The sequence below is a fragment of the Microbacterium halimionae genome (assembly GCF_011761265.1).
GTDB classification, from domain to species: Bacteria; Actinomycetota; Actinomycetes; order Actinomycetales; family Microbacteriaceae; genus Microbacterium; species Microbacterium halimionae.
On sequence record NZ_JAAOZB010000002.1, the window covers coordinates 1 to 57,476 of the forward strand.

The following is a 57,476-nucleotide window of genomic DNA, read 5'->3' on the forward strand; positions in this document are numbered from 1 at the left end:
TACTGCAGGGGGGACCCTGTGGGAGAGTAGGACACCGCCGGACTTCTTTTAAGAAAAGGGCCACCCAACGCTGGGTGGCCCTTTTCGCATTTACGCAGTAACTTTTGCAAGGAGTAACAATGGCCGAGGAGCACAACGAGTCGCAGGACCGCGACCGATCGCGCCGTGAGCGCCCAGATCGAGGCTCCTCAAGGCCCAATTCGCGCGATCCGCGCTCTGGCGGAAACAACGGCCGCGAGTCGTCCCGTTCTCCGCGATCGAGTGAACCGCGTCATGACGGTGACCGCCCGTACCGTCCGTCGGGAGATCGCCCGAACCGCGATGATAGGCCGCGTCGTGAGAACGACCGTCCGTATCGCCCAAGTGGCGACCGACCTTACCGTCCGTCGGGTGACCGCCCGAACCGCGATGGTGATCGTCCGCAGCGTCGTGATGGCGACCGCCCATATCGCCCGAGTGGTGACCGTCCGTATCGTCCGTCGGGTGACCGTCCGAACCGTGATGGTGACCGTCCGTATCGTCCGTCGGGTGACCGTCCGAACCGTGATGATAGGCCGCGTCGTGATGGCGACCGTCCGTATCGCCCAAGTGGCGACCGACCTTACCGTCCGTCGGGTGACCGCCCGAACCGCGATGGTGATCGTCCGCAGCGTCGTGATGGCGACCGCCCATATCGCCCAAGTGGTGACCGACCGTATCGTCCGTCCGGTGACCGTCCGTCGGGCGACCGTCCCAACCGTGACGGCGACCGTCCGCAGCGTCGTGATGGCGACCGTCCGTATCGCCCAAGTGGTGACCGGCCGTACCGACCGTCCGGTGACCGTCCGAACCGTGATGGTGACCGTCCGCAGCGTCGTGATGGTGACCGGCCGTACCGTCCGACGGGTGATCGACCGAACCGTGACGGTGATCGCTCGTACCGTCCGTCGAGTGACCGCCCGAACCGTGATGGCGACCGCTCATATCGCCCAAGTGGCGACCGACCCTACCGTCCGTCCGGTGACCGTCCGCAGCGCCGTGACGGTGACCGTCCCTACCGTCCGTCGGGGGATCGCCCGAATCGTGATGGTGACCGTTCCTACCGTCCCAGTGGTGACCGCCCTTATCGCGATGATCGCCCGAGGCGGGATGACCGAGCTCCGCGAGAGTCAGGCTTTGTGCCGGACGATCGTGCAGATAGCGAACGCGCACCTGAACTACCCGACGACCTCACGGCATATGACCTGAACGGTCCCGCCCGCAACGAGCTGAAGACACTGAGCAAGGAGAACGCCGACAATGTAGCTCGGCATCTTGCGATGGCCGCGCGCGTGCTCGGCGACGACCCGGCGCTCGCGCACCAACACGCCCTCGCAGCTGTTCGTCGCGCGGGTCGCGTGGCTGTCGTTCGTGAGACTGCGGCGATAACCGCGTACGCCGTTGGCGATTTCGCTCTTGCGCTGCGGGAGTTGCGTACATACCGTCGTATCTCCGGTCGCGACGATCAGATTGCCCTCATGGTTGACAGCGAGCGTGGTGTCGGCAAGCCCGATCGTGCACTCGAACTCGGACGCAGCGTTGATCGTTCAACTCTGTCGGCCGAGGGGCGAGTCGAACTCGCGATTGCGATGTCCGGCGCCCGTCTTGACCTCGGTGAGCCGGAACGCGCGCTGCAAGAGCTCGAAATTCCCGAGCTCGATCCTGATCGCGCCTTCGAGTGGAGCGCAGGGTTGTTTGCCGCCCGCGCCACCGTACTCGAAGAACTCGGACGTGAGGACGAAGCAGCGCAGTGGCATGCGCGAGCTGTAATCGCCGCGGACGCTATCGAATCTGCACATGGAGCGGGAACCGATGAGGTTCTTGAGATCGAAGAGCTCGACGACGATCCAGAATCAGAAGTCGTCTCCGAAACGGAAGATACCGATATCGAGGACGAACAAGGCTGATGGCGCTTTTTGGCTCCAAAGTCGGCCCCACACCGCTGGAGAACGTCGATGTCGTTCTTGCTGACCTCGATGGCGTGGTTTACGCCGGGGCGGGGGCACTTCCGCACGCTGTGGAAGCCCTCATGAGAGCTGGCGAGTCGCGTCGTCTGGGGTTCATCACGAATAACGCTTCGCGCACCGACGCCAGCGTCGCGGCGCACCTTCGTGAACTCGGGCTCACCGGTGTGCAGGCGTCCGACGTTGTCACGAGCCCTCAAGCAGCAGTCCGTCTGCTCGCCAACGCTGTACCGTCCGGATCACGCGTGCTGGTCGTCGGCGGGGAGGGGCTCGTCGTCGAGCTCGAAAAAGCGGGTTTCATCGTTACTCGGAGTGCCGACGATAGCCCTGCGGCTGTCGTACAAGGGTTCACGCCTGACATCGGGTGGAAAGACCTTGCCGAGGCGGCTTACGCGCTCGCCCTTCCAGAAGAAGAAGGCGGCATTCCTTGGATCGCGACCAATACCGACTGGACGATCCCGCAAGCCCGAGGCATTGCGCCGGGCAACGGAACGCTCGTCTCGGCGGTCCACACCGCCGTCGGTCGTCTTGCAACTGTTGCAGGCAAGCCGGAGCGTCCGATCTTTGATGAGGCTGTGACTCGGTTCGAGGCACGGCATCCGCTCTTCATTGGTGACCGCCTTGACACAGACATCGCCGGCGCGAGCCGCGCAGGCATCGAGTCTGTGCTGGTGCTAACAGGCATAGACCGACCCAAGCATGTTCTGGCGGCTCCCGCCGATTCCCGGCCCACCTACATCGTGAGCGATCTTCGCGAGCTGCACGAGCCCTATCCGGCGACGCGCGTGAAGGGCGACGTCACCACAGTCGGAACCGCTTCAGTGCGCATCGACGGGATTGATCTCGTTATAGAAGCATCGGGTGAACGGCACGTCGACCTCGTCCGCGCCGCGTCCGCTGCTATCTGGAATTCCGGTCGTGCAATCTTTGGATTTCGCGTACCGGAAGAGCTTTACGCGGACCCGTTTTTTCGGCCGTAACGGCGATAGCGCGGGTGCCGCCGTACCCGTGTCGCGCGCGTTTCGCGTATGCCGCACGGGCCTCAGCATCACCGCCGAGTCCAATACTGTCGCTTCATGCGCGGTCATCGATCTAATCCTGCATTCCCGTGGGCAGCATCTTGATAACGCGCAGCATCGGTCCAAGCCGACGAGGAACGACGACCCAAAAGCGTTTCTTTCGCAGCGCTTTCAATACAGCTAGCGACACATCCGTGGCTGACACCGATCCGGTGAACGCCGGCGGGGTTATTCCAGCTCCCATCGCAGTTCGTACGAGATTTGGATTGACCACGATAATCCGCACACCAGTCTTGCGAAGCTCGCGCCGCAACGCGTCGCTGAACGCGATCACCGCGGCCTTCGTATCGGAATAAACGGCAACACCGGCAAGAGGGTTAATTCCGGTGGCGCTGGCCATATTCACGATCGTGCCGCGCCGCCGATCTCGGACTCGATGCGGTCAATCGACGCCGCCATGCCGGCAGTATCAGTCACATCTAATTGCACGGCGATAGCGCCGACTCCGAGTTCTTTCGCAGTTGCTTCGGTGGTTTCCAAATCGAGGTCACCGATGACAACGCGGTATCCACGCATGAGGAGATCGTGCGCAAGCTCTTGCCGATACCCCATGCGCCACCCGTAATTACTGCTAAGCGACTCATGACCTTTTCACATCCATTCCGAAAATGATCGAGGCGTCACGGATAGCGGCGCTGAAGACGGGGCGACGGCTCGCGAGATAACCCAGTGGTCCGTTGGCTGCGAAGGTCCACCTCGTTGAGAGCCCCGAGAAGCGTCCGACAATGGGGTTATGCGAGAAGATGCGCCCGCCATCCCATGGCTGGAGGGTGGGCAGCGGCAGTTGCCGCATGCCGGGAAGGAGTGGGCCGCGAAAACGAGCACGAAGCCCTGCGACCGAACCCATCGACACCGTCACGCGTCTCGGCCCGTTAGAAGGTTTCGAGCTGCTTCGGAATTCCCCATAGTTCGCGGCCACCAGCCCTAGAAGCCTCGCTATCGACCCAGATCTGGGGGACGGTCACCCGCGGTGGGAACACACTCGGCACCGAAACAAGCAGTTCGTTGTACTGAAGGACCCCACCCGGAACGTAATTCGCGAACGCTGTTCCGACCAGGACTTCGCCACCTAGGCGAAGAGGGCGGCGCCCGCCAGGGATTTCGATGGCTGGCAGCTCGGCCGCGGGCACGCGAAACACCGAAACCAGGAGTGAACCGCCCAGGTGCCACGGCTCCGGAGGATAGGTCGCCATGCCAGCACCTCCGTTTACACGATCTATGGCTCGAGTACCGCACGCTCGGTTGCGCTAGGGCTCCCGTGAGATCGCGCCTAACGGGGCACCCAAAATCACACGGTTTGTGCCTGGTGCGCGCCCTCGGCGACTTCCTCGATGACCTTTGCGTTGAATGCAGGCAGATCGTCGGGTGTGCGGCTAGAAACTAGCCCGCTGTCGACGACGACCTCTTCGTCGACCCAGTCAACCCCGGCATTCTTCAGGTCAGTTCGTAGGCTCGGGTAGCTCGTCATTTTGCGGCCGTCGACCACGCCTGCCTCGATGAGAAGCCAAGCGCCGTGGCAAATAACACCAACCGGCTTGTGCTGCGCGAAGAAATCGCGAGCGAACGCTGCGGATGCCTCGTCCATACGAAGGTGGTCGGCATTTACCACGCCTCCCGGCAGCACGAGAGCGTCAAACTCTGATGCGTTAACCGTCGTTACGGCGCTATCCACGTCTTGAGTGTGACCGTTCTTCCCCGTTACAGCGCCTGAGGCCGGTGAGACCAACGTCGGTGCGGCCCCCGCATCCGAAACAGCGTTCCACGGGCTCGTCAGCTCGGAGTCTTCGAATCCATCGGTGAGGAGGAACGCGATCTTCTTACCTGTCAGCTTTGCCATGAGAATCTCCTTCGCTTGTGGCGGGTTCTTTACGCTAGTCGCCCGGCCAGAGCCGACTCGAAGGGTTGCCAAGTGGGGGTGAGATTGCTAAACCCGCGGCGGATTTTGCACGCAGACTGGAGTGGTGAGCATTTCAAATACGCCGACTTCCGCCGCGCCACGTGCAAGAGCCGTTGCGCAGCATATTTTCACCGTCATCCGAACCGAGAAGATTGCGGCATCCCTCATTCGCGTCCATCTCGGCGGCGCCGATGTCTTCGACGCATTTGTCGAAGGCGCAGACTCGGCAAAGCTTGCAGCGGCAGACACATACGTGAAATTACTCTTTTCACGGCCGGAACTCGGACTCACGCCGCCGTATGATCTCGATGCCCTTCGCGCACAGCTGTCGATTGAAGACATGCCCGTGCGCCGCACGTATACGGTGCGGCAGATCAACTATGACGAGCGCACGATCGCACTCGACTTTGTTTTGCACGGAGACGAGGGCGTGGCAGGCCCGTGGGCAGCGCACGCAGCTCCGGGTGACCTGCTCGTGCTTTCGGGGCCCGGCGGACAGTACACACCAAGCGGTAATCCCGAAACTTCATATCTGTATATCGGCGATGACGCCGCAATTCCGGCTATCGCTGCGGCGCTCAAGGCTCTTCCAGCGCGCGCGCACGGACAGGTGCTGATTGAAGTTGCCGATGCCTCGGGCGAGCTGCCGCTCACAAAGCCCGATGACGTAGCGGTTCGCTGGGTGCACCGAAAGGACCAAACAGGGCGGGCATCGTATGGAGTGCGCCTTGCTGCGGAGGTGGCACGACTGCCGCGCATCACAACGCCGGTGGAGGTTTTTGCTCATGGCGAGCGCGAGGCAATGAAGGCGATTCGGGCCACTCTGCAGGGCGAGTGGGGTCTCGATCGTCGTGCGATGTCGTTGTCTGCCTACTGGGCATTTGGGCGATCTGAAGACGGTTTCCAAGCTGAAAAGCGTGAACCAATCGGCCGTATTTTCGAGGATTGACCCGTCGCTGGCGCCAACAAGGCGGCCCTCGCTGCATACCAGCGGGGGTATATTGTGCTCATGGCTACGACAGAAATCACCCTTGACAGTCTCGAACCCACGATCGTCGACAACGACATCGTCCTGCTCGACTTTTGGGCAGCGTGGTGCGGTCCGTGTCGGTCGTTCGCTCCGGTCTTCGAGGAGTCTTCCGAGACTCACGAAGACATCGTCTTCGGCAAGATCGACACCGAGGCTCAGCAGGAGCTTGCCTCGCAGTTTCAGATCACATCGATTCCGACCCTGATGGCCTTCCGCGAAAATGTTCTCGTTTTTGCGCAGCCCGGCGCTCTTCCCGCACCGCAGCTCGAGCAACTCATCACCGCCGTGCGGGGGCTCGACATGGATGACGTTCGAGCGCAGATCGCGGCCAAGGCTGAGCCCCAAGACGAACAGGCATGAGCACAACAGACGAAGACGCGCAGCGGCGCATCGTGAATCGACTGCGTCGAGCCAGGGGGCAGTTGGATGCGGTCATCGCGGCGGTTGAGAGCGAGAAATCATGCCGCGATGTTGTCACCCAGCTTGCCGCAGTATCGAGCGCGCTTGATCGAGCAGGTTTTGCAATTGTGGCATCTGCGATGAAGGACTGCGTCGCAGATCCGGCAGATCGAACGGACGGCGATATGACGACGGAGGAGCTAGAAAAGCTTTTCCTTATGCTCGCGTGACACTCCTGCCGCTCCCGTGGCTGCGATTAGTGTGGGGGCGGCAGGGTTCGCAGCGCACCGAGCGAAGAGAGACGGCATGACCACGACGCCCCCGGGCTGGTACGACGATGGCAACGGAAACTTGCGGTGGTGGGATGGTGCACACTGGACCGAACAGGTTCATGTGCCCAACGTCCCAGCGGAATCGACGATTGAGGTTCCGCCGCGTCCACCACTGCCGAATCTCGATGCCGGAACAGCCTTGGGGTTTGATACGTGGGATGCCGCGGAGTCGTCTTCTCAGCCTCCAGTCAAATCGAAGTTATGGATCCTATTAGTCACCGTTGGTGTAGTACTTGCGGCACTTATTGTTCTCGCGGCAGTTTTCATTCCGACGGCGATTCGTGCCGTGACAGGGGGCCAGTCCTACACACCGGATGGCGACCAAGAGAACGCCGGTGTTGCCGTAGTTGAGCTCTACGATCAGTCGTGGCGTGAAGTGGACTGCGAAAAATTTGAAGCGGCGACCACAGAGCGTTTTCGAGAGAGCACGCAGCTCACGGACTGCGACCTGTTCACCGAGCAGGCCGGATATTTCGCGCAGTCGACCGAGAACTACGAAATCACTGTGACGAGCGTGGAAGTTGGCGAAGAGAACATCGTCGTAGAGACGACAGAGTCATACTCGGCATATATCGATGAGATGGGCGACGAGGTCGATGACCCGATCGCTTACAGCGATCACTACGTTTACACGCTGATTCCGGACGGTACGGGTTGGGCGATCGAGTCCACTGACGTGAGCTGAGTAGCGCCGGGGCCGGTGAACGCAGCTGGTCATGCGCGAGTAGGGTATTCGAGTGACTGACGCCCCTGTCCGTGCTGCGCGCACGCCTGCTTTCATCATTACCTGCATTTCGACTGGCCTGCTCGCGGGCCTTCTTTCGGGTCTGTTTGGCGTCGGTGGTGGCACCGTGATCGTCCCGCTTCTCGTGCTCTTTTTGAAGTTCGATCAGCGCCTCGCTGCAGGCACCTCGCTCGCCGCAATTGTTCCGACCGCGACCGTTGGTGTCATCTCTTATGCGGTTCATGGTTCGGTCGCATGGATCCCCGCCCTGATCCTCGCGGCAGGAGCAGTCGTCGGCGCCCAGATCGGCACGTGGCTGCTGCCGCGCGTTTCGCAAGTTGCCTTGCGGTGGGCCTTTGTCGGCTTCTTGGCCGTCGTCATCGTGAGCTTATTCATCATCATTCCGTCACGAGAAGCTGAGCTTGTACTGACGGTGGGAACCATATTCGGTCTCATCGCCCTCGGAGTTATCACGGGTATCGTTGCCGGGCTTATCGGGGTAGGCGGTGGCGTGATTGTCGTTCCGGCGCTCATGCTTCTGTTCGGCACGAGCGATCTGATTGCTAAGGGAACCTCGTTGCTCATGATGATTCCGACTGCTATTTCGGGCACCATCGGAAACGCACGGCGCCGGAACGTTGATCTGCTCGCTGCAGTTCTCGTGGGAGTCGCCGCCTGCACAACCACCGCGGTCGGGGCGTGGCTTGCGACCCTCATGACTCCGACGGTTGCAAACGTGCTGTTTGCCGCTTTCTTGATCTTCATTGCAAGCCAAATGGCCTACAAGGCGCTTCGCGCTGGCAAGAAGAAGAGCTGACAGCATCCGGATCGCGGTACACGTGATCGGTAGGATGGTCTGGTGCCAGTGAACCCTGAGCTGGTCGGCCGAGAGTTTCCGTCGACAGCCCCCTACCTCGTTGGGCGGGAGAAAGTGCGTGAGTTTTCGCGCGCCGTCTTCGCCACAGACCCCCAACACTTCGAGCCCGAAGCCGCGCGGGCGCTCGGCTACGCCGATGTCGTAGCTCCCCCCACGTTCGCGATGGTCATTCAAGACATGACGCTCCAGATTCTTCTGGCAGAACCCGACTCGGGCATTGCTCTTGAGCGCACAATCCACGCTGAGCAGCGCTTCCGCTACTCGCGCCCGATTGTCGCTGGCGACGAGTTGACCGCGAGCCTCACTGTCACCGGAGTGCGCGCGATCGGTAAAGGCGCGATGGTGACGAGCGAAGCTGAAGTGACGGATGCCGGCGGCTCCCATGTCGTGACCGCCACCTCGATTCTTCTCATCGGAGGCGAAGACGCATGAGTACCGAGCACGCCTCCATTGATTTAGAGATCGGCCAGATTGTTGCCGAACGCCAGGTGCACCTGTCACGGGAAGACCTCGTTCGCTACGCCGGTGCATCCGGAGACTTCAATCCCATCCACTTCCGTGACGATGTCGCTTCGCGCGTGGGCTTGCCGGGCGTGCTTGCTCACGGCATGTTGACGATGGGACTTGCTGTCGAGACAGTTGTGCCCTGGCTCGGCGATGCCGGACGCATCGTTGAGTACGGCGTGCGTTTCACTCGCCCGGTCGTTGTCGACGCCGAAGACGGTGCTGACGTGAGTGTCACTGCAACCGTGGGCGCAATCGACGAAGACACTGTGCGCATCGACCTGACGGTCCGAAGCGCCGATGTGACGGTACTGGGCAAGTCTCAGGTGCGCGTCCGGATGGTGTGACGATGCCTGAAATCGAGCCGATACCGCTCGCTCAACTCACCACGCTGCACACCGGCGGAACGCCCGCGCGAATGATCGACGCGCACACCCGCGACGAACTCGTTTCCGCTCTGCGGGATGTATGGGAGACGGGCGAGTCGTGGTTCGTCGTTGGGGGCGGGTCGAACCTTTTCGTAGGCGACGACGATTTTGATGGCACCGTGATCCGGGTGTTGACGTCGGGAATTGAAGAGTTGCCGTCCGAGAGAGAAAACCGCGTGCGCCTCAAAGTCGAGGCAGGCCATGGCTGGGATGCCTTTGTCGCCACCACCGTCGAACGCGGTCTCGCGGGCGTTGAGGCGCTGTCTGGGATTCCAGGCACGGTCGGCGCTGCCCCGGTTCAAAATATCGGTGCATACGGCCAGGAGATCGTGCAAACACTCGTCGAAGTCGATCTCATCGACGAGGCGACGGGCGAAATTGAGACTGTTGCAGCAGCTGACCTCGCGTTGGGTTTTCGCACGTCGGTGCTGAAGAACCACTACGGCTCTGTTCCGCAGCGACCCGCTGTCGTTTTGTCGGCAACCTTCGATCTCGTTGCGGTCGGTAAGGGCGAGGCACGCGTGAGTGGCGAGCAACTCCGGGGCGCCTTGGGTATTGAACCAGAGGCATCCGTGACGCTTCAGTGGGTGCGAGAGCAGGTGCTTTCTACGAGAAGCCGAAAAGGCATGGTGCTCGACGCCGATGACCCGGACACGTACAGTGCTGGCTCGTTCTTTCAGAACGCCATTGTGTCGGAGTCGTTCGCCCGTTCGCTGCCGGAAGCATGCCCGCGTTGGCCGATGACCACTGACCTTGATGCGGTGACGGTGATTCCGCTTGACCGCTTTAATGGGGTCGTGCAGCCGCCCGCGCCGCGTCAGGCCCTCGTGAAAGTGAGCTCAGCGTGGCTCATTGAGAACTCGGGCTTTGCGAAGGGCTTTAAGCTGCCTCGTTCACGCGCCGGCCTGTCGACGAAGCACGCGCTTGCGCTCACGAATCGTGGCGATGCGTCGGCCGCTGAGCTCGCAGAACTCGCGCGTTACATCGTGGGGCGCGTGCAATCTGAATATGGTCTCATTCTGCAGCCCGAGCCCGTTTTGGTGGGCGTCGAGCTGTAGAACCAGGCCGCACTCTACGCTCGGAAGAGGTCCTGCAGGCGGCGGATACCCTCGAGTAGCTGCTCGTCGCTCAGCGCGTACGACAGCCGGAGGTATCCGCTGGGTCCAAAAGCTTCGCCGGGGACAGCCGCAACTTCAGCCTGTTCGAGGATGAAGTCTGCGAGTTCCAGCGATGTCGTAGGCGTGACACCGCGCCAGGTTTTTCCGAGCAGGCCGCGCACATCGGGGTAGACGTAGAAAGCTCCGAGCGGTGTCGGAACGGTGACCCCTTCAATCTTCGAAAGCTCGTCGACGATCAAGCGGCGGCGGCGGTCGAATGCGGTACGGAACTGTTCGGCTTCATTTTGTGGCCCCGTGAGGGCCGCGAGTGCTGCACGCTGCGCAATGTTGTTGACGTTGCTCGACAGGTGCGACTGCAGGTTGCCGGCCACCTTGATCGCATCCTTGGGGCCGACCATCCAACCCACGCGCCATCCGGTCATCGCGTACGTCTTGGCGACTCCGTTGACAAGGATCGTCTGACCGGCAAGCTCTGGCACCGCTTCGACAATCGAAACAGCGCGCGCACCCTCATAAACCAGGTTCTGGTAGATCTCGTCTGAGATCACCCAGATGCCGTGGGCGAGTGCCCATTCGCCGATCGCGCGTGTTTCTTCGGGTGTGTAGACAGAACCCGTCGGGTTCGACGGCGAAACAAAGACGAGTACCGTCGTGCGTTCAGTGCGAGCAGCTTCAAGCTGGTCGACTGTGACCTTGTACTCCTGGTCAGCGCCGGCGAACACCTCCACCGGAACGCCGTCAGCGAGAGCGATGGCCTCTGGGTAGGTGGTCCAGTACGGTGCGGGGAGAATTACCTCGTCGCCGGGGTTTACGACCGCTTGAAACGCTTGGTAAACGGCCTGCTTGCCGCCGTTTGTGACGATGATCTGGCTTGGTTCCACGGCGAGACCCGAGTCGCGCTGCGTCTTTTCTGCGATGGCTTCGCGCAGTACAGGAAGACCAACGCCCGGTGTGTAGCGAAAGTTTGCGGGGTTTTTGAGTGCCTCAGCTGCGGCATCCACGATGAACTGCGGTGTCGCGAAATCGGGCTCACCCGCGGCATAGCTAATGACCGGTCGACCCGCGGCCTGGAGGGCCTTGGCCTTCGCATCGACCTTGAGAGTCGCGGATTCGGCGATGGCGGATAGCTTGCGGGAGAGAGGAGCGCGTTCGGTCACGCCTAAAGCGTAGTAGGCGAGACATTTTCGCGCTGGCCGCTCGAGTTTTGATTGCAGGGTCATCCACCGAATGGGGGACGCGACTTCGGCCGAATGACCGCTAGCGCGGCAACGCCGCGGGCGAGACGCTAGAGGTATGGAAAATGCTGCTGTGCGGGTGCGCAACCTTCGAAAGCTCTATGGCTCGAACTCGGCTGTCGATGACGTCTCGTTCGATATTGAACAGGGTGAGACATTCGCCCTTCTGGGCCCGAACGGTGCCGGCAAGTCAACGACCGTGGAAATACTCGAGGGATATCGAAATCGCACCAGCGGTGACGTGAGCGTCGTCGGTGTCGACCCGAGCGACGGAAACCTCGCATGGCGTGCCCGCCTCGGAATCGTGCTGCAGAGCACGGGCCAAGCGGCATCCTTCACAGTGCGGGAGCAACTGCGTCAATTCGCTGGGTACTATCCACGCCCTCGAAACGTCGAAGAGGTCATCGCCGCGGTGGGGCTAGAAGAGAAAGCCACAACTCAAATTTCGAAGCTGTCCGGTGGTCAACAGCGTCGAGTCGATGTGGCTCTCGGCATTATCGGCCGGCCGGAGCTCCTCTTTCTTGACGAGCCGACGACGGGGTTCGACCCGCAAGCACGGCGCGAGTTCTGGGACCTCATCCGTCAACTGAAGCGTGAAGGCACGACCATCCTCCTGACGACGCACTATCTCGACGAGGCGGCGCAACTCGCGGACCGGGTTGCCGTGATCAACCACGGAAAGCTGCAGGCAATTGGCCCCCTCGATACTTTTGGCGGTGAAAAAGCACGGATGCCGGTCGTCCACTGGCGTGAAGGCGATCAACGCCGCGAGCACCGCACCAGCGAGCCGTGGGCATTCGTTTCTGCGCTCGCCGACCGAAGCGGAGGCGAACCGCCGGAACTAGAGATTCGCCGGCCAACCTTGGAGGACATTTACCTCGGGATGGTTGCGCACGACGTGAAAGAGGAGATTCAGCAATGAGCGCCACAACCGTAGCCCGGGCCTTGCCCACGTTCCACGTGTCTCGGCAGGGCATCCGCCGCGCCGGATACGAAATTCGCGGATACGTTCGCTCGCCCGAGACGATCGTGTTCACGTTTCTCTTCCCGATTATGCTGCTGGGCCTGTTCAGCGTTGTCTTCGGCGGCGATGGCCCCACGAGCTACGGGCCGGGGCTTCCCGAAGTCTCGGCAGTCGACCTTTATCTGCCAAGTATGTTGGCCGCCGGCATCCTGCTTTCTGGTCTGCAGAACTTGGCGATAGATATTGCCGTCGAACGGCATGATGGAACGCTGAAACACCTAGGTGGTACTCCGCTTTCTCCGGTCAGCTATTTTCTGGGAAAAATCGGCCAGGTGCTCGTCACAGCGATCGCGCAAGCTGCGGTTCTCCTGGCGTTCGCGGTGTGGGTACTTGGCGCCACTGTGCCGACGACAATCGAAGCGTGGGCGACATTCGCGTGGGTATTTTTGCTCGGACTTGTGACATCGGCGTTCTTGGGTATTGGGATTTCGGCGCTGCCCCGATCGGCGAAGGGCGCAACTGGTGTAGTAATTCCGATTGTGCTCGTGCTGCAGTTCATCTCCGGGGTTTACCTCTTTTTCTGGTTGCTGCCGGAATGGCTGCAGAACATCGCGAATCTCTTCCCGCTCGCATGGCTTGCAAAGGGAATGCGTTCGGTTTTTCTGCCCGCTGACTACGCCACCCTTGAGCAGTCGGGGGAGCGGGGCCTCGGCACAATTGCGATCGTCTTGCTCATCTGGCTTGTCGTTGGTCTCGTGCTTAGCCGCATGACCTTCCGCTGGATTCGACGAGACGCGTAGCCTGAGACGTGCGCGCTCGTGTGCGAAGAACAGCAGGAGCATCGAAATGACAGGTCGGCGATGGTGGGATGCCGTCATCCCCGGCTTCACTGTCGTCATCGCTGCGATCGCTGTTCTTTTCCAGGGCGACCCAGACCAGCGTGACGTTGTTGTTGTTGCCCTGTCGTCGGTGCTTTTCGTGGGCAGTTACTTCGCGTTGGGGCGTGGCCTGCTGAGTTCGACTTCTCATGGCCGTGCCGCGCTGTTCTGCGGAGGTTTGTGCGTGGCACTTGTCGTGGGCATCGCAGCAGCTCCTTTCTTCGCCATTTTGCAGACCCTGGCCTACCCATTGGTGTGGGTCACCACCCGCTCTCGGGTAGGCGGCGCTCTTGGCTCGGCCGCTATTGGGCTGGCGGTCGTTTCGGGTTTCGCGGTGGGTGGCGGCTTCACCACCGCAGCACTGGCATCCGGGTTCGCGTCCGGCGGACTATCCGTGGTTTTCGCCATCGCGATGGGGCTCTGGATCACGAGCATCACCGAGTACGGGGCCGAGCGTGCTCGGCTTGTCGCCGAGCTCACGGAGGCGCAATCAGCCGTCGCTGCGCTCAATCACGACCGCGGCATCGCAGCTGAGCGTGAACGCATCGCCCGAGATATTCACGACACTCTTGCTCAAACTCTCGCGGGCCTCGTGCTGCTGAGCGAGCTCTCTTCACGCCACATTCGAGACGGCAAAGCGGATGCCGCAGCCAAAACGATCGAGACAGTCGAGCGAACAGCGCGCGAAGCGCTGAACGAATCGCGCGCATTGGTTGCACGAATGGCGGCTGTTCCCTCCGACGACGCCCTCGCCGCAGCGATCGAGCGTCTCGCGGAGAGATTCCGCACCGAGGTGGGATTGACGATCGATGTCTCAGTGGATGCGGGCGCTGCTCTGCCGCGCGACGGTCAAGTCGTATTGCTCCGCTGCCTACAAGAGGCGCTCGCAAACGTGCGAAAGCATGCGCAAGCAACTCTCGTGACGGTATCTCTCACCTCTGATGACGATGAGATTGTCATGTCGGTGTACGACGACGGGGTGGGCTTCGACTCATCCCGCGCGCGCACAGGCTTTGGGCTCGACGGCATCGTAGACCGAGTGGCTCTCGCGGGCGGTGCGGTCGCTATCGACTCAACGTCGGGATCGGGCACGCAATTGAACGTGAGGGTGCCGAAACAATGATTCGACTTCTGATTGCAGACGACCACCCCGTCGTTCGGGCGGGTCTTGCGGGCCTCTTCGGCAACGAGCCGGGGTTTGACGTTGTCGGCCAAGTCGCTGATGGCGCAGCAGCGGTAAAGCTCGCAGCCGAGACACGACCCGACGTTGTGCTTATGGATCTCCGGATGCCGGTGCTCGACGGCGTCGCAGCAACCGCCGAGATCGTGGCGCTTGGAGCGGATGCACCGCGAGTGCTCATTCTCACGACCTACGAATCAGACGATCAGATTCTCAGCGCGATCGAGGCAGGAGCTGCCGGATACCTGCTCAAAGCGGCACCGCAGGAAGAGATTGTCGCGGGCATCAGGTCTGTCGCACAGGGCCAGACGGCGCTATCGCCGCAGGTTGCCGCACGTTTGGTGCAGCGAATGCGTGTGCCCGTGGCATCCGTCTCGCTCACTGCCCGTGAAACCGAGGTTCTCCGCCTCGTCGCGCAGGGGCAGAGCAATAAACGAATCGGCGTGGAGCTTGGCATCGGAGAGTCAACGGTGAAGACACACCTGTTGCGAATCTTCGAGAAGCTGGGCGTCACAGATCGCACGCGCGCTGTCACTCTCGCCATGGAGCGCGGACTCCTGAAGTAAGAAGTCCGCGCCCCGTGGTGCGGCGGGTTACACCTCGACGAGGTAGCGCTCGTATGCGGTGAGGGTAAGGAAAGCCGGGAACTCCGGTCGCAATGCCACGTCGCGGAAGATCTGTGCCGCGTCGTCGAACCGATCACCGTCGAACCGCTCGGCACTCTGTAGAACCTGAGAGATGAGTTCTTCGATGTAGCCCACGGTGATCGCGGTGCCCTCTTGCGTTTTGCGATCCTGATGGATCCACTGCCACACCTGGGATCGTGAGATCTCAGCCGTTGCGGCATCTTCCATGAGATTGTCGATGGCGACGGCGCCGAGTCCGCGCAGCCACGCTTCGAGGTAGCGGATCGCGACAGACACATTTGCATGTACGCCGGCGGCCGTCACCGGCAGCCCAATGTGCACGTTGAGCAGATCTGCTGCCAGAACCTCAACGTCGTCGCGCTGACGATCGAGCTGGTTCGGGCGCTCGCCGAGCACAGCGTCGAACTCAGCCCGGGCGACCGGAATGAGGTCAGGATGTGCGACCCACGTGCCATCGAAACCGTCGCCCGCCTCGCGCTTCTTGTCTGCGGCAACCTTCTCGAATGCTTGGGCCGTCACCTCCGGATCGCGTCGGTTGGGAATGAACGCACTCATCCCACCGATCGCGAACGCACCCCGCTTGTGGCAGGTCTTCACGAGAAGGTCGGTGTATGCCCGCATGAACGGCACGGTCATCGTGACTTCGCTCCGGTCAGGCAAAACGAATCGAGCGCCGCGCCCGCGGTAGTTCTTGATGATCGAGAAGATGTAGTCCCAGCGCCCGGCGTTCAGCCCCGCGCAATGGGCGCGCAGCTCGAACAAGATCTCTTCCATCTCGAATGCGGCAGGCAGCGTCTCGATCAATACCGTCGCGCGGATCGTGCCGTGCGGAATATCGAGGTACTGCTCGCTGAAGGTGAAGACGTCATCCCACAGCTTCGCTTCCGCAGCGTTCTCGAGCTTCGCTATGTAGAAGTACGGGCCCGCACCGTTCGCGATCAACCGGGTTGCGTTGTGGAAGAAGTACAGCCCGAAATCAACGAGAGACCCGGATGCCGCGAGGCTCCGCCCCGTACGGTCCGTGTAGCTCATGTGCTTTTCGCCGAGGTGCCAGCCCCGGGGCCGCATCACAATCGTGGGGGTGTGCTCCGCGGTCACCTCGTAGCGCTTCCCGGCAGCGTTCGTGAAGCTCAGGGTGCCACGAATGGCATCGCGCAACGAGAGCTGACCGTCGATGACGTTCCTCCACGTGGGGCTCGTGGCATCCTCTTGGTCTGCAAGCCACACCTTCGCGCCAGAATTGAGCGCGTTGATGGTCATCTTTGGGTCGGTCGGACCCGTGATCTCAACGCGACGGTCTGTGAGGCCCGGGCCAGCACCCGCGACGCGCCACTCGGTGTCATCACGGATGTGCGCTGTGTCGTCGCGGAACTGAGGGTCGTGCCCGTTGCCGATTTCGAAACGGCGACGCTCGCGGTCGGCGAGGCGGTCGTGCCGGCGTCCGGCGAAGCGGTGATGCAGTTGCTCGAGGAACGAAATCGCTTCGGCGGTGAGGATCTCGTCGTAGCGCTCGCCGAGGTGCCCGAGCACTGTGATGCCCGATGCGGTGTGATGTGGAACGGGAGGAGCCGTCGTGAGAGTCATGTTCGTGCCTTTCCATCCAGGTTGCGTAAGAGTGAATATCCCTGCCGCCGAGGGGTCGCAACATGCCGTACTGGGGGCGGCGTTGCGATGGTGATGCGGCGTGTTGCGACCCTTCGGCAGCGGGGCAGGGGGTGTGGGGTCAGTGGAACTGTGCGGTTTCGGTTGAACCGGCGAGAGCGAGGGTCGTGCTCTCGGGGTTCAGGGCCGTCGAGATCGTGTCGAAGTAGCCCGTGCCGACCTCGCGCTGGTGCTTGGTGGCGGTGTAGCCCCGGGCCTCAGCAGCGAATTCGGCTTCTTGCAGGTCGACGTAAGCGCTCATCGCGTTCTGTGCGTAGCCAGCGGCAAGATCGAACATCGAGTAGTTGACGGCGTGGAAGCCCGCCAGAGTGATGAACTGGAACGCATAGCCGAGGGATGCCAACTCGGCTTGGAAGCTCGCAATCTGCGCATCGTCGAGATGACGCTTCCAGTTGAAACTCGGTGAGCAGTTGTACGCGAGCATCTTGCCCGGGAACTTCTCGTGAATCGCTGTGGCGAAGTCGCGAGCGAGTTCGATATCGGGCGCTCCGGTTTCGACCCACAGCAGATCGGCGTACGGTGCGAACGCAAGACCACGGCTGATGACGGCATCGAGTCCCGGCTTCACACGGTAGAAGCCTTCGCTTGTGCGTTCTCCGGTCGTGAATTCGCGGTCCCGGTCGTCGATGTCGCTTGTCAACAGGTCTGCAGCCAACGCATCCGTTCGCGCGATGATTACGGTGGGCACATCGGCGACGTCAGCTGCGAGCCGCGCCGCATTCAGCGTGCGGATGTGCTGGCGGGTCGGAACAAGAACCTTGCCACCGAGGTGTCCGCACTTCTTTTCGCTCGCCAATTGGTCTTCCCAGTGGATGCCGGCCGCACCCGCCTGAATGAGGGATTGTGCGAGCTCAAAGGCATTGAGCGGGCCGCCGAATCCTGCTTCGGCGTCGGCAACGATCGGAGCCATCCAGTCCTGGGAGATCGTGCCCTCGGCGTGCTCGAGCTGATCTTGACGCAGGAGCGCATTGTTGATGCGTCGAACGACAGCGGGGACCGAGTTTGCTGGATAGAGGCTCTGGTCGGGGTAAGTCTGACCCGCGAGGTTGCCGTCGGCTGCCACCTGCCACCCGGAGAGGTAGATCGCTTTGAGCCCTGCGCGCACCTGCTGCACTGCCTGGCCACCGGTGTAGGCGCCGAGTGCCCGAATGTAGTCCTCGGTGTGCAGGAGGTTCCAGAGGTTCTCCGCGCCGCGACGTGCGAGCGTGTTCTCTTCGCGAACCGATCCGCGTAGGCGGATGACATCTTCGGCGGTAAAGGTGCGTTCGACGCCATCCCAGCGCGGGTCGCTTTCCCACATGGCCGCGACTTCTGCTGCGGTCTGTGTCTGATCTCCCGCACGCAGCGGGGGCTGTCCAGGCGTGGCGTGGATCATGATGTCTTCCTCCATTGGATGCCGGAACTTTCTTGTCCCGTTGTTCGATGTGGCTCCACTCTGAGTCAAGTTCGACACTGTCCATGGCCAAATCCGGAGAGAATTTCACGCGTTTTTCACAAAATGTGACATACTCACCGCCATGACGATCGAAGAAGATCTCTCAGGCGCCGCGGAAACCGACGAGCCAGATGCTGACGCGCTGACGATTGGCCGCCGCATCCGTCAGCTGAGACTTGAACGCGGACTCACCCTTGACGCACTGGCACTCGCCGTGAAGCGCGTACCGAGCCAGCTGTCGATGATCGAAACCGGCAAGCGTGAGCCCAAGCTCACCCTGCTGCGTGAGATTGCGCATGCGCTCGAGGTTCCGATGGAGGCGCTTGTGCGAGCAGAGCCGCTCGACGAACGAGCGACGCTCGAGATCTCGTTAGAGCGGGCAATGCACAGTCAGACGTTCTCGGCGCTTGGGATTGCACCTTTTCGCATTGGAAAATCGGTGCCCAACGAGGCGATACGCACGATGCTCGCGCTCCAGGGTGAGATCGAACGCCTCCGGGATGAACGCTCGGCAACACCGGAAGAGGCGCGGCGCGCAAATGTCGAGCTGCGCCACCTCATGCGGCGGCAAGACAACTATTTCGATTCTCTTGAGACGACGGCGCGAGAGCTTCTTTCGGCGGTTGGGCATGCGGGCGGGCCGCTGACGCAGCGAACGGCCAGCGATATCGCCGCCCATCTCGGCTTCACGCTGCACTACGTGCCCGACCTGCCGCAAACCACGCGAAGTGTTGCTGATTTGAAGAATGGCCGACTTTACCTTTCGACCCGTGTGGCCAAATCTGATCCCCGCACAGCTGTATTGCAGGCGCTTTCGGCCCGAGTTCTGGGGCATACCGAGCCGTCAAGTTATGCGGACTTCTTGCGGCAAAGAGTGGAGACCAACTACCTCACGGGCGCGCTTTTGATTCCAGAAGCACACGTGGTCCCCGCGCTCATCGAAGCAAAAAAATCCAGATCCATTTCGATCGAAGATCTGCGCGATACCTATTCCGTTTCATACGAAACAGCCGCGCACAGGTTTACCAACCTTGCAACTGTGCACCTCGGCATCCCGGTGCACTTCCTCAAGGTGCACGAGTCGGGCACGATCACCAAGGCGTACGAGAACGATGACGTGAACTTTCCGAGCGACCGACTCGGGTCGATCGAAGGTCAGATGTGCTGCCGCAAATGGACGAGCCGAGTGGTCTTCGGTGAAGACGACAGATTCAATCCCTATTACCAATACACCGACACCGGAAACGGCACGTACTGGTGCACGGCCCGTGTTGAAGCATCGAGTGAGGGCGAGCACTCGGTAAGCGTTGGTGTGAGATTCGACGACACGAAGTGGTTCATTGGTCGAGATACTCCCAATCGAGGTGTGTCACGGCATTCGGTGGAGGCGTGCTGTCGACGGGCACCCATCGAGCTTGAGTCGACGTGGCGCGAAAATGCGTGGCCCAATGTGCGAACGCCGCGAACGTTGCTGGCAACTCTGCCGACCGGATCTTTCCCGGGCGTTGACTCAACCGATGTCTACGAGTTTCTTCAGGCGCACGCCCCGAGTTGACGTCTCACGTGGTTTCGCTGCCCGAGGCAGCCTCGAACGCTGCCCATAGCTCAGCGCGGGTCGCGAATTGAGAGAGATCCTTTTTGAGAACCTTCTCGGCTTGCACAATTCGCGCGCGCACGGTGTGTCGATGCACGTGCAGCACACGCGCTGTCGTTTCGTACGAGCAATCGTTCGCAAGCCACGCGCTTACAGCGCTTTCGAGCTCGGACCCTTCGCGTTCGTCGAAGGCCCGAAGCGGCGCCAGGGAGGCGTCGGCGAATGTTCGTGCATCGGCCGTGGCGAAAACTGAACGGATGCCGCCACGCGAAACCTCTGAGAACGTGCTTACCGGATCGTGACCGCGCTTTCGCGCAAGCAGCGCCTGGCTATAGCCCGTCGAAAAATCCTCCCAGTGTGCGTGCTCCGCAACTCCCAGTCGCACATCAAAAAGCTCCGTCATGTCGGCGAAGACAGCGTCATCCGCGCCCGCCCCAAGGATCAATACAAGTGCGTCGTCGCACCGTCCGAAGAACATCGCGCCTGCATGTTCCTCAGCACGCAACTCCAGCCACTCCGCCAGCGGAGAGATGGCGGCGGTCCCCGAGGACGCGATGGCGATACTCAGGGGAGGAGATGGAAGTGGTCCGAACACTTCACGGGCGAGTTTCATGGCGAGCGACGGGTTTTCTGCGCGCAGCGCCTGAAGGACTCCCGCGCGCAGTTGCGTCCTCGCACGCTGCAGGTTTTGCTGCTGCTCTAGAGCGAGGCCCGCCATCGCGACAACCGACGTCACCAAACCACGACCTTCCTGATCAAGGTCACCGCCCCCGATCGCGATGACGCCTCGGAGGCGGCCGCCGCGGCCGAGCGTCTGCAAGCTGAATGACGTCTGCTCGATACGAAGCGATGAGCCGGCACGAGCGTTCCTGCGAAGCACACTACGCACCTCATCGCCGAGAGAGGCAGCAGTGGACTCGGACAAACCTGCCTCAGGATGCTGACGGGCCAGACCTCCGCTGGCGTCGAAGAGTCCGACCCACGCGCCGAGCTGACGGGAGAGCTCGGCGAGAGTTGCGCCAAGGCCGTTTGGGCGGAGCGCGGCCAGCGAGATCGCACGCTGAGCTGACAGCGCCCACGACCTGCGTGCGTACGAAAGAGCAGCAATCGCTTCAGCATTCGCTCGGGCAATTGCGATGAATGGGGTGACGTAGGGCACTTCGAACAGCGGGATGCCGTGGGTTTCACACGCCTTGCGGAGTCGCTCGGGGATTCCTTCCCGCACCACTTCTGTACCAAAACCGAGGGCCACGACTCCTCGCCGCTGCAGCCGGATCACGTAGTCGTCGAACGAGGTGGGATTCTCATCGTTGAATTGGGTTCCTGTCGTCAGCAGAGCGAGACCGTCCGACAGGAAGGGCGTCGGGTCCGCGAGATCTGAGCTGTGGACCCAGCGAATCTCTCGCTCAAGTGCCTCGGGCGGCAAGCCTTCACGTGAAGATGCCAGCCGAAGTCGAAGATCGGCGCGACGAAGGAGCGCGCTGAGAGTCGGCTTGTCGGTGGTGGCGTCTCCGGTGTCGCTCATGTACATCCCGTCTACTTCTATGGGGCACACTGTACAGCGCGGTGAGTGCGGCGTGACGAATTCACTTCTACGCTCTCGGCCATGAGCATCACCAACGCGCTGCCCGTCGCTATCAGTGGCGGTCCTGATCTGCCGCAGCGACGGCACCTCACCACCGTCATCCCGGGGCCGTTGTCTCAAGAGCTGCTCGCGCGTAAAGCCGAGGCAGTTCCCTCTGGGGTGGGGCACACGGTGCCGATTGCTGCCGTAGCGGCCGGCGGGGGTGTCGTTATAGACGCCGACGGCAACAGCTTCATCGATCTCGGGTCCGGTATCGCCGTCACGACGGTCGGAAACGCTCATCCTGCTGTCGTTGCGGCTGTGCAAGAGCAGGTGGCACGGTTTACGCATACCTGCTTCATGATCTCGCCCTACGAGTCCTACGTTGCCGTCGCCGAGGCGCTCAACCGGCTGACCCCGGGGCAACATCCTAAAAAAACGGCGTTGTTCAACTCCGGCGCAGAAGCGGTCGAAAACGCGGTGAAAATCGCCCGTAAACACACCGGAAAGCAGGCGGTTGTCGCGTTCGACAACGCGTATCACGGCCGAACGAATCTCACGATGGCCCTGACCGCGAAGTCGATGCCCTACAAGAGCGGGTTCGGCCCATTCGCCGGCGAGATCTATCGCGCACCGACGTCTTACCCGTATCGGGACGGACTGGGCGGACCGGATGCCGCGAAACGAGCGATCTCTCTCATCGAGAAGCAGGTGGGGGCAGAAAATCTCGCCGCGATCATCATCGAGCCCATTCAGGGCGAGGGCGGCTTCATCGTTCCTGCCGACGGTTTTCTGCCGGCACTCGTGGCGTGGTGCCGAGAGAACGATGTTGTTTTCATTGCGGACGAAGTGCAGACGGGCTTTGCTCGCTCCGGCAGCATGTTCGCAAGCTCTGGCTTCGGAATAGTGCCCGACCTCGTCACAACAGCAAAGGGTCTTGCTGCCGGGTTGCCCCTGGCTGCAGTTACGGGCCGAGCAGAGATCATGGATGCCTCGCACTCGGGTGGGCTGGGTGGCACATACGGCGGCAACCCGATTGCGTGTGCCGCCGCGCTCGCCGCAATCGACGTTTACGAGAACGACGGGCTCATCGAGCGCGCAGTCGATGTCGAGAAAATCCTGTTCTCGCGGCTGGAAGAACTTCGATCGCGGGATGCGCGGATCGGTGATGTGCGGGGCCGCGGTGCCATGGTGGCAATCGAGCTGGTGCATTCCGGCACGAGCGAGCCCGACAGTGCCCTCGCCGCAGCGATCGCCCGGGCGTGCATCGCCGCCGGCGTGATCGTGCTGACGTGCGGCACTTACGGCAACGTCATCCGCTTCTTGCCACCGTTGTCGATCGGCGACGAGCTGTTACACGAGGGCCTTGATGTCGTGGCCGAAGCGATGGCGACAATCTGATGAACGCTGAGACAAAGGAGTCGATGATGGCCGAGATCAACCGAGACGTGGTGGTCGTGGGAGCGGGAGCTGCGGGGCTGACTGCGGCGAACGACCTTCGGAAAGCGGGGGTGTCGGTGGCTGTTCTCGAATCGCGCGATCGTGTGGGCGGGCGGCTATGGACCGATGTTATCGGTGGCACCATGCTCGAGCTCGGCGGGCAGTGGGTCTCGCCCGATCAAGATGCGTTGATCGACACTGTCGCCGAACTTGGTCTCGAGACATTCAGCCGTTATCGAGAAGGCGAAAGCGTCTATATCGGGCCGGGCGGAAGCCTCACGCGGTTCACCGGAGATATCTTTCCCGTGGCCCCTGAGACTGAAAAAGTCATGGTTGATCTCATCGACCGACTCGATGTGATGGTTGCTCAGATGGACCCCGATCGCCCTTGGGAGCATCCTGACGCTGGGGCGCTCGATCGAGTGTCTTTCGAAGCGTGGTTGCGACAGCAGACGGACGATGAAGAAGCCGCCGACAACATCGCCCTCTTCATTGCCGGTGCCATGCTCACGAAGCCGCCGCACGCATTTTCGGCTCTGCAAGCTCTCCTTATGGCGGCGAGCGCCGGGAGCTTCACGAATCTCGTTGATGCCGACTTCATCCTCGATAAACGAGTCGTTGGGGGACTGCAGCAGGTGCCGCTGCTGCTGGCAGAACGTCTCGGCGACGACGTGTTCCTCGGCCAGCCGGTGCGGAGCCTCGAGTGGGGAGCCCACGGCGTGACGGCGGTGTCTGATGGCGTCACCGTCCACGCTCGGGCCGCGGTGCTCGCGGTTCCGCCGGTCCTCTACAGTCGGATCTCTTTCGTGCCGGCGCTCCCTCGACTGCAGCACCAGATGCACCAGCACCTATCGATGGGCTTCGTTATCAAGGTCCATGCCGTATATGACCGCCCGTTCTGGCGAGAGCAGGGGCTGTCGGGAACCGCATTCAGTCCCTACGAGATTTCGCACGAGGCATATGACAACACCAATCACGGCGACGAGCGCGGCACCCTCGTCGGGTTCGTTTCCGACCGACATGCTGATGACCTGTTTCGTCTGAGCGCGACTGAGCGGAAGGAACGAATCCTCGAGTCGCTCTCTCACTATTACGGCGAAGAGGCGAAATCTCCCGTCGTCTACTACGAAAGCGACTGGGGCACCGAAGAGTGGACCCGCGGCGCATACGCGGCAAGCTTCGACCTTGGCGGATTGCACCGCTACGGTGCTGATCTTCGAACCGCGGTTGGCCCGATTCACTTCGCATGCAGCGATCTTGCCGGGGCCGGCTACCAGCATGTTGATGGTGCAATTCGCATGGGACATCTAGTGGCAAGCCAAATTGTCGAGCAGGTGCGGTCGTGAGCCGCGCGATTGTGGTGGGCTACACAGCGACCGACGCGGGTGCGGATGCTCTCGCGCTGGGTGCCCGGATCGCCGTGGCAAGCGGTGGTGTGCTCGAAATTGTGATCGTGCTGCCATCCGATGATCGCAGTGTCATCACCCCTCCCGACGCGGGCTTTGATCGCCACCTTCGCGAAGTCGCACGTCAGTGGCTGATAACCGCAGCAGAAACCGTGAAGGATGCTGTTTCGCACAATGGGCATGTCAGGTATGGCGAGTCGTTCGCTGAGGGTTTGATTGCCGCAGCTGATGAATTCGACGCGGGCTACATCGTTGTCGGTGCCGGAAGCGGAGGGCTGCGTGGCAGACATCGGCTCGGCACGGTGGCCTCAGAGCTACTGCACTCGTCGGATGTTCCGGTGGTTCTCGCACCCGAAGGCTCCCGCGCGACGCCTCCTGGAGAACTCATTTCACGAGTGACGGCGGCTGTGGGCACCCGCCCCGGCGCCGACGCGTTGCTTGCCGAGGCGGTTGCGCTTGCAACCGGCACTGGGGCAAGTCTCCGACTGATATCGCTCGCGACAGTGGATATGCCGACCGGCACCGATACCGGTGCAATTCGGCTCACGGGGGCCTCTCACGCACACGACGTGCTCGCTCAGGCACGCGACCAGTTGCCTCGCGTCATCGATGCCCAGGTTCTTGTCGGCACCGGCGAAAGCATAGAAGACGCTGTGCAGGAGGTCGGGTGGGACCCGGGCGAGATCGTGATGGTCGGCTCAAGTCGTCTCGCGCAGCCACGGCGGCTCTTTCTCGGTTCAACTGCGGCAAAAATGCTGCACGTTCTTTCGGTACCCCTGATTGTCGTGCCACGCACGCGTGCAACGGATGGAGCACGGCAATGAGCGCTCCAGAGCAAAAAGCACCCGCAGGTGAACCTGTCACAGGAGGGCTGTCATCGAAAGGTTTGAGTGCTGGCACTGTCGGCCTCATCGGGGCTGTGGTGATCGGCATTTCATGTATCGCTCCGGCGTACACCTTGACGGCGGCGCTTGGACCGACGGTATCGGCGGTCGGTGTGCAGGTGCCCGCCATCATCCTTGTCGGGTTCATTCCGATGCTTCTCGTCGCTTTCGGCTATCGAGAGCTGAATAATCGGATGCCTGACTCTGGCACTTCCTTCACCTGGGCGACGCGGGCTTTCGGCCCCTGGATCGGCTGGATGGCTGGGTGGGGTCTGATCGCTGCGACGATTCTCGTGCTGTCGAATCTCGCGGGTATTGCTGTCGACTTTCTTTTTCTGTTGATCGCACAGCTCACTGGCAACGATTCAATTGCCGACCTCGCGTCGAATCCGTTCATCAACGTCACGGTGTGCTTACTTTTCATGCTCGGCGCGACGATGATCTCCTACCGAGATATGCAGACGACGCAGAAGCTGCAGTACGTACTCGTGAGCTTCCAAGTGGTCATTCTGATTCTGTTCGCAATCGCTGCAATCGTGGCTACTGCGAACGGCAATGGATTCGATCCGACGCCCGTTGACTGGTCGTGGTTCAATCCGTTCGCTGTGTCGTCGTTCAGTGCTTTCGCCGCAGGACTTTCACTATCGATCTTCATTTTTTGGGGATGGGATGTCACCCTCACCATGAATGAGGAGACAAAGGATCCCGACAAGACGCCCGGGCGTGCGGCAACGTTGACCGTTGTTGCGATCGTCACGCTCTACCTGCTTCTTGCCGTGTCGCTCATCATGTTCGCCGGGGCGGGCACGGGGGAGTACGGGCTCGGCAATCCCGACATTCAAGACAACGTGTTCTTCCACCTGTCGGGGCCGATCCTCGGGCCGCTTGCCGCGCTCGTTTCGTTGGCCGTGCTCACGAGTTCGGCTTCGAGTTTGCAATCGACGTTCGTTTCACCGGCACGAACGCTGCTGGCGATGGGGCACTATGGCGCGCTACCGAAGCGCTTTGCTGCGGTGCACCCGAGGTTCTTCACGCCTGGCTTCGCGACGATCATCTCGGCTGTTGTCGCATCGCTCTTTTATGCGGTCATGCGATTTGTCAGTGAGAACGTGCTGTGGGACACCATCACGGCGCTCGGCATGATGATCTGTTTCTACTACGGCATCACCGCCTTCGCCTGCGTCTGGTACTTCCGTAAGCAGTGGTTCGACTCGGTGCGTAACGTCTTTTTCACTTTCTTGTTCCCGCTCATCGGCGGCATGATCCTGGCAGTACTGTTCGTGACGACGCTCGTTGACTCGATGAACCCCGACTACGGCAGCGGCTCGAGCATCTTTGGACTTGGTCTGGTGTTCGTGCTTGGGGTGACCGTGATCGGAATCGGCATCGTCATCATGATCTGGCAGGCAGTAAAGCACCCTGCCTTCTTCAAAGGCGAGACGCTTTCAGTGGACGCGCCCGACACACTTCGCCTACCTCGTCGCAAGTCAGCGTAAGAACCACAACGGAGATATTGGAGCGCACATGAATGAATATTCGGTTGTGAACCCATCGACCGGGCAGACTTTGGCCCAGTACGACACACTCACTGACGTTGCGGTCGTAGAGAAGATCAAAACTGCAGATGCTGCCTACCGGGCCTGGCGTACTATCCCCGTTGTAGAACGCGCCGCGGTGCTGCGACGGGCAGCTGAGCTGCATCGTGAGCGCCGTGACGACCTGGCTGCGATCATCGTCCGCGAGATGGGAAAACCGATGGAAGCGGCCCTCGGCGAAGTCGATTTCGCCGCAGACATCACCGAGTTCTATGCCGACCAGGCGGAACTGATCAACGCGGATCAGCCACTTGACATTCTCGGCGAGGGATCAGCACTTATTCGGCGCGCGCCGCTGGGCGTACTGCTCGGGATCATGCCGTGGAACTTTCCGTACTACCAAGTGGCGAGATTTGCGGCGCCCAATCTAGTGCTGGGCAACACGATTTTGCTTAAACACGCTCCGCAGTGCCCCGAGTCCGCTGCGGCTATCGAGCAGATCTATCTCGATGCTGGGGCACCGGAGGGTGCATATGTGAATCTCTACGTCACGAATGAACAAGCGGCCGATGTCATTGCAGACCCGCGAGTTCAGGGTGTCTCGGTGACAGGGTCGGAACGTGCTGGGTCGGCGGTTGCTGAGCTTGCCGGGAGACACCTAAAGAAGGTCGCTCTGGAACTCGGCGGGTCAGATCCGTTCATCGTACTTTCGACTGAGGATCTAGATGCCACGGTCACGGCGGCAGTCGACGGTCGCATGGATAACAACGGCCAGTCGTGCAATGCGCCGAAACGCTTCATCGTGGTTGACGAGCTCTACGACGCCTTTGTCGAAAAATTCGCCGCAGTGATGCAGTCATGCAAGATGGGAGACCCGTTTGACCCCGACACTGTCCTCGGCCCGCTTTCATCTCTGACGGCAGCCGAGCGGCTCGAGGAGCAGGTAAACAGAGCTGTCGCTCAGGGCGCGACTCTCGTGGTGGGCGGGCATCGCGATGGGGCATTCTTCGAACCCACAGTGCTCACAGGAGTAAGTGAGCACATGGATGCCTATCGCGAAGAGTTCTTCGGACCCGTTGGGGTCGTGTACCGAGTCGCCGACGAAGACAGCGCGATTCGGATCGCAAACGACACGCCGTTCGGGCTTGGTTCCTATCTGTTCACGACAGATTCTGACCAGGCGGATCGGGTTGCTGACCGGATCGAGGCCGGAATGGTCTTTGTCAACTGCGTGCTCGCAGACTCGCCAGAGCTTCCGTTTGGGGGAGTGAAGAGATCGGGGACGGGTCGTGAAATGGGGCTTCTCGCCGCCGACGAGTTCGTAAACAAGAAGCTCATCCGAGTCGCACCAAAGCCGGTCTAGATGGTCGATGTGTTTTCGAAGCCTGCGCTCGGAGTTCGCCTGTCGCAGTGCCATGCCGTACACTTGAAGGTGCAGTAGAAGTCTGCATTCTTTTGCCGTGCCCGCGCTTCGAAGTGTTTTTCGAATCGTGTAGCGGCGGTGGGTGCAGGTTCCCTGGGGCCTTCCGGTCTCTAGGGCGGTAGCTCAATTGGCAGAGCAGCGGTCTCCAAAACCGCAGGTTGCAGGTTCGATTCCTGTCCGCCCTGCGCGTCAGCGAATGCTGGCACACAGTGAATGATTCAGGTGGGTTGATGGTCCAGGACGAGCAGAAGGGCGAGGCTGTCGCGAAACGCGATGCCCCGCGCGAGAAGAAGCCGAACTTCTTCCAGCGCATCGTCATTTTCATCCGCCAGGTCTTTGCCGAGCTCCGCAAGGTGGTTACACCTACGCGCCAGGAGCTCCTGAAGTTCACCGGCGTTGTGTTGGCGTTCGTTGTGGTCATGATGGCCCTCGTGTACGGACTTGACCTCCTTTTTGTCTGGGTGACGACCGTCGTCTTCGGTACGCCGGGAGGCGTGGCCTAAAAAGCTCCGCGGTAGCGGGAGTCAACTCCCGTGACCACGAATGGAAGTGAACTTAATTGTCTGAAAGATATGTCGATGACGCCGATTGGGCGCCGACTGCCGAGCAGTCCAGCGAGGACGACGAAGCTCAAGAGGGAAACATCCTCGCGGTAGAAGAGCGCGCCTCCGAGGCTGCTGAGCACGTCGCTGTCCACGAGATTTCTGAGGACGGCGAAGACGAAAGTGACGACAAGGAGTTGGACGACATCGAGATCAACGACCCCGAAGCCGACCGCATCGTGAACGATGCTCTTGAGATCGACGAGACGGCTGAGGTTGAGGCTGCCGCTGATGTCCTCACCGACGCGCAAGCCGAAGACGAGGCCGAAGCTGAGGCAGAAGCCGCCGACGAAGTGACGCCCTACGACGGGCCTGAGCCCGAAGCGGATGATGAAGACATCGATCCGTTCGAGGCCTTCCGCACCGAGCTTCGCTCGCTGCCTGGAAAGTGGTACGTGCTTCACTCCTACGCCGGTTTCGAGCGCAAGGTGAAAGCCAACATCGAGCAGCGTAAATCAACGCTCGAGGTTGAAGACGACATTTATCAGATCGAGGTCCCGATGGAGGACGTCGTCGAGATCAAGAATGGCCAGCGCAAGATGGTCACTCGCGTTCGGATCCCCGGCTACGTGCTCGTTCGTATGGAGCTCAACGAAGACACCTGGTCTGTTGTGCGTCACACTCCCGGTGTGACCGGCTTTGTCGGTAACGCCCACAATCCCACTCCGCTTCGATTTGAAGAAGCCTTCAACATGTTGAAGAGCCTCGTTGAAGTCAAGGAAGCTGCACCGACAAAGGCGGGTGCTGCAAAGGGCGCTCCGGTGACCGCACGCAGCATCGTGACCGAGGTCGACTTCGAAATCGGTGAGACGATCACGATCAAGGAAGGTTCGTTCGCGGGTCTTCCTGGTTCGATCAGCGAGATCAAGCCGGAAAGCGGCAAGCTCACGGTTCTCGTTTCGCTCTTCGAGCGTGAGACTCCGGTTGAGCTCTCGTTCGATCAGGTAACGAAGCAGAACTGACGAATCTCCCATAAACCACCGCGGTCCGGATAAGCCGGAGCTGCGGGAGAACCGAAGCGATACGCGCCCGGTTCGACGAAAGGAAAAAGAATGGCACCGAAGAAGAAGGTGACCGGCCTGATCAAACTTCAGATCAAGGCTGGTGCTGCCAACCCGGCGCCGCCGATCGGGCCTGCGCTCGGTCAGCACGGCGTTAACATCATGGAGTTCTGCAAGGCGTACAACGCCGCGACCGAGTCGCAGCGTGGCAACGTCATCCCCGTAGAGATCACTGTCTACGAGGACCGCAGCTTCACGTTCATCCTGAAGACCCCGCCGGCAGCGGAACTCATCAAGAAGGCCGCAGGCCTCCAGAAGGGGTCCGCAACGCCCCACACCGTGAAGGTGGGCAAGCTCACCAAGGACCAGGTCCGCGAAATCGCTGAAGCGAAGCAGCCCGACTTGAACGCGAATGACATCGAGGCTGCCTCGAAGATCATCGCCGGCACCGCCCGTTCCATGGGCATCACGGTTGAGGGCTGAGGGAGATAACGACTATGGCTACCAAGTCCAAGGCCTACGAGGCCGCCGCTGCGAAAATCGCAGCTGACAAGTTCTACACACCGACCGAAGCCGTCGCCCTGGCGAAAGAAACCGGTTCGGCTAAGTTCGACTCGACCGTCGAGGTCGCGCTCAAGCTCGCTGTTGACCCCCGTAAGGCAGACCAGATGGTGCGCGGCACCGTCATCCTGCCGCACGGTACGGGTAAGACTGCTCGCGTCATCGTCTTCGCGACGGGCCCGGCAGCCGAGGCAGCTATCGCTGCTGGTGCTGATGAGGTCGGTGGAGCCGAGCTCATCCAGAAGGTCGCGGATGGCTACACGTCGTTCGACGCTGCCGTATCGACCCCCGAGCTCATGGGCCAGGTCGGTCGTTTGGGTAAGGTTCTCGGACCCCGCGGCCTGATGCCGAACCCGAAGACCGGAACTGTCACGCCCAACGCTGCCAAGGCAGTTGAGGACATCAAGGGTGGAAAGATCGAATTCCGCGTCGACAAGCACGCCAACGTGCACTTCGTCGTCGGCAAGGCATCTTTCACGGCTGAGCAGCTCGATGAGAACATCACTGTTGCGCTTGACGAGATCGTTCGTCTCAAGCCTTCCAGCTCTAAGGGCCGCTACATCCAGAAGGGTGCTGTGTCGACGACGTTCGGTCCCGGTATCCCGTTGGACGTCAACGGTCTCTGATCTATCCCAGATCACGTCACGAAACGAAGGGGCTCCACCGTGAGGTGGGGCCCCTTCGTCGTTGCTGCACCACTAGTGCGCGGCAATCAAGCTGACGCCGAACGCGATCATGATTATCGTGACAATCGCGTCAACTATTCGCCACATGAGTGGCGTGCGTAGCCATCGGGCGAGATACCGGGACCCAAAGCCCAACGCCGAAAACCACACGAGACTTGCGATGCCTGCACCGATCCCGAAAAACCAGGGCGCAGACTTCGTGTTGGCAACAGAGCCCAACAGCAAAACAGTGTCGAGGTACACATGGGGATTCAACCATGTGAGAGCAAGCGCCGTGCCGGCCACAGCCGACCGCGATGCAACTGTCGCTGTTGCCGATGACATCTCAAAGCTCTGTGCTGACCCCTTCACCGCACGCACTCCAGCGATGGCGCCATAGCTTATGAGAAAGATCCCGCCGCCCCAGCGTGCGACCACGATAATCCATGGGGCGCCTTGGATTATCGTCGCAACGCCTCCGATGCCAGCCGCGATGAGCGCGACATCACTGAGGGTGCAGATCATGACCACAAGCCCGACATGATTTCTCCTCACGCCCTGGCGAATCACGAAGAGATTTTGCGCACCGATCGCCGCGATTAATGACAGCCCGACACCGAGTCCAGCGACAAGAGAAACCCACACCGGTGTAGGTTAAGTTCGCCAATATCTATCGCATAGCAAATGATTCTTCAGAAGTATTAGATTTGCTTAATGAACATCGATCCCTCGCTCGCACGCACGCTGATGGCTGTGCTCGACGAAGGCACGATGGATGCCGCGGCTCGGCGACTGCATTTGACTCCGTCTGCTGTCAGCCAACGAGTCAAAGCGATCGAAGACCACGTCGGAAGAGTGCTGCTCGTGCGCTCGAAACCGGCGCGCGCCACTCAAGCTGGATTGGCGATCGTTCGGTTTGCGCGCCAAATTGAGCTGCTGTCCCACGATGCTTCTGCCGCCTTCGAAGCATCAACTCCAACTTCTGTTCCGCTCGCAGTCAATGCCGACTCCTTGAGCACATGGTTTCTCGCGCCGCTCGCCCGCCTCGCGTCCCGATTGAACGTCACGTTTGACCTCCATCGTGACGATCAGGACTTCACAGCGCACATGCTAGAAAGTGGCGAAGTGATGGGGGCGGTGACATCGAAAGCTGTTCCGGTTGCTGGGTGTCGACTTCAACCGCTGGGAGTGATGCGCTACGAAGCGGTGGCTGCACCCGACTATGCGCGTCGGTGGTTGCCCGCTGGATTTTATGCCTCGGCATTCGAGCAGGCGCCACTCGTGGAGTTTGACCGACGCGATGACCTGCAACGGCAATGGCTGTTTGCAACTGGCGCAGATCCTGATGCTCCGCCGCGGCATTATGTGCCGGCATCGCATGATTTTGCGATCGCGGTACATCTCGGAATCGGATGGGGACTGCTGCCTCAGGCACAGGCTCAGGACGGCCTTCGCTCAGGCGAACTCGTTTCCCTCGGTGGTGAGCCCGTGGATGTTCCGCTGTACTGGCAGCAGTGGAACCTTCGCTCTGAGTTGCTCGATGCCGTCGCCTCCGAAATTGTTGCTGAAGGTCAGCGGGTACTCGTCTCGGAGAGCTAGTCTTCGCTGATCTGCAGCACGATCTTTCCGCGCGTGTGACCTTTTTCGAGCTCGGTGTGTGCCGCCGCTGCATCCGCGAGATTAAACACCTGGTCGATATAGACCTGAATTGCTCCCGATTCGAGAAGGCGACTGATCGTTGCAAGGGTTGCACCGTCGGGAGCGACCTTATAACCCGTGTATCGCAGCCCTCGCGACGCCGCTGCCTCGGCTGCGCCCGGCCACGAACCTGTTGGTACCAGGATGTACATCCCGCCGGGGCGCAGGACGTCGAGGGATCTCGCCCCCGTGTCATCGTGACTGTTGCCGACGAGATCGATGACAACATCGACGTCGGCGATTTCATCTTCAAATCGCTGTTGCGTGTAGTCAATGACCGACACCGCACCCAGCTCCTTGAGCCACGCGGCGTTGTGTCCGGACGCCGTCGCCGTCACTCGTGCGCCGAAATATGCCGCAAATTGCACGGCGAAGTGTCCGACGCCGCCACTTCCTGCGTGAATCAGGATGCTCTGGCCTTCGTGTGCGCGTGCAGTCTCAACAACGAGACCCCACGCGGTGAGTGCGGCCAGGGGCACGCCCGCGGCTTCAACATGCGAAAGTGCCGCTGGCTTTCGCGCGACCGAGAGTGAAGGCACGACCGCATACTCTGCGTAGCTTCCGCCGGTGCGGGGGAAAGGCAGCATTCCGTACACTTCGGCGCCGACCGGAAATGGATGGCTCTCGAACGGGCTCTTCTCGACAACGCCACTGAAGTCGAAGCCCAAGGTCGATGGGAAGTCTGGAATCGCTGCTGACACGCCAGCGCCCGCTCGGGTCTTCGCGTCTATGGGATTGATGCCTGCCGCGACGATCCGCACGAGCAGTTCACCAAGAATCGGCGAGGGAATGGGGACTTCTGCTTCGTGCAACAGGCTTTCGGTGCCTGTGGCATCGATTACGCACGCTCTCATGGTCGTGCTCGATGGTTCGGGAGCCGCTGAAGAAGTCGATGAAGGCTTTGCTGGTTGTAGCGGCCGTTGTGACATGGTCGCTCCTTATGGTTGTAGCTGCGGCGGCAGCGCTAGTGGGCCGTTCGTTGCCTCAGTAAACCTCGGGTTTGTCTCACACGTGTTACGCGAGTGATACCACGTCAAGAAGCTCAGTGCAGAGCATCGAGCTGCAGGAGCGGCCGGCTGAGCACGCTTTCTAGTCGCTCGCGTAAACGCGCGGGCATGTCGACTACGCCGGGTGAAATCAACCACTGGATTTGAAGCCCATCCATGAGAGCGATTACATCAATAGCGACATCGGCGCTGTCGATATCGGTGGAGCGCAGAAGCCCCCGGGAGCGGAGGTTGTCGACCGCAGCGGCGATGTCGCGGCGCGATCCGTCGTAGCGGCGCGAGAAGTATGGGTGTGCGGGATGCCCGGGCTCGGTGGCTTCGGCTGAGAGGACCGCGTACAAACTCACAAGCCCGGGCGTCGACATGTTGTATGCGCTGAGGCGCACAAGTCGCCCGAAATGGTCAAGTCCGTCGGCCTGGGGGCCTGGCGCGCCGACGAAGATCTTGTCGTATGCCAGCCGGTCGCGCTCGTCGAGAACCGACTGAAGCAGCGACTCTTTCGTGGGGAAATGGTGCAGAAGTCCCGCGCGCGAAACTCCGCAATCTTCCGCAATCTTGCTCATGCTGGTTTGCCGGTAGCCAACGGCACCAAACGCGCTGAAGGCGGCGGAGATGATTTGCTCTCGTCGCACGCGACCCGGTGCATAAGAACTCTGCGGCGCGACTTTGGGCATGAAATGACCGTAGCGTGAATCGGTCGTCATGAATACCTACACCTCTGTCGGTATTGATGCTACGCTCGGCCACGCGGCAGCGCCGTGGTGATGCGAAGACGCAGCGCCAGTTCGATCGACGAGGATGTAGCGTGACTCAGCCCAAACTCTCACTTCAGCTTTATACGGTGCGCGATGCCCTCGCAGCAGACCTTGACGGCACGTTGGCGCGGGTTTCTCGTTTAGGGTTTCAGAACGTCGAAGCGTTCGGTGCTGTGCATCGGGCCCCCGAGCTCGCCGAGGCGTTCGCGCGCAATGGACTTTCCTCGCCCACGATGCATGCGGCTCTCGTTACAGACGCGAATCGTGAGCCGTCGCCGGTGAACGAAGCCGTCTTCGATGCGGCCGCTCAACTAGGTGCCGAGATTGTGATCGACCCGATGGTTGATCCGAAGCTGTGGGCGACGCGAGATGACATCAAGAGCACCGCCGAGCGGCTCAATGTGGCCTCATCGGTGGCGGCTTCACGAGGCATCCGCGTGGGATATCACAATCACTCCCATGAGTTCCACCACGAGTTCAGCGGGGAGAGTGCGTACGAGTACTTCGTTTCGTTGCTGGATGAGCGTGTTGTTCTCGAACTCGACGCGTATTGGGCCGCGGTCGGCAAACAGGATGTCCCGGCCCTCGTCCAGTGGCTCGGCACCCGTCTTGTTGCTCTCCATGTAAAAGACGGCAGTATCGACGCCGACCCATTCCGTGCCGATGTGTCAGGACCGATCGACCTTGGCCAAGTGGCTGCAGGAACTGGGGCTGTGCCACTTGATCGCGTGCTTGATGCGGCCGACAACCTCGAGTTCGCGGTTGTCGAGTACGACGAATTCGCGGGAGATGTCTTCTCGGGAATCGAAGCCAGCGTGCAGTACCTTTCGAAGCGTGGTGTGCGATGAGCGCCGCGGCAGGTGCAGTGGGAGTTGGCTTCATCGGGGCAGGCATGATCAGCGACACCTATCTTGAGAATCTCACGTCTTTCCCCGACGTCAAGGTCGTCATCATTGGCGACCTCGATGCCGAGCGCGCAGCAGCGCAAGCTAAGAAGCACGGGGTCTCGCTCAGCGGCAGCCCAGATGATGTGCTTACCCACCCCGATGTGGAAATCGTCGTCAACCTCACAATTCCGCAGGCGCACGTGGCTGTGAGCCGCGCAGCGGTTGCGGCCGGAAAGCACGTGTGGTCAGAAAAGCCCATCGGAGTCGATCGTGAGTCGGCACACCTGCTGCTCGCAGAAGCGGATACCGCGGGCCTTCGTGTAGGCATCGCACCTGACACGATGCTTGGCCCTGGCCTGCAGAGTGCTCGACGCGCTATCGCGCGCGGAGACATTGGGGTACCGCTTTCGGCGCACACGACGATGCAATACATCGGACCCGACACCTTCCATCCGAACCCCGAGTTCTTGTTCGCTCAGGGTGCCGGGCCGCTCTTTGATATGGGGCCGTACTACATCTCGGCCCTGGTGAATGTGTTCGGCCCGGTAGCCTCGGTTGCGGCTGTCGCCTCGCGCGGCCGCGATGTGCGAAGCATTCAAGTCGGAGACCGCGCAGGAACCGAGTTTCCTGTCGAGGTAAACACACATGTGCAGGCGATTGCCCGGTTTGAGAGTGGCGCCACGAGCGACAGCGTATTCAGCTTCGACTCCGCGCTGCCGCGCGCCGGCGTGATCGAGGTCAGTGGAACCGAGGGAACCCTCGTGATGGCCGATCCGAACATGTTCACCGGCGACGTGAAGATTACCCGCGGTGCGGAGCAGACGGCATCCGGTCCGCAACCGTTGTGGGAGACGGTTCCCGTCGCAGGTACCGAGGGCGGACGGGGCTTGGGTGTGCTCGATATGGCGCGCGCCATTCGGGCAGGTGAGCAGCACGTCGCAACGGGGGAGCTAGGTTTCCACGTGCTCGACACGCTGCTTTCGATGGACGAGTCTGCAGCGGAGGGACGCTTCATTGAGGTCGAGAGCACTGTGGGCGACATTCCTCTGGTGCCGCTCGACCGCGATCCCCGCCAGAAGACACTGTGACTGGCATCGATTCAGATCGGCGCACAGGCGCTGGATTCATCGGTGCTGGTTTCATGGCAGCGGTCCACTCGCGTGCAGCGCGTGCTGCGGGGGCTCGCCTCGTCGCCGTGGCAAGTTCCGCTCCAGAGCGTTCGCGTGCGGCAGCATTACAGCTCGGGATCGAGAAAGGCGTAGATGACGCCGCCAGCGTTGCAGCTAACCCCGATGTCACAGTGGTTCATGTCTGCACACCGAATGCGCAGCACCTCGCCGACACGATGACGGCACTGACGCAGCGAAAGCACGTCATCTGCGAGAAGCCACTCGCGACGACCGTTGCTGATGCGATGACATTGGCGGCGGCAGCCGATTCGGCGGGCGTCGTCGGTGCAGTGCCCTTCATCTATCGCTACCACCCGACCGTCCGCCACGCTCGAGCGCTTATCGCATCCGGCGAGATCGGCCGAGTGCTCACGGTTGACGCTTCGTATCTTCAGGACTGGCTACTGGCGGAGGGCGACACGAATTGGCGAGCAGATACGGCTTCAGGCGGGCAGTCACGGGCATTCGCTGATATCGGTTCGCACCTGTGCGACCTGATCGAGTTCGTGACGGGGTCGAGCATCGTATCTCTCAGTGCACGCACGAAGACTGTGCACGCGGAGCGCGGCGGCGCGCGGGTTACCAACGAAGACATCGCCGCGCTGATCGTTGAGCTTGACTCGGGAGCACTCGGAACGCTCCTCGTCTCGCAGGTCGCGCCAGGGCGAAAGAACGCTCTCGTCTTTGAGATCCACGGGTCAGAGCAGAGCGTTCGGTTCGCGCAAGAGCGCCCCGAGGAGTTGTGGATCGGGGCGCGAGAGTCGTCGAGAATTCTCCTCCGGTCGCCCGATGCGCCCGGAGACCGTGGTCTTTCGATCGTTCCTGACGGGCATCCAATGGGGTACCAGGATGCGTTTAACGCTTTCGTCGCCGATGCGTATGCTGCTGCCGGGGGTGCATTTCCGGACGGACTCCCCACCTTCCAAGACGGCGTGCGTGCCGCGCACGTGACAGCGGCCGTGCTGCAATCCGCTCAGACCGGTGAATGGGTCAGCGTGCTGTCAGCATCGCGCCCAGAGCAGGACGACAACACTTTGAGGAGTACTTTATGACCGCTGTCTCGCATCCCGTCACCCTCTTTACCGGGCAGTGGGCTGATCTTCCCCTAGAAGAGGTTGCTGCTCTTGCGGCGGGATGGGGGTACGACGGCCTCGAGATCGCAGCTAGTGGCGACCATCTGGATTTGAAGCGCGCAGACGAAGACGATGCGTATTTGCGCTCGCGGCGCGAGCTTCTCGACCGCCATGGGTTGCAGGTTTTTGCAATATCCAACCACCTCGCAGGCCAAGCCGTCTGCGATGCTCCCATCGATTTTCGGCATCAAGCAATTGTGCGCGACTACATCTGGGGCGACGGTGAAGCCGAGGGGGTGCGCCAGCGCGCAGCCGAAGACATGAAGCGCGCGGCTCGTGTGGCGCGAAAGCTCGACGTCGATACCGTCGTGGGGTTCACCGGATCATCGATTTGGCCCTATATGGCAATGTTCCCGCCCGTTCCCGGGGACGCAATCGATGCCGGCTACGAGGATTTCGCTGCACGTTGGAACCCCATCCTCGATGTGTTCGATGGTGAAGGTGTTCGTTTCGCGCACGAAGTACACCCGGGTGAGATCGCCTACGACTATTGGACAAGCGTGCGCGCGCTCGAGGCAATCGGGCACCGTGATGCGTTCGGTTTCAATTGGGATCCGAGCCACATGATGTGGCAGAACATCGACCCGGTCGGATTTATCTGGGACTTCAAAGACCGCATTTACCATGTCGACTGCAAAGACACACGGCTTCGCCCCCACAACGGGCGCGCGGGCGTTGTCGGTTCACATTTGCCGTGGGGAGATCCTCGAAGAGGCTGGGACTTCGTTTCGACTGGGCATGGCGACGTGCCGTGGGAAGATTCGTTCCGTGCGCTGGAATCGATTGGGTATCGCGGACCCATTTCGATCGAGTGGGAGGATGCCGGAATGGACCGGATCCACGGCGCAGCCGAAGCCGTGAATTACGTGCGGTCGCTGCTGTGGCCAGCTCCCACGGCGTCTTTCGATGCCGCCTTCAGCAACCAGTAGGGTCCTGCGACGATCCAGCACGCGCGCCATGACCTTTGCCATGAAGGCATGGCCCGCGTCAGTTTGGTGGACACGATCGTCAGTCATGAATTCGTATCGGTCGTCACCCGGTACCCCAACCGAGGCGTAGATTGCACTGATGTCGACAGCAGCAGTGTCGGCTCTTTCAGACGCGATTTCCGATAACACCTCTCCGTAGGCGGCCCAGGGGGCGACCGGCGTGAACTCGTCGTAGCGCGCGTACGAATGCACGAGCAGGTGAACACAATCCGGTGATGTTGCGGGTTGTAGTCGTGCGATCTGCTCGCGCAGTTGCGCGCGATATCTTTCGGGACGACGGAATTCGGCTGGAATCCAACGGGTGAGTTCTCCGACAGTATTACCGCGGGAACTACGACCAGCTGGGGCGCGCCGTTTCGCGAATAGCTTGATGCGCACCCGTCGATCGGTTGGCAGGCGTGGATTCTCGACAACTCCTGGAAGCCGCAGATGTATGACTACGACTGGAATTTGATGGGTGGGGAGTATCAAGGTCAGTTCATAAAGGACTGGCTGGCGGGTGAGCCAAACGGATCGCCATGATCCTCGCATGATGCGATTGGCGCCTCTGTGCAGGTTTCATCGCAGTTCAGCACAGCGTACGGCGGAGACAACCTCACGGACGGCGACTGCACCAATGCCGGGCGTTGGCTCTCGGCCACGGGAGACAGCACGCCCACAGCAACGGTTTCTCTGGACGCTGCGCAGTATGTACCCTCGGTCGGCATCTACAGTGGCTACACCGGAGGCAGCGGCGTTGTGATTGTTGACTTCACCGTGGAAGTTCACACCTCTGCCGGGTGGCAGCAAGTGGCGAGCATTACCGGAAACGCGTCGAGCGCGCGCGAAATCGTTGTAGGCATCGCTGACGTCGACGGTGTTCGCTTGGCGATAAGCAATCCATCGGCGTCGACCACTGAAGCGAAAGTTGCTCGCGTCTACGAACTCGCTATCCACGAGTGAAAGTGGGCCTGTGCACCGAATTGGGGTGGTGCACAGGCCCACTCAGCGTTCGTCGACGGGAGTTGCGAGGTCTTCGAACTGGGCTGGCTCTTCTCCGGTGGAGAGCGCGTGCAACAGCACCGCGAGCTTCTGAATGTTTTCGACTGACCATGTGTCGAGCGACTCGGCAAGATGCGAACTGCGTGTTCCACGCGTTGCCTCGAGCCGGGCTCGCCCCTCAGCTGTCGCGCTCAAGAGACTTGAGCGCCCGTCATCCGGGTCGGGCGTGCGCTCGATGAAACCGAGGTCTTCGAGTTGACGCACGGTTCTGCTGAGCAAGCCCTTATCGATACCTGACCTCTCCGACAGCGCTGACGACGTCAACGGCCCGCGACGAGCGATCATCGTGAACATCTTGTATGCGCCAGGGTGCATACCGGGGGAGAAGCGTTCGGCCGCTTCGCGGATGACTGTGCGAAATCGGACGATCAGCTCCCCCATCTCAGCTTCGAGCACTCGCACCGCTTGAGAGCGCGAGTCGGTCGCCGGATCAGTCGTCAACGCTGGTCTCCTCGGGCGGGGGTGGTTGCGGCATCCGTTTCGGGTGATGCGGATGCGTCAAGCGTATCCATACCTTCGCTGACAGAAACCGTGGCAAGGTCAGCTTCGCTGGCAGCGATTCGTTCACTCGTCGTCATACGCGTCAGCGGCTTGTTGGGGATGAAGATGATTGCGATGAGGCTGGCGATCGCGAACGGGACCGCGATCAGGAACGAGTGCGAAATACCCTGCGCGTAAATGTCTTCAAAGATCACGCGCACAGTTTCGGGGAGGGATGCCACGGCGGGAATAGTGCCCGACTGCAACTGCTCGGCGACGGCGGCTCCGCTGTCGCCGAGACCAGCAACTGCTGTGCTGATCTCTTTGGCGCGATCTGCCACAAGCGAGGTCACGCTCGACGCGAGCGCTGCCCCCATCACTGAGACGCCGATTGTGCCGCCCAGACTCCGGAAGAACGTGACTCCAGAGCTCGCGACACCGATCTCGCTCGGGTTCGAGGTGTTCTGCACGATGAGAACGAGATTCTGCATGGTCATGCCGACTCCGGCACCGAGGAGAAACATGTACACCGAGACGAGTGCGAAGTTCGTGTCGTAGTGAATCGTCGACAGAAGCGAGGCGCCGGCGATGAGCGACACAGCGCCCACAATCAAGAACGGCTTCCATTTTCCGGTGCGGGTGATCAGCGCACCCACTCCAACCGACGCGAGGAGAAGTCCCGCGATCATCGGAATCGTCATGAGGCCCGCCTCTGTCGGCGTCGCGCCTCGTGCTAGCTGCATGTATTGGCTCAAGAAGACGGATGCTCCGAACATCGCAATTCCGGTGGCAATCGATGCGATGACGGCGAGGCTGAAGGTGCGGTTCCGGAACAGGGTCAAGGGGATGAGCGGCTCGCGTGCGCGCAGCTCGACAATGACGAAGAGTATGGCGGCGAGGGTTGCGCCGCCCACCATGAGGGCGCTTTGCAGACTCCACCAGTCGAAGCTGTCGCCCGCGATCGTGATCCAAATCAGCAGGAATGAGACCGCAGATGCCAGCAAAACGATGCCGACGTAGTCGATGTGGACCTTGCGACGAGCGCGCGCTGGAATGTGCAGTGTTCGCTGCAGGATGATGAGCGCGAGGACCGCGAAGGGAAGGGCGACGAAGAAGTTCCAACGCCATCCCCATGTGTCGGTGATCACTCCGCCGAGAAGTGGGCCGCCGACAGTGGCGACGGCGAGTACCGCACCGAACAGCCCCATGTAGCGGCCGCGCTCGCGCGGACTGATGATGTCGGCCATGATGACCTGGCTGAGGGCTGCGAGCCCACCCGCTCCCAGGCCCTGGACTGCCCGGAACGCGATCAGGGTCGTGGTGTCCTGTGAGAAGCCAGCGGCGGCCGTCGCGAGAACGAAGATGACGATCGCAATCTGGATGAGCAACTTGCGATCGAACAGGTCGGCGAGTTTTCCCCACACTGGCGTCGAGATGGCGGTCGTCAGAAGAGTCGCTGTGACAACCCACGTGTAGGCCGCTTGGTTGCCCTCAAGATCATGAATGATGACGGGGAGTGACGAGGAGACGACAGTGGAGGCAAGCATCGAAACGAACATGCCGAGCAGCAGTCCCGACAGTGCTTCGAGGACTTTTCGGTGCGACATCGCGGGGGCTGCGCCGGTAGCTGCTACCGCGTCAAGTGAAGTGGCCATGCGTGGCCTTTCTAAAGATTTATCGGTGCGACGACGCTGGCGCAGGTAGTTGACTGAAATCAACTATACCGCGTTTTCGTTGACTCGGGTCAACTAAAACAATATGGATTGACTCGGTGCGCCGCGGGAGCCAGATGGCTAGTCGCTGAGCGCGAGCGCGCGGAAGAGGTCGCGAGACGCGGCAGGGGCGACGATCGCACTTGGCGTGACGGGCGCGACGGGTTGCGGCATCCGCGCTCGAGTGCCCATCGTTCTGTGGTGCAACTCGTCGATGAGGCTGGTTGCGAGTGCGACGAGCTTGGCGATCTCGATGTCGTCGCGGTCGACCCACGCGCATCGGGGCTCATCATCGATGGGCACGAAGTCGGTGTGCTGCTCCCACGCGACGAGAGTGCGTTCGGCGCCGAGCACATGCTGCTGCCACCACACTTGGCGAAGATAGGGGCGAGGGATCGAGCGCCACGCTTTGTTTGTCGTCTTGATCTCCGCCAAGATGACTCGACCCTGGCCGTCTAGCCCGACGCCATCGGGCGTTGCCAGATGGCGCTTTTCGATCTCAGCATGAAACAGCGCGGATGACGGCACAATGCCATGCGTGGCTGCAACCCACGAAGCAATCTCAGGCTCACGCCGGCGGCCGTGATCGGTGTACGCATTTCCCGAAAAGCTAGAGCCCATGAGCTTGGCATCAGCTGCGCGCTGGATCGATTTCTCAGTCGTGAGCCCGGCAACGTCGGTGGCGGTGATTCCGCGCGATCGAGCCCGAATCCACGCGACACGATCGCGGGAATCCGCGACGATGCGTGCGGCGAGTTCAGGTGTCACTCTTCGAGGCTAACCCGGTGCGGCGGCGTGGTCTTCCGCGACACCCACGCCGCGCTTTCACCGCCGCGCACCGCGAGGATAAAACCCGCTCAAATTTGTAAATCCTGTGAAACACCGGTGAAACGTCTGAATCGTAGATTTCGATTGCAGCACTACGTGCGCCGCGATAGCGGTCTGCGCTTCCTTCTTTAAGAGATTGCGACAGCATGATCCCTGATCGTGTTTTACCGGTGCAACGCCGCCGCCGACAGAAGTCCATGGCCACCCTCGCCGCGAGCATCGTTCTCTTGCTCTGCGGTGGAGTCGTGAGCGCACCCGCGTTTGCGGATGATGCGACCGCGGGAGCGTCGACCTCCGGCGATCCGATATTTCCGAACGTGGGAAACAGCGGTTATGACGTTTTGCACTACGACATCGATATGGCCTACCGGACGAACAGCGACATCAGCGCGACGACGACGATCGGCGCGAAAGCTTCCACGTCGTTGAGCTCGTTCGTGCTCGACTTCGAAGGAATGACGGTTGATGAAGTTACCGTCAACGGTCAAGAGGCTCAGTGGTCCCGCGATATCGATGCTGAAGCGACAAAGTACAAGTTGATCATCACTCCGGCCGCCGCGGTCAGCGGTGATTTCACGGTGTCTATCTCTTACAGTGGCGCCCCAGCGCGGCACATCGACGCCGACGGGTCCTCTGAGGGATGGGTCAAGACGAGCGATGGGGTCACAGCTCTTGGGCAGCCCATTGGCGCGATGACATGGTTCCCCAACAACAACACGCCCGCAGACAAGGCAACATATGACATCGACGTCACAGCGCCCACGACGGTCAACGGTAACGCGCTGAGCGTCGCGAGCAACGGAGAGCTCGTCGGCCAGCTGATCGATGCGGATGCCGGGACAACAACGTGGCAGTGGCAGCAGACGAAGCAGATGGCTTCTGAGCTTTCGATCCTCTCCATTGGGCGCTTCAATATTTTGGAAAGCGACATCCAGCTCGCGAGTGGGCGAACCCTCCACGAGTGGTCGTTTGTCGACCCGACGATCAGCGTGAGCAGACAGAACACAATCAATACTCGCCGAGCTGAGATCAAGTCGATTATCGATTGGCTAGAAACCAAGCTCGGTGCATACCCGGGTGAAAGCATCGGCCTCATCGTTGACTCGGTCAGTGTCGGGTACGCGTTGGAAACTCAGGATCGCCCGTTCTTCGACGGCAGCGTTTCGGCATCCACGCTGATTCACGAGCTCGTGCATCAGTGGTTGGGTAACGACGTTGCGCCGAGCGACTGGTCTCACATCTGGCTCAACGAGGGTGCGGCGGAGTTCTTCACGACCTACTACCAATACTCGACCGGTCTGACCTCAATCACACCCGAAGACAACAGCTACTCGAGTTGGAACAGTGCGACGGATAGTCGGTGGGAAGTTCCGACGGTCGGTTTCACTGATTCCGCCGAGTTGTACGACTGGCAGGTCTACAACCGAGGCAAGTACACGCTCGGCGCGCTCATGACAGCTATTGGGCGTGAGGATTTCGATGAGCTGTACTCGCAGTGGACAGCTCGATACGGTGGTGCATCAGCTTCGACGTCGGACTTTGCTGCGCTCGCAGAAGAAGTGTCAGGGAAAGATCTTGAAGCCTTCTTCCAAGATTGGATTTACGACACAGACAAACCTGCCTGGCCTGCCAAGTGGACAGCAGCAGTTACGAGTGATGTCGCAGGTAAAGAGCTACTCCCCGGTGAGGCATCCTCGTTCACGTTGAGTGTGGAGAATACCGGGAAGGTCGCGCTGGACGGCGGGACCGTCGAAGTGGATGCGCAGCAACTTTTGTCGCTCGTGACGCTGAGTGACACTCTTCCGGCAGGGGTATCGGTCGCCGACGGCGCAATTGTGTGGTCTGTGCCATCACTCGCGCCGGCGGCAACCGCATCAGTTGAGATTGCATTTACGGTGCCGGCTGATTCTGTCGGTGGCGCAATAGACATGTCGATCGCGGCGCCGCAGCTCGGCTCGAGTCTCTCGGCTGGCACGCTGTCGTTCAGTGTTGCGGAGCCGGTTGCTCTCAATCTGTTGAATATCAATGATTTTCATGGTCGTATCGATGCGAATACGGTGAAGTTTGCGGGCACGATTGAGCAGTTGCGTGCGGAGTATGGGGATGAGAACACGTTGTTCTTGTCTGCGGGTGACAACATTGGGGCGTCGTTGTTCGCGTCGTCGTCTGCTGATGATCAGCCGACGTTGGATGTGTTGAACGCGTTGGGTCTTGCGGCGTCTGCGGTGGGTAATCATGAGTTCGATAAGGGTGTTGGTGATCTGACGGGTCGGGTGTCTGAGGAGGCTGATTTCCCGTATTTGGCGGCGAATGTGTATGACGCTTCTGGTGAGCCGATCGTGGATGAGTACGCCTTGTTCGAGGTGGATGGTCTGACTGTTGCTGTCATTGGCGCAATCACTGAGGAGACGCCGACGTTGGTGTCACCTGGGGGGATTTCGGGGTTGACGTTCGGGGATCCGGTTGAGGCTGTTAACCGTGTTGCGGCTGAGCTTGAGGGCACGGCGGATGTGATTATCGCTGAGTACCACGAGGGCTCGACGGATGGTGTTGCTGAGGATGCGGCGATCGAGGAAGAGATCGCGGCGGGTGGCGCGTTTGCTGACATTGTGACGAAGACTTCGGCGTCGGTTGATGCGATCTTCACCGGTCACACGCATAAGGAATATTCATGGGATGGCCCGATCCCGGGTGCTGAGGGCACGCGTCCGGTGGTTCAGACGGGGAGTTATGGCGAGAACATTGGTCAGGTAGTTCTCGAGGTTGATCCGGTCACGGGCGATGTTGAGGGTTATGAGGCGAAGAACGTGGCTCGTGTGGCCATCGCGGATGACGGCAACGAGGACAACGATGCTGAGCAGAGCGCGGCGTTGGATGCGGAGTTGGTTTCGACGTATCCGCGGGTTGCTGAGGTCTCGTCGATCGTTTCGGATGCAATTGCTGATGCTGCTGTTATCGGTGAGCAGGTCAAGGGTTCGGTCGTGGCAGATATCACGACCGCGTTTACGGGCGGTTCGTATGTTGATGGGGTGTGGACGGGTGTGAAGCGTGATGATCGCGCGTCGCAGTCGACGTTGGGGAACCTTGTTGCGGATTCGTTGGTGTCGAGCCTGTCGAGTGCGGATCGTGGTGGTGCGGAGATCGGGATGGTGAACCCTGGTGGTTTGCGTTCTGATCTTCTCTACGGCGAAGACGGCACGATCACGTATGCGGAAGCGAATGCTGTGTTGCCGTTCGTGAATAACCTGTGGACGACGACTTTGACGGGTGCGCAGTTCACGGCTGCTTTGGAGCAGCAGTGGCAGCCGGAGGGTGCGAGCCGTTCGTATCTTGCGCTCGGGTTGTCGGACAACGTTCGGTATACGTATGACAAGTCCGCGCCGCGTGGTGAGCACATCACGGGTGTGTGGATTGATGGGGAACCGATTGATCCGGCGGGTGAGTACCGTGTGGGTTCGTTCAGTTTCTTGCTGCAGGGTGGCGACAACTTCACCGTGTTGGCTGAGGGTTCGGATACGAAGGATTCGGGTTTGATTGACCGGGATGCGTGGATTTCGTATCTGGAAGCGAATCCGGGGCTTGAGCCTGATTTCGCGAGTCGGAGTGCTGAGGTCACGGGTGTTCCTGAGACGGTTGAGGTTGGTGACACGGTGTCGTTGCAGGTGTCGGGTATCAACCTGACGTCGCTGGGTAGCCCGGAGAACACGGTGGTGGAAGCATCCATTGATGACACGGTGTTCGCACCGTTCACGGTCACTGGTGGTGTGGCAACGGTGGAGTTCACTGTTCCGGATTCGGCCGTGGGGGAGAGTGTGTTGAGTCTTGTCGCGACGGATAGTGGGACACAGGTCACGGTGCCGTTGACTGTGACCGAAGCAACAGTGCCCACCGAACCCACCAACCCGACCGATCCAGGCACGGAGCTCCCCAGCACGGGCGGCAACGAGACGCCGGTGGCCGAGTCTGAACTCACTCCCGGCAACGCGGGTGATGTCAAGGTCATCGCTGGTGACCTCGTACCGGGTGGAACGGTCACGGTTTACGTGGGGATCGAGTACGCGGGCGACTGGGTATCTGCATGGTTGCGGTCTGCCCCGATCTTCTTGGGCTGGTATCAGGTGGATGCCGTTGGCAACATCACAGTGACCCTCCCCGCGGGAGTGACGGGCGATCATCGAATCGTGATTCAGGATGCCGACGGCAACCTGATCGGATGGCAAGAAGTCACCATCGGCGCCCTTGCTGTCACAGGAGGCAACGCCAGTGGTATCGGTGGACTTGTCTTAATCGCCACTCTGCTGTTGACGATCGGTGCGGCTGCTCGCACGATGGGCCGTCGCAGAGAGGTCTAGCTTTCAGTATCAAATACAGGTCGGGTCACGCAGGCTGCACTTAGCTGCGTGGCCCGACCCGTATTTAGCCCAACCGGATTTTGATGTCGGAGAGCCAGTGGGTATTATTGGCGTATCCGAAGACCGCTGGTCATTGGCGCGTGAGAAATCAGGCTCCAATCGAAGCTCTGCAATGCAGGGGCCCGCGCAGGCATCACGAACGAATTTCCTCAACGGGAACCGAAGCTCCGTGCGCTTGCGCCGGAGCTTTTCTTATTGCGGTGCCAGTGTCTCCGGCGGCGCTCCGCCTCCGCGGGGTGTCACGTACACACAAGGAGTGGCCATGGCGCAGAAGGATGCAACGGTTGCCGAGCTCACGAAGAACTTCGAGGACTCGACCGCTGTTCTGCTGACCGAGTACCGCGGTCTGACGGTTGCTGAGCTCAAAGAGCTTCGTAACAACATTCGTCAGGACGCGGAATACGCCGTGGTGAAGAACACGCTGACCAAGATCGCCGCTGAAAAGGCTGGCATCTCGGGTCTGGACGACGACCTTAAGGGTCCGTCGGCTATTGCCTTCGTGCACGGTGACCCTGTCGCCGTCGCAAAGGGCTTGCGCGCCTTCGCCAAGGCACACCCTCTTCTGGTTATCAAGAGCGGCTACTTCGACGGTGCCGCACTTTCCGCAGAAGAGGTCAACAAGCTCGCCGACCTCGAAAGCCGTGAAGTCCTGCTGGCAAAGCTTGCCGGCGCGATGAAGGCTTCGATGTTTGGCGCTGCCTATCTGTTCAACGCACCGCTGTCGAAGGCCGTTCGCACGGTCGACGCGCTGCGTGAAAAGCAGGAATCCGCAGCCTGAAGCAGGCCCGCGGCTAGTCGAAACCCCAAATAAGGAGATACAACATGGCAAAGCTCAGCACTGACGAGCTGCTCGAAGCCTTCAAGGAGCTCACGCTCATCGAACTCAGCGAGTTCGTGAAGAAGTTCGAGGAGACCTTCGAGGTCACCGCTGCTGCCCCCGTCGCCGTTGCTGCCGCTCCGGCCGCTGGTGGAGCCGGAGCTGAAGAGGTCGAAGAGAAGGACTCCTTCGACGTCATCCTCGAGTCGGTTGGCGACAAGAAGATCCAGGTCATCAAGGTCGTTCGCGAGCTCACCTCGCTCGGCCTCGGTGAGGCGAAGGCTGTCGTTGACGGTGCTCCCAAGCCCGTCCTCGAAGGCGCCAACAAGGAGACCGCCGAGAAGGCAAAGGCCACCCTCGAAGAGGCTGGCGCGACGGTTACCCTCAAGTAATCTCGTTCTCTTTTAAAAGAACCCCGGATGCTTCGGCATCCGGGGTTCTTTTTGTGTCGGCGAGTTTCTGACAGATGAGAACTAGATGAGAAAGTTCTCCTCCGATGTTCACCCGGGCGACATTTCGTGGCAAAAGCGCGTCACTGTCTGACGCATAGCCTCTGATGGTTCGTGTCGAGAAACCATCGGGAGACTCATGTTCAGCTCACAGCAGTCGCGCTCACGCAGCGTGCTTGCGGTAGGCATCGGTGCCGCGCTTGCGGGGGGAATGCTCTTCCCCCTGCCCGCGATCGCAGCCGATGGCTCAGACGTCATCATCAACGAGGCATATGTCAACGGCAGCGGCGGTGCCGCTTACAAAAGCCGCTTCATCGAGCTCTACAACGCGGGAGACGTGGCGCAGAGCCTTGACGGCTGGTCGCTCCAGTACAAATCAGCTACTGGAACAAATGCGAGTGTTCAAAGTCTGAGCGGAACTATCGCCGCGAACGACTACTTCTTGATTGCACTTCCCGGGAGTGCGGGCGGACTTGCCGAACTCCCTGTCTCACCTGATTTCACCGGGGTAAGCATCACTCCCTCTGGATCAAACGGTGTGCTCTGGCTTGCCGACGTCACAACCCCGATCGCGCTGTCTCCTGGGTCCGTCACCGACTCCGCAGACGTCATCGACTTGATCGGCTACGGAACCGGCAACGTCTATGAAACCGCCGCCGCGTCAAGCCCAGCCGGTACGACGTCTTCTCTCGCGCGCACTGACTTCGTTGACACCGACAACAACTCGACAGACTTTAGTGTTGCTGCAGAAGCGACCCCGCAATCCTCGAGCGGATCGAGCGAGCCCACTCCGGAGCCGACCGAGACTGCAACGCCGGAACCCACCGCTACTGCGAGTCCTGAGCCCACGGACCCGACCGAACCGACGGTGACGTCGATCTCCGAGATCCAGGGCACGGGCGCGGCGAGTCCGATCGCGGGACAGACCGTCACGACACGTGGTGTTGTGACAGCGGCCTACCCCACAGGCGGCTTCAACGGCTTCTACATTCAGACCCCCGGCACCGGCGGCGCACTCGACATGGCGACACACGCGGCATCCGAAGCTGTCTTCGTCTACGGCTCACAGGCAACTGCGAAGGTCAGCGTCGGTGATTATGTTGAGGTCACCGGTCCCGTGAGTGAATACAACGGAACAACCGAGATATCGCCTTCGGCGGCCAACGTGACAGTTCTTGATGAAGAAACTCCCGCCGTTTCCGCGGTGGACGTGGCATGGCCCGAGTCTGAAGAAGCACGGGAGACTCTCGAGGGAATGCTGGTTGCGCCCCAGGGCGACTTCACAGTGAGCGACACCTACAGCACCAACTACTACGCGTCGATCGGACTCGCATCGGGAGCAACACCTCTCATGACGCCGACGGAAGTTGCGAAGCCTGGCAGCGCTGAGTACGACGCAGCAGTAGCCGACAACGCGGCTCGAGCTGTCACGCTCGACGACGGTGCATCGATCAACTTCAACTCCTCGGCGAACAAGAGCATCCCGTTGCCGTATCTTTCGACCACCGACCCCGTGCGCGTGGGGGCTGCAGTGAGCTTTACTGCGCCCGTGATCGTGGAGTATCGCAACTCCGGGTGGAACTTTCAGCCCACCCAGCACCTCACGGCCGACAACGCGTCGACTGTGCAGCCCGCGACGTTCGAAAACACGCGCACCGCATCACCCGCTGATGTCGGTGGTGACATTCAGATCGCAAGCTTCAACGTGCTCAACTACTTCACCACGACCGGTGAAGATGCTGTCGGGTTGGGAGCATCGTGCTCGTATTACACCGACCGTGCCGGGAACAAGATCACAGTGAACAACTGCAGCGGGACGGCCGCAGTTCGAGGGGCCGCAGATGACGCGAACCTCGCCCGTCAGCAGGCGAAGATCGTCGCGGCGATCAACGGACTGGACGCTGAGGTTGTTTCGCTCGAAGAGATCGAGAACTCGACCATCGCCGGTGTCGACCGCGACTCGGCTGTTGCCGAGCTCGTCGGAGCGCTGAACGATGCTGCCGAAAGCGACGTGTGGGACTACGCGCGCACGCCAGATGAGGTTCCCGCCGGCGAAGATGTGATTCGCACGGCTTTCATCTACAAGAAGGCGGCCGTCGAACCAGTTGGCGACGCTGTCATCGACGATGACTCTGCGTTCAGCAACGCTCGGTACCCGCTCGCACAGGCATTCATGCCCGCCGGAGGCAGCGAAGATGACACGTTCCTCGCGATCGTAAACCACTTCAAGTCGAAGGGCTCGGGTGAGGGTGAAAACGCTGACCAGGGCGACGGGCAGGGTGCGTCGAACGCGGCGCGAGTGGCTCAAGCTGAAGCACTCGTCGACTTCTCTGCTGAGCTTCAGCTCGAGGTCGGTACCGATGATGTCTTCCTGATCGGTGACTTCAACTCTTATACGCAAGAAGATCCGATGCAGGTCTTCTACGAAGCGGGGTACGTCGACCAGGGCTCGAAGACAGACAAGTACACGTACTCTTTCAGCGGCCAGAGCGGATCACTTGACCACATCCTGGCTTCTTCGGCCGCGGATGACATGGTGACCGGCGTCGACATCTGGAACATCAACTCTGTTGAGTCGATCGCCCTCGAGTACAGCCGCTACAACTACAACGCGACGATCTTCTACGACGAGTCGCCATATCGCTCCAGCGATCACGACCCCGTCGTCGTCGGTCTCGACCTCGATGCTGCTGACGCTACTGTCGAGCTCAACTTGTTGAATATCAATGATTTTCATGGTCGTATCGATGCGAATACGGTGAAGTTTGCGGGCACGATTGAGCAGTTGCGTGCGGAGTATGGGGATGAGAACACGTTGTTCTTGTCTGCGGGTGACAACATTGGGGCGTCGTTGTTCGCGTCGTCGTCTGCTGATGATCAGCCGACGTTGGATGTGTTGAACGCGTTGGGTCTTGCGGCGTCTGCGGTGGGTAATCATGAGTTCGATAAGGGTGTTGGTGATCTGACGGGTCGGGTGTCTGAGGAGGCTGATTTCCCGTATTTGGCGGCGAATGTGTATGACGCTTCTGGTGAGCCGATCGTGGATGAGTACGCCTTGTTCGAGGTGGATGGTCTGACTGTTGCTGTCATTGGCGCAATCACTGAGGAGACGCCGACGTTGGTGTCACCTGGGGGGATTTCGGGGTTGACGTTCGGGGATCCGGTTGAGGCTGTTAACCGTGTTGCGGCTGAGCTTGAGGGCACGGCGGATGTGATTATCGCTGAGTACCACGAGGGCTCGACGGATGGTGTTGCTGAGGATGCGGCGATCGAGGAAGAGATCGCGGCGGGTGGCGCGTTTGCTGACATTGTGACGAAGACTTCGGCGTCGGTTGATGCGATCTTCACCGGTCACACGCATAAGGAATATTCATGGGATGGCCCGATCCCGGGTGCTGAGGGCACGCGTCCGGTGGTTCAGACGGGGAGTTATGGCGAGAACATTGGTCAGGTAGTTCTCGAGGTTGATCCGGTCACGGGCGATGTTGAGGGTTATGAGGCGAAGAACGTGGCTCGTGTGGCCATCGCGGATGACGGCAACGAGGACAACGATGCTGAGCAGAGCGCGGCGTTGGATGCGGAGTTGGTTTCGACGTATCCGCGGGTTGCTGAGGTCTCGTCGATCGTTTCGGATGCAATTGCTGATGCTGCTGTTATCGGTGAGCAGGTCAAGGGTTCGGTCGTGGCAGATATCACGACCGCGTTTACGGGCGGTTCGTATGTTGATGGGGTGTGGACGGGTGTGAAGCGTGATGATCGCGCGTCGCAGTCGACGTTGGGGAACCTTGTTGCGGATTCGTTGGTGTCGAGCCTGTCGAGTGCGGATCGTGGTGGTGCGGAGATCGGGATGGTGAACCCTGGTGGTTTGCGTTCTGATCTTCTCTACGGCGAAGACGGCACGATCACGTATGCGGAAGCGAATGCTGTGTTGCCGTTCGTGAATAACCTGTGGACGACGACTTTGACGGGTGCGCAGTTCACGGCTGCTTTGGAGCAGCAGTGGCAGCCGGAGGGTGCGAGCCGTTCGTATCTTGCGCTCGGGTTGTCGGACAACGTTCGGTATACGTATGACAAGTCCGCGCCGCGTGGTGAGCACATCACGGGTGTGTGGATTGATGGGGAACCGATTGATCCGGCGGGTGAGTACCGTGTGGGTTCGTTCAGTTTCTTGCTGCAGGGTGGCGACAACTTCACCGTGTTGGCTGAGGGTTCGGATACGAAGGATTCGGGTTTGATTGACCGGGATGCGTGGATTTCGTATCTGGAAGCGAATCCGGGGCTTGAGCCTGATTTCGCGAGTCGGAGTGCTGAGGTCACGGGTGTTCCTGAGACGGTTGAGGTTGGTGACACGGTGTCGTTGCAGGTGTCGGGTATCAACCTGACGTCGCTGGGTAGCCCGGAGAACACGGTGGTGGAAGCATCCATTGATGACACGGTGTTCGCACCGTTCACGGTCACTGGTGGTGTGGCAACGGTGGAGTTCACTGTTCCGGATTCGGCCGTGGGGGAGAGTGTGTTGAGTCTTGTCGCGACGGATAGTGGGACACAGGTCACGGTGCCGTTGACTGTGACCGAAGCAACAGTGCCCACCGAACCCACCGAACCCGGCACCGGACTACCCGGTACCGGCGGTTCGGAGCAGCCGACGACAATGCCGACTCCTGCGACAGATGCGGAACTCACAGCCGCACTCTCGGGCAAGATCAGCATCGAATCGGGTGAACTGGTGCCTGGCGGCATGGTGACGGTGAACGTCGGCACCCAGTACTCCGGCGAGTGGGTCACCGTGTGGCTTCACTCCACACCGCAACAGCTGATGGACATCAACGGCAATGGATGGCTGCAGGTCTCTACCGCAGGAACTGTCACAGTGCAGCTTCCTGCGGGTGTGACCGGCGATCACCGACTCGTCGTGCTTGACGCTGATGGCAATGTCATTGGTTGGCAAGCCATCACTATCGAGAGCAAGAGCGCGCTGGCCGCGACCGGCGGCGACTTCAGCCGGACCGGCGGGTTGCTGCTTGCAATCATGCTGCTGCTAGGCCTCGGCCTGACAGCGCGGGTTGTCGCAACGCGTCGCGCGTAGACGCCACACAGCAAAAGGCCCCGTCCTCGCGGCGGGGCCTTTTGCTGTGGCATCCGGGGGAGGAGATGTGCTGAGCGGAGTATGGCTGGGTGGCCAAGGTACTCCGCACGGCATATCTCCTCCGTGTGACCGCTGCTATACCGAGGCAGTAATGGCGGACGCGGTGGGGTCAATCGCCGCCGTCGAGTTGCGCACAATAAGCCGGGCCGGAAGTCGCTCGAAAACCGCGGAAAGTTCTGGATGCTTGATTTGGTCGATCACGAGGCGCGCTGCGCGCGCGCCCTGCTCCCGCGGTACCTGCTCGAGCGTGGTGAGTGAAAACATCTCCGCGTATTCGTGATCGTCGATGCCAATAACGCTCAATGCAGTCGGGACAGTGATCCCGAGCCGGCGGGCGGCGATGATCGCGCCGATGGCTACTTCATCGCAGACGGCGACGATGCCGGTAGGCCGGCTGGCATCGCTCAGGAGATCGACAGCAGCGGAATAGCCGCCCGGCAGCGTCACCTCTGAAGGGACGTGACGAACCGCGTGGCCAAGCCCCGCATCCCTCATCGACATTTCGTACCCGCGCAGGCGAGTTCGATCGACGTGCGCCCAGTTCTTGGTGTCACCGGCGCCGAGAAAGACGATGCTTCGATGCCCGAGTGCAATGAGATGCTCGGTTGCTCGCTGGGCGGCACGTACGTCATCGATCGCGACGCCGCTCGTTTCCTCGTCTTTGCCCACGACGCTCACAATTGGGCGTCCGATCGCGACGAGTCGCTCGAGTTCATCGTGCTGTGGTTCGAGCCCGACAGCTATAAGCCCATCAAATCGCTTGCGCGCCAAGAAATCGTCGAAGACCCTCCTGCGTTCGACGGTGCCCGGTTTCGCATCGTAAAGAGTGAGATCGAAGCCCTCGCTCAACAGCGTTGATTGGATACCCTCCAGCACTTCTGCGAAGAACCAGCGATTGGCGTAGGGAATGATGACGCCGATGTTTCGAGTGCGTCCGGTCGCGAGGGTGACGGCACTCGTTGAAGGCACATAACCGAGGGCGGCCGCAGCGGCGACGACTCGCTCGCGCGTATCTGGAGCGACATAGCCCACGCCGCTGAGGGCACGGCTAGCGGTTGACTTCGACACCCCCGCGCGCACAGCGACATCAGTGATCCCGCTCATGATCTCAGCTCTTTCTCCAGTGATAAGCCGATGACAGTTCCGGATCACATTACTTGTGAAGTTCGAAATCCACAACCGGTTCCACACCTCCAATTTTCGTGCCGAGAGCGCTCCCATCCCAGTGTTTATCAAGTTGTGATCAAGTCGAGCGTTGTGTCTTTCTCTGTTGCGGGGTAGCTTTGCCTGGAATCGGTTCCTGAGCGAATCCGATGTGCGATTTATGAATCGCTCGTGCACTCAAAGAGGAGGAATCACATGGTGTTTACACAGCGTCGTCGCCTGGTGGCACCCATCGCGTTGATGGGAGTTGCGGGCCTCGCCTTGGCAGGTTGTTCCGGGGACAGTGGGGGTGGATCGAGCGGTGGTGGCGAGAGCGACAACACCGTCACGATCTACGGAACGATTGCCGATACCGAAGCGGAACTGTTGCAGGAATCGTGGAAAGACTTCGAGGAGTCGTCGGGCATCACGATCGAGTACGAATCGTCCAAGGAGTTCGAATCGCAGATTGGAATTCGCGCCCAGGGTGGAAACCCGCCTGACATTGCGATCTTCCCGCAGCCGGGCCTGTTGGCCGACCTAGCAAGCCGTGACTATCTTGCGCCAGCACCCGACAGTGTGGCCGCGAATGTCGCGGAGTACTGGAGTGATGACTGGGCTGCATACGGCACCGTCGATGGCACGCTCTATGGCGCGCCTCTCATGGCGAGCGTCAAGGGCTTCATTTGGTATCAGCCGGCGAAGTTCGCTGAGTGGGGCGTTGAAGTGCCCGAAACTCTCGATGAGCTGATGACCTTGACCCAGACCATCCAAGAGACCACTGGCAAGGCTCCGTGGTGTGCCGGGTTCGGCTCAGGAGATGCGACCGGATGGCCAGGAACCGACTGGGTGGAAGATTTCGTCCTTCGCCAGTCCGGTCCGGAGGTCTACGACCAGTGGGTGACGAACGAAGTCAAGTTCACTGACGCTCCGATCGTCGACGCGTTCGACTCCGCCGGAGAGATTTTGCTCAACGGCGACTACGTCAACGCGGGCTTCGGTGATGTCCAGTCGATCAACTCCACGGAGTTCGGCGATCCTGCGACAGCGCTGGTGAGTGGCGACTGCGCGCTCCACCACCAGGCGTCGTTCTTCGACGGATTCATTCAGGATGCCGGTGGCACAGTCGCTGAAGACGGCGATGTGTGGGCCTTCATCATGCCTGGTGAAGAAGCCGGTGCTTCTGCAGTCACAGGTGGTGGCGAAATCGTTGGAGCGTTCAACAGCGATGCTGACACCGTTCAGGTGCTCGAGTACCTCTCTAGCCCCGAATGGGCCAACAACCGAGTTTCTCTCGGCGGCGTGATCTCGGCCAACAACGGCCTCGACTCCGCTAACGCCTCATCGGGCATTCTGTCGCAGTCGATCGAGATTCTGCAGGACCCCAACACGACGTTCCGCTTCGATGCTTCCGACCTGATGCCGGGTGCTGTGGGCGCTGGAACATTCTGGAAGGGCATGGTCTCGTGGATTAGCGGTAGCTCAGTGACCGACGTCACCGAGCAGATCGAGTCCGGCTGGCCCAGCTAGGGCGATGTAAAGGGGCTGCTTCATAGCGATGAAGCAGCCCCTTCCCTTCAGCCCTCTGGTTCTCACTAGGATTCGGGTATCGAGTCCGCAGTCGTACTCGAAAGGAGCGACATGACCGCTTTCTTTACCTGGGTCGGGACAATGCATCCCGTACTCCAGGCGGTCGTCGTGGTGGTGGCGTTCCTCGCCGTCATTGGTCTTATTCTTTTCTTCGTCGACATCGCTCCGCGTAGCGGGAAGATCTACACCTGGGTACGCCTCGCCATGTGCGTGCTTGTACCGGTGGCGGTTGTCGTCGTTTTCAACTCGGTATGGTGGGCGGCCATTGCAGCCGCAGTCATCGGAGCCATCCTCTTCTTGATCGATTACCGATCAAGAAATGGCAAGGGATACTTCATCCAATTGGTCGCGTTTCTGGCACCGGCCGGAATCTTGCTTCTCATCGGGCTCATCTTGCCCTCGATTCAAACGCTCGTTGCGTCGCTGATGAACTCCTCGGGGAAAGAATTCGTCGGATTCGAGAACTTCGTGTGGGTGTTCACGCAGCCCGACGGTATTCGCACGATTCTCAACACCATCGTGTGGGTGCTTATCGCTCCGACCGTATCGACGGCTGTTGGCCTCGCATATGCGGTGTTCATCGATAAAACGCGCGGCGAAAAGATCTATAAAGTGCTCGTTTTCATGCCAATGGCGATCTCATTCGTCGGCGCGAGCATCATCTGGAAATTCGTCTACGAGTACCGGTCGGCTGAATTCGCCCAGATCGGTATTTTGAACCAGATCATCGTGTGGTTCGGTGGCGAGCCTCAGCAGTGGTTGTTGGGGGCCCCCTGGAACACGTTCTTCTTGATCGTTGTGCTGATCTGGGTACAAACGGGTTTCGCGATGGTGATTCTTTCTGCCGCGATCAAAGGGGTTCCGATTGAGCAACTCGAAGCGGCAGAACTCGATGGCACCAACGCGTGGCAGCGTTTTTGGAACGTGACGGTTCCCGCGATCCGACCAGCCATCGTCGTGGTTCTCACGACGATTTCAATCGCATCTTTGAAGGTCTTTGACATCGTGAGAACGATGACTGGCGGAAACTTCGACACGTCGGTTATCGCGAACGAAATGTACACACAGTTCACGAAATTTGAGGCAGGGCGCAGTGCTGCGTTCGCAGTTGTGCTTTTCATCCTGGTGTTGCCGATCGTGATTTATAACGCGCGACAAATCAGCAAGCAGAAGG

General features: G+C 60.5%; 53 protein-coding genes and 1 tRNA gene (1 of these 54 running past the window's edge). 38 read left to right on the top strand and 16 right to left on the bottom strand.

What is annotated here, in order from left to right; translation table 11 throughout:
- Nucleotides 1–273: 273 nt before the first annotated feature.
- From FHS06_RS07755 to FHS06_RS07765, 3 genes are read left to right on the top strand one after another with little or no spacing between them, the layout of a single operon-like run.
- Nucleotides 274–1,227, top strand: coding sequence for a hypothetical protein (locus tag FHS06_RS07755; RefSeq protein ID WP_167048120.1), 954 nt, complete (start codon nt 274–276; stop codon nt 1,225–1,227).
- Nucleotides 1,158–1,925, top strand: a complete 768-nt coding sequence (locus FHS06_RS07760; protein ID WP_167048123.1) for a tetratricopeptide repeat protein — start codon at nt 1,158–1,160, stop codon at nt 1,923–1,925. The genes FHS06_RS07755 and FHS06_RS07760 overlap by 70 nt, the downstream gene beginning before the upstream one ends.
- The gene (locus FHS06_RS07765; RefSeq protein WP_167048126.1) at nt 1,925–2,962 is read left to right on the top strand and encodes an HAD-IIA family hydrolase; all 1,038 of its coding nucleotides are present in this window, start codon (nt 1,925–1,927) and stop codon (nt 2,960–2,962) included. Before FHS06_RS07760 ends, FHS06_RS07765 begins: the two co-directional genes overlap by 1 nt.
- 112 nt (nt 2,963–3,074) lie before the next feature.
- Here FHS06_RS07765 and FHS06_RS07770 read toward each other — a convergent pair whose 3' ends face one another.
- From FHS06_RS07770 to FHS06_RS07785, 5 genes are all read right to left on the bottom strand, one after another.
- A complete protein-coding gene (locus FHS06_RS07770; RefSeq protein WP_167048129.1) occupies nt 3,075–3,401 on the bottom strand; it encodes an SDR family NAD(P)-dependent oxidoreductase in 327 nt (108 codons plus the stop codon).
- Nucleotides 3,402–3,403: 2 nt separating this feature from the next.
- Nucleotides 3,404–3,613 (bottom strand): SDR family oxidoreductase, encoded by a 210-nt coding sequence (locus FHS06_RS07775; RefSeq protein ID WP_167048133.1) that lies wholly within the window; start codon nt 3,611–3,613, stop codon nt 3,404–3,406.
- A gap of 28 nt (nt 3,614–3,641) precedes the next feature.
- Nucleotides 3,642–3,920, bottom strand: coding sequence for a hypothetical protein (locus FHS06_RS13950; RefSeq protein WP_243845420.1), 279 nt, complete (start codon nt 3,918–3,920; stop codon nt 3,642–3,644).
- A gap of 13 nt (nt 3,921–3,933) precedes the next feature.
- Nucleotides 3,934–4,254 carry an acetoacetate decarboxylase family protein gene (locus tag FHS06_RS13955; RefSeq protein WP_243845421.1) on the bottom strand — a complete coding sequence of 107 codons (321 nt, stop codon included), beginning with the start codon at nt 4,252–4,254 and terminating at the stop codon, nt 3,934–3,936.
- 95 nt (nt 4,255–4,349) lie between these two features.
- Nucleotides 4,350–4,898 (bottom strand): type 1 glutamine amidotransferase domain-containing protein, encoded by a 549-nt coding sequence (locus FHS06_RS07785; protein WP_167048136.1) that lies wholly within the window; start codon nt 4,896–4,898, stop codon nt 4,350–4,352.
- Nucleotides 4,899–5,022: 124 nt separating this feature from the next.
- Here FHS06_RS07785 and FHS06_RS07790 point away from each other — a divergent pair, with 124 nt between their 5' ends.
- The 8 genes from FHS06_RS07790 to FHS06_RS07825 all read left to right on the top strand — a co-directional run bounded on the left by FHS06_RS07790 (nt 5,023) and on the right by FHS06_RS07825 (nt 10,310).
- The gene (locus FHS06_RS07790) at nt 5,023–5,907 is read left to right on the top strand and encodes a siderophore-interacting protein (RefSeq protein ID WP_310734776.1); all 885 of its coding nucleotides are present in this window, start codon (nt 5,023–5,025) and stop codon (nt 5,905–5,907) included.
- 60 nt (nt 5,908–5,967) lie between these two features.
- Nucleotides 5,968–6,348, top strand: coding sequence for a thioredoxin (gene trxA, locus FHS06_RS07795; protein WP_167048139.1), 381 nt, complete (start codon nt 5,968–5,970; stop codon nt 6,346–6,348).
- Nucleotides 6,345–6,617: a metal-sensitive transcriptional regulator gene (locus tag FHS06_RS07800; protein WP_167048142.1), complete on the top strand. Its 273-nt coding sequence runs from the start codon at nt 6,345–6,347 to the stop codon at nt 6,615–6,617. The genes trxA and FHS06_RS07800 overlap by 4 nt, the downstream gene beginning before the upstream one ends.
- Nucleotides 6,618–6,693: 76 nt before the next feature.
- Nucleotides 6,694–7,404 carry a DUF2510 domain-containing protein gene (locus tag FHS06_RS07805; protein WP_167048145.1) on the top strand — a complete coding sequence of 237 codons (711 nt, stop codon included), beginning with the start codon at nt 6,694–6,696 and terminating at the stop codon, nt 7,402–7,404.
- 52 nt (nt 7,405–7,456) lie between these two features.
- Nucleotides 7,457–8,260 (top strand): sulfite exporter TauE/SafE family protein, encoded by an 804-nt coding sequence (locus tag FHS06_RS07810; protein WP_167048148.1) that lies wholly within the window; start codon nt 7,457–7,459, stop codon nt 8,258–8,260.
- 42 nt (nt 8,261–8,302) lie between these two features.
- Nucleotides 8,303–8,752, top strand: coding sequence for a MaoC family dehydratase N-terminal domain-containing protein (locus FHS06_RS07815; protein ID WP_167048151.1), 450 nt, complete (start codon nt 8,303–8,305; stop codon nt 8,750–8,752).
- Nucleotides 8,749–9,171 carry a MaoC/PaaZ C-terminal domain-containing protein gene (locus FHS06_RS07820; RefSeq protein ID WP_167048154.1) on the top strand — a complete coding sequence of 141 codons (423 nt, stop codon included), beginning with the start codon at nt 8,749–8,751 and terminating at the stop codon, nt 9,169–9,171. Before FHS06_RS07815 ends, FHS06_RS07820 begins: the two co-directional genes overlap by 4 nt.
- 2 nt (nt 9,172–9,173) lie before the next feature.
- On the top strand, nt 9,174–10,310 hold the full coding sequence (locus tag FHS06_RS07825; RefSeq protein WP_167048157.1) for a UDP-N-acetylmuramate dehydrogenase: 1,137 nt from the start codon (nt 9,174–9,176) through the stop codon (nt 10,308–10,310).
- Between the two features lie 14 nt (nt 10,311–10,324).
- Here the strand turns inward: FHS06_RS07825 and FHS06_RS07830 are convergent, their stop codons facing one another.
- Nucleotides 10,325–11,527 (bottom strand): pyridoxal phosphate-dependent aminotransferase, encoded by a 1,203-nt coding sequence (locus FHS06_RS07830; protein ID WP_182486472.1) that lies wholly within the window; start codon nt 11,525–11,527, stop codon nt 10,325–10,327.
- Nucleotides 11,528–11,663: 136 nt separating this feature from the next.
- On the opposite strand from FHS06_RS07830, the gene FHS06_RS07835 reads away from it, so the two are divergent.
- From FHS06_RS07835 to FHS06_RS07850, 4 genes are read left to right on the top strand one after another with little or no spacing between them, the layout of a single operon-like run.
- On the top strand, nt 11,664–12,527 hold the full coding sequence (locus FHS06_RS07835; RefSeq protein ID WP_167048163.1) for an ABC transporter ATP-binding protein: 864 nt from the start codon (nt 11,664–11,666) through the stop codon (nt 12,525–12,527).
- Entirely contained in the window at nt 12,524–13,369 is an 846-nt protein-coding gene (locus tag FHS06_RS07840) for an ABC transporter permease (protein ID WP_167048166.1), read from the top strand. The genes FHS06_RS07835 and FHS06_RS07840 overlap by 4 nt, the downstream gene beginning before the upstream one ends.
- 46 nt (nt 13,370–13,415) lie before the next feature.
- A complete protein-coding gene (locus FHS06_RS07845) occupies nt 13,416–14,570 on the top strand; it encodes a sensor histidine kinase (RefSeq protein WP_167048169.1) in 1,155 nt (384 codons plus the stop codon).
- Nucleotides 14,567–15,193: a response regulator gene (locus FHS06_RS07850; protein WP_167048172.1), complete on the top strand. Its 627-nt coding sequence runs from the start codon at nt 14,567–14,569 to the stop codon at nt 15,191–15,193. The genes FHS06_RS07845 and FHS06_RS07850 overlap by 4 nt, the downstream gene beginning before the upstream one ends.
- 27 nt (nt 15,194–15,220) lie before the next feature.
- Here the strand turns inward: FHS06_RS07850 and aceB are convergent, their stop codons facing one another.
- Together aceB and aceA are read right to left on the bottom strand one after the other, a co-directional pair.
- On the bottom strand, nt 15,221–16,858 hold the full coding sequence (aceB, locus tag FHS06_RS07855; RefSeq protein ID WP_167048175.1) for a malate synthase A: 1,638 nt from the start codon (nt 16,856–16,858) through the stop codon (nt 15,221–15,223).
- A gap of 139 nt (nt 16,859–16,997) precedes the next feature.
- Nucleotides 16,998–18,311 carry an isocitrate lyase gene (gene aceA / locus FHS06_RS07860; RefSeq protein ID WP_167048178.1) on the bottom strand — a complete coding sequence of 438 codons (1,314 nt, stop codon included), beginning with the start codon at nt 18,309–18,311 and terminating at the stop codon, nt 16,998–17,000.
- A gap of 142 nt (nt 18,312–18,453) precedes the next feature.
- On the opposite strand from aceA, the gene FHS06_RS07865 reads away from it, so the two are divergent.
- Nucleotides 18,454–19,926, top strand: a complete 1,473-nt coding sequence (locus tag FHS06_RS07865; protein WP_167048181.1) for a helix-turn-helix transcriptional regulator — start codon at nt 18,454–18,456, stop codon at nt 19,924–19,926.
- Nucleotides 19,927–19,930: 4 nt separating this feature from the next.
- Here the strand turns inward: FHS06_RS07865 and FHS06_RS07870 are convergent, their stop codons facing one another.
- Nucleotides 19,931–21,490 (bottom strand): PucR family transcriptional regulator, encoded by a 1,560-nt coding sequence (locus tag FHS06_RS07870; protein WP_167048184.1) that lies wholly within the window; start codon nt 21,488–21,490, stop codon nt 19,931–19,933.
- Between the two features lie 81 nt (nt 21,491–21,571).
- Here FHS06_RS07870 and gabT point away from each other — a divergent pair, with 81 nt between their 5' ends.
- The 10 genes from gabT to rplA all read left to right on the top strand — a co-directional run bounded on the left by gabT (nt 21,572) and on the right by rplA (nt 31,007).
- Nucleotides 21,572–22,930: a 4-aminobutyrate--2-oxoglutarate transaminase gene (gene gabT / locus FHS06_RS07875; protein WP_167048187.1), complete on the top strand. Its 1,359-nt coding sequence runs from the start codon at nt 21,572–21,574 to the stop codon at nt 22,928–22,930.
- Between the two features lie 26 nt (nt 22,931–22,956).
- Nucleotides 22,957–24,315: a flavin monoamine oxidase family protein gene (locus tag FHS06_RS07880; protein ID WP_167050203.1), complete on the top strand. Its 1,359-nt coding sequence runs from the start codon at nt 22,957–22,959 to the stop codon at nt 24,313–24,315.
- Nucleotides 24,312–25,199, top strand: a complete 888-nt coding sequence (locus tag FHS06_RS07885) for a universal stress protein (protein WP_167048190.1) — start codon at nt 24,312–24,314, stop codon at nt 25,197–25,199. The genes FHS06_RS07880 and FHS06_RS07885 overlap by 4 nt, the downstream gene beginning before the upstream one ends.
- Nucleotides 25,196–26,755 carry an APC family permease gene (locus tag FHS06_RS07890; RefSeq protein ID WP_167048193.1) on the top strand — a complete coding sequence of 520 codons (1,560 nt, stop codon included), beginning with the start codon at nt 25,196–25,198 and terminating at the stop codon, nt 26,753–26,755. Before FHS06_RS07885 ends, FHS06_RS07890 begins: the two co-directional genes overlap by 4 nt.
- Nucleotides 26,756–26,783: 28 nt before the next feature.
- The gene (locus tag FHS06_RS07895; RefSeq protein WP_167048196.1) at nt 26,784–28,157 is read left to right on the top strand and encodes an NAD-dependent succinate-semialdehyde dehydrogenase; all 1,374 of its coding nucleotides are present in this window, start codon (nt 26,784–26,786) and stop codon (nt 28,155–28,157) included.
- A 172-nt stretch (nt 28,158–28,329) separates the two neighbouring features.
- A tRNA-Trp gene (locus FHS06_RS07900) sits at nt 28,330–28,402 on the top strand.
- Between the two features lie 45 nt (nt 28,403–28,447).
- A complete protein-coding gene (gene secE / locus FHS06_RS07905) occupies nt 28,448–28,720 on the top strand; it encodes a preprotein translocase subunit SecE (RefSeq protein ID WP_167050205.1) in 273 nt (90 codons plus the stop codon).
- Between the two features lie 56 nt (nt 28,721–28,776).
- A complete protein-coding gene (gene nusG, locus FHS06_RS07910; RefSeq protein WP_167048199.1) occupies nt 28,777–29,781 on the top strand; it encodes a transcription termination/antitermination protein NusG in 1,005 nt (334 codons plus the stop codon).
- A gap of 90 nt (nt 29,782–29,871) precedes the next feature.
- The gene (gene rplK / locus FHS06_RS07915) at nt 29,872–30,303 is read left to right on the top strand and encodes a 50S ribosomal protein L11 (protein WP_165141518.1); all 432 of its coding nucleotides are present in this window, start codon (nt 29,872–29,874) and stop codon (nt 30,301–30,303) included.
- Between the two features lie 14 nt (nt 30,304–30,317).
- Nucleotides 30,318–31,007 (top strand): 50S ribosomal protein L1, encoded by a 690-nt coding sequence (gene rplA, locus FHS06_RS07920; RefSeq protein WP_165141520.1) that lies wholly within the window; start codon nt 30,318–30,320, stop codon nt 31,005–31,007.
- A gap of 72 nt (nt 31,008–31,079) precedes the next feature.
- Here the strand turns inward: rplA and FHS06_RS07925 are convergent, their stop codons facing one another.
- A complete protein-coding gene (locus FHS06_RS07925) occupies nt 31,080–31,691 on the bottom strand; it encodes a LysE/ArgO family amino acid transporter (RefSeq protein ID WP_167048202.1) in 612 nt (203 codons plus the stop codon).
- 69 nt (nt 31,692–31,760) lie between these two features.
- On the opposite strand from FHS06_RS07925, the gene FHS06_RS07930 reads away from it, so the two are divergent.
- Nucleotides 31,761–32,645, top strand: coding sequence for a LysR family transcriptional regulator ArgP (locus tag FHS06_RS07930; RefSeq protein ID WP_167048204.1), 885 nt, complete (start codon nt 31,761–31,763; stop codon nt 32,643–32,645).
- On the opposite strand, the gene FHS06_RS07935 is transcribed toward FHS06_RS07930, so the two are convergent.
- Both FHS06_RS07935 and FHS06_RS07940 read right to left on the bottom strand, forming a co-directional pair.
- The gene (locus FHS06_RS07935; protein WP_167048207.1) at nt 32,642–33,673 is read right to left on the bottom strand and encodes an NADP-dependent oxidoreductase; all 1,032 of its coding nucleotides are present in this window, start codon (nt 33,671–33,673) and stop codon (nt 32,642–32,644) included. The two genes, FHS06_RS07930 and FHS06_RS07935, sit on opposite strands and share 4 nt — an antisense overlap.
- A gap of 113 nt (nt 33,674–33,786) precedes the next feature.
- Nucleotides 33,787–34,425 (bottom strand): TetR/AcrR family transcriptional regulator, encoded by a 639-nt coding sequence (locus FHS06_RS07940; protein ID WP_167048210.1) that lies wholly within the window; start codon nt 34,423–34,425, stop codon nt 33,787–33,789.
- 131 nt (nt 34,426–34,556) lie between these two features.
- On the opposite strand from FHS06_RS07940, the gene FHS06_RS07945 reads away from it, so the two are divergent.
- From FHS06_RS07945 to FHS06_RS07965, 5 genes are all read left to right on the top strand, one after another.
- The gene (locus tag FHS06_RS07945; RefSeq protein ID WP_208388125.1) at nt 34,557–35,354 is read left to right on the top strand and encodes a sugar phosphate isomerase/epimerase family protein; all 798 of its coding nucleotides are present in this window, start codon (nt 34,557–34,559) and stop codon (nt 35,352–35,354) included.
- Entirely contained in the window at nt 35,351–36,481 is a 1,131-nt protein-coding gene (locus FHS06_RS07950; RefSeq protein ID WP_167048213.1) for a Gfo/Idh/MocA family protein, read from the top strand. The genes FHS06_RS07945 and FHS06_RS07950 overlap by 4 nt, the downstream gene beginning before the upstream one ends.
- On the top strand, nt 36,478–37,614 hold the full coding sequence (locus FHS06_RS07955; protein ID WP_310734777.1) for a Gfo/Idh/MocA family protein: 1,137 nt from the start codon (nt 36,478–36,480) through the stop codon (nt 37,612–37,614). The genes FHS06_RS07950 and FHS06_RS07955 overlap by 4 nt, the downstream gene beginning before the upstream one ends.
- A complete protein-coding gene (locus FHS06_RS07960) occupies nt 37,611–38,624 on the top strand; it encodes a sugar phosphate isomerase/epimerase family protein (protein ID WP_167048215.1) in 1,014 nt (337 codons plus the stop codon). The genes FHS06_RS07955 and FHS06_RS07960 overlap by 4 nt, the downstream gene beginning before the upstream one ends.
- Nucleotides 38,625–39,233: 609 nt before the next feature.
- Nucleotides 39,234–39,626: a hypothetical protein gene (locus tag FHS06_RS07965; RefSeq protein ID WP_167048218.1), complete on the top strand. Its 393-nt coding sequence runs from the start codon at nt 39,234–39,236 to the stop codon at nt 39,624–39,626.
- A gap of 42 nt (nt 39,627–39,668) precedes the next feature.
- Here the strand turns inward: FHS06_RS07965 and FHS06_RS07970 are convergent, their stop codons facing one another.
- The 3 genes from FHS06_RS07970 to FHS06_RS07980 all read right to left on the bottom strand — a co-directional run bounded on the left by FHS06_RS07970 (nt 39,669) and on the right by FHS06_RS07980 (nt 42,685).
- The gene (locus FHS06_RS07970) at nt 39,669–40,166 is read right to left on the bottom strand and encodes a MarR family winged helix-turn-helix transcriptional regulator (RefSeq protein ID WP_243845422.1); all 498 of its coding nucleotides are present in this window, start codon (nt 40,164–40,166) and stop codon (nt 39,669–39,671) included.
- Nucleotides 40,163–41,860 (bottom strand): MDR family MFS transporter, encoded by a 1,698-nt coding sequence (locus FHS06_RS07975; protein WP_167048221.1) that lies wholly within the window; start codon nt 41,858–41,860, stop codon nt 40,163–40,165. The genes FHS06_RS07970 and FHS06_RS07975 overlap by 4 nt, the downstream gene beginning before the upstream one ends.
- A 138-nt stretch (nt 41,861–41,998) precedes the next feature.
- Entirely contained in the window at nt 41,999–42,685 is a 687-nt protein-coding gene (locus tag FHS06_RS07980; protein ID WP_167048223.1) for a YqaJ viral recombinase family protein, read from the bottom strand.
- A gap of 206 nt (nt 42,686–42,891) precedes the next feature.
- Between FHS06_RS07980 and FHS06_RS07985 the strand changes: the two genes are divergently transcribed.
- The 4 genes from FHS06_RS07985 (at nt 42,892) to FHS06_RS08000 (ending at nt 53,509) form a co-directional block, all read left to right on the top strand.
- Nucleotides 42,892–47,097, top strand: a complete 4,206-nt coding sequence (locus FHS06_RS07985; RefSeq protein ID WP_167048225.1) for a 5'-nucleotidase C-terminal domain-containing protein — start codon at nt 42,892–42,894, stop codon at nt 47,095–47,097.
- Between the two features lie 322 nt (nt 47,098–47,419).
- Nucleotides 47,420–47,935: a 50S ribosomal protein L10 gene (gene rplJ / locus FHS06_RS07990; RefSeq protein WP_167048227.1), complete on the top strand. Its 516-nt coding sequence runs from the start codon at nt 47,420–47,422 to the stop codon at nt 47,933–47,935.
- 44 nt (nt 47,936–47,979) lie between these two features.
- The gene (gene rplL, locus FHS06_RS07995) at nt 47,980–48,366 is read left to right on the top strand and encodes a 50S ribosomal protein L7/L12 (RefSeq protein WP_165141558.1); all 387 of its coding nucleotides are present in this window, start codon (nt 47,980–47,982) and stop codon (nt 48,364–48,366) included.
- A gap of 196 nt (nt 48,367–48,562) precedes the next feature.
- The gene (locus FHS06_RS08000) at nt 48,563–53,509 is read left to right on the top strand and encodes an ExeM/NucH family extracellular endonuclease (protein WP_167048229.1); all 4,947 of its coding nucleotides are present in this window, start codon (nt 48,563–48,565) and stop codon (nt 53,507–53,509) included.
- 135 nt (nt 53,510–53,644) lie between these two features.
- On the opposite strand, the gene FHS06_RS08005 is transcribed toward FHS06_RS08000, so the two are convergent.
- A complete protein-coding gene (locus tag FHS06_RS08005) occupies nt 53,645–54,673 on the bottom strand; it encodes a LacI family DNA-binding transcriptional regulator (protein WP_167048231.1) in 1,029 nt (342 codons plus the stop codon).
- A 255-nt stretch (nt 54,674–54,928) separates the two neighbouring features.
- Here FHS06_RS08005 and FHS06_RS08010 point away from each other — a divergent pair, with 255 nt between their 5' ends.
- Nucleotides 54,929–56,242 (top strand): ABC transporter substrate-binding protein, encoded by a 1,314-nt coding sequence (locus tag FHS06_RS08010; protein ID WP_167048233.1) that lies wholly within the window; start codon nt 54,929–54,931, stop codon nt 56,240–56,242.
- A gap of 111 nt (nt 56,243–56,353) precedes the next feature.
- Nucleotides 56,354–57,476: the 5' portion of a carbohydrate ABC transporter permease gene (locus tag FHS06_RS08015; RefSeq protein WP_167048236.1), read on the top strand. It continues 11 nt past the right edge of the window; only the first 1,123 of its 1,134 coding nucleotides appear in the window; the start codon lies at nt 56,354–56,356; its stop codon lies beyond the right edge, outside the window.

Bases quoted from the DNA above. Each gene is read 5' to 3' on its own strand.
- FHS06_RS07950 (WP_167048213.1), top strand. From the start codon at position 35,351: ATGAGCGCCGCGGCAGGTGCAGTGGGAGTTGGCTTCATCGGGGCAGGC.
- FHS06_RS07800 (WP_167048142.1), top strand. From the start codon at position 6,345: ATGAGCACAACAGACGAAGACGCGCAGCGGCGCATCGTGAATCGACTG.
- FHS06_RS07805 (WP_167048145.1), top strand. From the start codon at position 6,694: ATGACCACGACGCCCCCGGGCTGGTACGACGATGGCAACGGAAACTTG.
- aceB (WP_167048175.1), bottom strand. From the start codon at position 16,858: ATGACTCTCACGACGGCTCCTCCCGTTCCACATCACACCGCATCGGGC.
- secE (WP_167050205.1), top strand. From the start codon at position 28,448: ATGGTCCAGGACGAGCAGAAGGGCGAGGCTGTCGCGAAACGCGATGCC.
- FHS06_RS13955 (WP_243845421.1), bottom strand. From the start codon at position 4,254: ATGGCGACCTATCCTCCGGAGCCGTGGCACCTGGGCGGTTCACTCCTG.
- FHS06_RS07825 (WP_167048157.1), top strand. From the start codon at position 9,174: ATGCCTGAAATCGAGCCGATACCGCTCGCTCAACTCACCACGCTGCAC.
- FHS06_RS07820 (WP_167048154.1), top strand. From the start codon at position 8,749: ATGAGTACCGAGCACGCCTCCATTGATTTAGAGATCGGCCAGATTGTT.
- FHS06_RS07895 (WP_167048196.1), top strand. From the start codon at position 26,784: ATGAATGAATATTCGGTTGTGAACCCATCGACCGGGCAGACTTTGGCC.
- FHS06_RS07865 (WP_167048181.1), top strand. From the start codon at position 18,454: ATGACGATCGAAGAAGATCTCTCAGGCGCCGCGGAAACCGACGAGCCA.
- FHS06_RS08005 (WP_167048231.1), bottom strand. From the start codon at position 54,673: ATGAGCGGGATCACTGATGTCGCTGTGCGCGCGGGGGTGTCGAAGTCA.
- rplJ (WP_167048227.1), top strand. From the start codon at position 47,420: ATGGCGCAGAAGGATGCAACGGTTGCCGAGCTCACGAAGAACTTCGAG.
- FHS06_RS08010 (WP_167048233.1), top strand. From the start codon at position 54,929: ATGGTGTTTACACAGCGTCGTCGCCTGGTGGCACCCATCGCGTTGATG.
- FHS06_RS07940 (WP_167048210.1), bottom strand. From the start codon at position 34,425: ATGCCCAAAGTCGCGCCGCAGAGTTCTTATGCACCGGGTCGCGTGCGA.
- FHS06_RS07985 (WP_167048225.1), top strand. From the start codon at position 42,892: ATGATCCCTGATCGTGTTTTACCGGTGCAACGCCGCCGCCGACAGAAG.
- FHS06_RS07935 (WP_167048207.1), bottom strand. From the start codon at position 33,673: ATGTCACAACGGCCGCTACAACCAGCAAAGCCTTCATCGACTTCTTCA.
- trxA (WP_167048139.1), top strand. From the start codon at position 5,968: ATGGCTACGACAGAAATCACCCTTGACAGTCTCGAACCCACGATCGTC.
- FHS06_RS07840 (WP_167048166.1), top strand. From the start codon at position 12,524: ATGAGCGCCACAACCGTAGCCCGGGCCTTGCCCACGTTCCACGTGTCT.
- FHS06_RS07775 (WP_167048133.1), bottom strand. From the start codon at position 3,613: ATGGGGTATCGGCAAGAGCTTGCGCACGATCTCCTCATGCGTGGATAC.
- FHS06_RS07785 (WP_167048136.1), bottom strand. From the start codon at position 4,898: ATGGCAAAGCTGACAGGTAAGAAGATCGCGTTCCTCCTCACCGATGGA.
- FHS06_RS07835 (WP_167048163.1), top strand. From the start codon at position 11,664: ATGGAAAATGCTGCTGTGCGGGTGCGCAACCTTCGAAAGCTCTATGGC.
- rplK (WP_165141518.1), top strand. From the start codon at position 29,872: ATGGCACCGAAGAAGAAGGTGACCGGCCTGATCAAACTTCAGATCAAG.
- FHS06_RS07890 (WP_167048193.1), top strand. From the start codon at position 25,196: ATGAGCGCTCCAGAGCAAAAAGCACCCGCAGGTGAACCTGTCACAGGA.
- FHS06_RS07755 (WP_167048120.1), top strand. From the start codon at position 274: ATGACGGTGACCGCCCGTACCGTCCGTCGGGAGATCGCCCGAACCGCG.
- FHS06_RS07850 (WP_167048172.1), top strand. From the start codon at position 14,567: ATGATTCGACTTCTGATTGCAGACGACCACCCCGTCGTTCGGGCGGGT.
- FHS06_RS07765 (WP_167048126.1), top strand. From the start codon at position 1,925: ATGGCGCTTTTTGGCTCCAAAGTCGGCCCCACACCGCTGGAGAACGTC.
- FHS06_RS07870 (WP_167048184.1), bottom strand. From the start codon at position 21,490: ATGAGCGACACCGGAGACGCCACCACCGACAAGCCGACTCTCAGCGCG.
- rplL (WP_165141558.1), top strand. From the start codon at position 47,980: ATGGCAAAGCTCAGCACTGACGAGCTGCTCGAAGCCTTCAAGGAGCTC.
- rplA (WP_165141520.1), top strand. From the start codon at position 30,318: ATGGCTACCAAGTCCAAGGCCTACGAGGCCGCCGCTGCGAAAATCGCA.
- FHS06_RS07960 (WP_167048215.1), top strand. From the start codon at position 37,611: ATGACCGCTGTCTCGCATCCCGTCACCCTCTTTACCGGGCAGTGGGCT.
- FHS06_RS07880 (WP_167050203.1), top strand. From the start codon at position 22,957: ATGGCCGAGATCAACCGAGACGTGGTGGTCGTGGGAGCGGGAGCTGCG.
- aceA (WP_167048178.1), bottom strand. From the start codon at position 18,311: ATGATCCACGCCACGCCTGGACAGCCCCCGCTGCGTGCGGGAGATCAG.
- FHS06_RS07845 (WP_167048169.1), top strand. From the start codon at position 13,416: ATGACAGGTCGGCGATGGTGGGATGCCGTCATCCCCGGCTTCACTGTC.
- FHS06_RS07975 (WP_167048221.1), bottom strand. From the start codon at position 41,860: ATGGCCACTTCACTTGACGCGGTAGCAGCTACCGGCGCAGCCCCCGCG.
- gabT (WP_167048187.1), top strand. From the start codon at position 21,572: ATGAGCATCACCAACGCGCTGCCCGTCGCTATCAGTGGCGGTCCTGAT.
- FHS06_RS08000 (WP_167048229.1), top strand. From the start codon at position 48,563: ATGTTCAGCTCACAGCAGTCGCGCTCACGCAGCGTGCTTGCGGTAGGC.
- FHS06_RS07930 (WP_167048204.1), top strand. From the start codon at position 31,761: ATGAACATCGATCCCTCGCTCGCACGCACGCTGATGGCTGTGCTCGAC.
- FHS06_RS07770 (WP_167048129.1), bottom strand. From the start codon at position 3,401: ATGGCCAGCGCCACCGGAATTAACCCTCTTGCCGGTGTTGCCGTTTAT.